Origin of the sequence: Micromonospora carbonacea (genome assembly GCF_014205165.1) — a bacterium.
In the GTDB taxonomy this organism is placed as follows: Bacteria; Actinomycetota; Actinomycetes; order Mycobacteriales; family Micromonosporaceae; genus Micromonospora; species Micromonospora carbonacea.
This window is the reverse complement of the sequence record NZ_JACHMZ010000001.1, coordinates 3,623,187-3,680,857: the sequence shown is the minus strand read 5'-3', so window position 1 is coordinate 3,680,857 and position 57,671 is coordinate 3,623,187. Positions and strand designations below refer to the sequence as shown.

Annotated in this window: 49 protein-coding genes (2 of these 49 cut by a window edge); 24 read left to right on the top strand and 25 right to left on the bottom strand. The window is 74.1% G+C overall.

What is annotated here, in order from left to right:
- The 5 genes from HDA31_RS15755 to HDA31_RS15735 form a co-directional block, all read left to right on the top strand.
- Positions 1 to 4,507: the 3' portion of a HAMP domain-containing protein gene (locus HDA31_RS15755; protein WP_246384602.1), read on the top strand. Its footprint begins 5 nt before the window's first position; the window shows 4,507 of its 4,512 coding nt (coding positions 6–4,512); the start codon falls outside the window, past its left edge; it ends in the stop codon at positions 4,505 to 4,507.
- Positions 4,508 to 4,725: 218 nt separating this feature from the next.
- The gene (locus HDA31_RS15750) at positions 4,726 to 5,166 is read left to right on the top strand and encodes a hypothetical protein (RefSeq protein ID WP_178064633.1); all 441 of its coding nucleotides are present in this window, start codon (positions 4,726 to 4,728) and stop codon (positions 5,164 to 5,166) included.
- A gap of 146 nt (positions 5,167 to 5,312) precedes the next feature.
- Positions 5,313 to 6,656, top strand: coding sequence for a hypothetical protein (locus HDA31_RS15745; protein WP_178064634.1), 1,344 nt, complete (start codon positions 5,313 to 5,315; stop codon positions 6,654 to 6,656).
- 201 nt (positions 6,657 to 6,857) lie between these two features.
- Positions 6,858 to 7,463 (top strand): response regulator transcription factor, encoded by a 606-nt coding sequence (locus HDA31_RS15740; RefSeq protein WP_246384603.1) that lies wholly within the window; start codon positions 6,858 to 6,860, stop codon positions 7,461 to 7,463.
- A gap of 124 nt (positions 7,464 to 7,587) precedes the next feature.
- On the top strand, positions 7,588 to 8,184 hold the full coding sequence (locus HDA31_RS15735; RefSeq protein WP_074476207.1) for a response regulator transcription factor: 597 nt from the start codon (positions 7,588 to 7,590) through the stop codon (positions 8,182 to 8,184).
- A gap of 31 nt (positions 8,185 to 8,215) precedes the next feature.
- Here HDA31_RS15735 and HDA31_RS15730 read toward each other — a convergent pair whose 3' ends face one another.
- From HDA31_RS15730 to pgi, 6 genes are all read right to left on the bottom strand, one after another.
- Positions 8,216 to 10,006 (bottom strand): ATP-binding cassette domain-containing protein, encoded by a 1,791-nt coding sequence (locus HDA31_RS15730; RefSeq protein WP_178064636.1) that lies wholly within the window; start codon positions 10,004 to 10,006, stop codon positions 8,216 to 8,218.
- Complete coding sequence (locus tag HDA31_RS15725; protein ID WP_219825051.1) at positions 10,003 to 11,724, bottom strand: ATP-binding cassette domain-containing protein; 1,722 nt, start codon at positions 11,722 to 11,724, stop codon at positions 10,003 to 10,005. Before HDA31_RS15725 ends, HDA31_RS15730 begins: the two co-directional genes overlap by 4 nt.
- Positions 11,725 to 11,800: 76 nt before the next feature.
- Positions 11,801 to 11,920, bottom strand: a complete 120-nt coding sequence (locus HDA31_RS15720; RefSeq protein WP_043963346.1) for a SapB/AmfS family lanthipeptide — start codon at positions 11,918 to 11,920, stop codon at positions 11,801 to 11,803.
- A 38-nt stretch (positions 11,921 to 11,958) separates the two neighbouring features.
- Positions 11,959 to 12,078 (bottom strand): SapB/AmfS family lanthipeptide, encoded by a 120-nt coding sequence (locus HDA31_RS15715; RefSeq protein ID WP_074476205.1) that lies wholly within the window; start codon positions 12,076 to 12,078, stop codon positions 11,959 to 11,961.
- A 6-nt stretch (positions 12,079 to 12,084) separates the two neighbouring features.
- Complete coding sequence (gene lanKC / locus HDA31_RS15710; RefSeq protein WP_178064637.1) at positions 12,085 to 14,727, bottom strand: class III lanthionine synthetase LanKC; 2,643 nt, start codon at positions 14,725 to 14,727, stop codon at positions 12,085 to 12,087.
- 217 nt (positions 14,728 to 14,944) lie between these two features.
- Positions 14,945 to 16,582, bottom strand: a complete 1,638-nt coding sequence (pgi, locus tag HDA31_RS15705) for a glucose-6-phosphate isomerase (RefSeq protein WP_178064638.1) — start codon at positions 16,580 to 16,582, stop codon at positions 14,945 to 14,947.
- A gap of 307 nt (positions 16,583 to 16,889) precedes the next feature.
- Here pgi and HDA31_RS15700 point away from each other — a divergent pair, with 307 nt between their 5' ends.
- From HDA31_RS15700 to HDA31_RS15665, 8 genes are all read left to right on the top strand, one after another.
- On the top strand, positions 16,890 to 17,396 hold the full coding sequence (locus HDA31_RS15700; protein WP_376701388.1) for a hypothetical protein: 507 nt from the start codon (positions 16,890 to 16,892) through the stop codon (positions 17,394 to 17,396).
- On the top strand, positions 17,396 to 18,802 hold the full coding sequence (locus HDA31_RS15695) for a hypothetical protein (RefSeq protein ID WP_178064639.1): 1,407 nt from the start codon (positions 17,396 to 17,398) through the stop codon (positions 18,800 to 18,802). Before HDA31_RS15700 ends, HDA31_RS15695 begins: the two co-directional genes overlap by 1 nt.
- Positions 18,799 to 20,328 (top strand): VWA domain-containing protein, encoded by a 1,530-nt coding sequence (locus tag HDA31_RS15690; protein WP_246384604.1) that lies wholly within the window; start codon positions 18,799 to 18,801, stop codon positions 20,326 to 20,328. The genes HDA31_RS15695 and HDA31_RS15690 overlap by 4 nt, the downstream gene beginning before the upstream one ends.
- A 12-nt stretch (positions 20,329 to 20,340) precedes the next feature.
- A complete protein-coding gene (locus HDA31_RS15685; protein WP_074476200.1) occupies positions 20,341 to 21,453 on the top strand; it encodes an ATP-binding protein in 1,113 nt (370 codons plus the stop codon).
- Positions 21,454 to 21,587: 134 nt separating this feature from the next.
- The gene (locus HDA31_RS15680) at positions 21,588 to 24,536 is read left to right on the top strand and encodes a DUF5682 family protein (protein WP_178067373.1); all 2,949 of its coding nucleotides are present in this window, start codon (positions 21,588 to 21,590) and stop codon (positions 24,534 to 24,536) included.
- Positions 24,537 to 24,545: 9 nt separating this feature from the next.
- Positions 24,546 to 26,204 (top strand): FAD-binding dehydrogenase, encoded by a 1,659-nt coding sequence (locus tag HDA31_RS15675; protein ID WP_178064640.1) that lies wholly within the window; start codon positions 24,546 to 24,548, stop codon positions 26,202 to 26,204.
- Between the two features lie 219 nt (positions 26,205 to 26,423).
- Complete coding sequence (locus HDA31_RS15670; protein WP_178064641.1) at positions 26,424 to 28,172, top strand: M28 family metallopeptidase; 1,749 nt, start codon at positions 26,424 to 26,426, stop codon at positions 28,170 to 28,172.
- A 225-nt stretch (positions 28,173 to 28,397) separates the two neighbouring features.
- Entirely contained in the window at positions 28,398 to 30,446 is a 2,049-nt protein-coding gene (locus tag HDA31_RS15665) for an ABC transporter ATP-binding protein (RefSeq protein ID WP_425488123.1), read from the top strand.
- An 18-nt stretch (positions 30,447 to 30,464) separates the two neighbouring features.
- On the opposite strand, the gene HDA31_RS15660 is transcribed toward HDA31_RS15665, so the two are convergent.
- The 7 genes from HDA31_RS15660 to HDA31_RS15630 form a co-directional block, all read right to left on the bottom strand.
- Entirely contained in the window at positions 30,465 to 31,799 is a 1,335-nt protein-coding gene (locus tag HDA31_RS15660) for a molybdopterin-dependent oxidoreductase (protein WP_178064642.1), read from the bottom strand.
- Between the two features lie 79 nt (positions 31,800 to 31,878).
- On the bottom strand, positions 31,879 to 32,514 hold the full coding sequence (locus HDA31_RS15655) for a hypothetical protein (RefSeq protein ID WP_178064643.1): 636 nt from the start codon (positions 32,512 to 32,514) through the stop codon (positions 31,879 to 31,881).
- Positions 32,511 to 33,917: a selenium-binding protein SBP56-related protein gene (locus HDA31_RS15650; protein WP_178064644.1), complete on the bottom strand. Its 1,407-nt coding sequence runs from the start codon at positions 33,915 to 33,917 to the stop codon at positions 32,511 to 32,513. The genes HDA31_RS15655 and HDA31_RS15650 overlap by 4 nt, the downstream gene beginning before the upstream one ends.
- Positions 33,918 to 34,084: 167 nt before the next feature.
- Positions 34,085 to 34,600, bottom strand: coding sequence for an NUDIX domain-containing protein (locus HDA31_RS15645; RefSeq protein WP_178064645.1), 516 nt, complete (start codon positions 34,598 to 34,600; stop codon positions 34,085 to 34,087).
- Between the two features lie 151 nt (positions 34,601 to 34,751).
- Positions 34,752 to 35,303, bottom strand: a complete 552-nt coding sequence (gene ybiA / locus HDA31_RS15640; protein ID WP_178064646.1) for a riboflavin biosynthesis intermediates N-glycosidase — start codon at positions 35,301 to 35,303, stop codon at positions 34,752 to 34,754.
- 88 nt (positions 35,304 to 35,391) lie between these two features.
- On the bottom strand, positions 35,392 to 36,039 hold the full coding sequence (locus HDA31_RS15635; RefSeq protein ID WP_178064647.1) for an SRPBCC family protein: 648 nt from the start codon (positions 36,037 to 36,039) through the stop codon (positions 35,392 to 35,394).
- Positions 36,036 to 36,476 carry an ArsR/SmtB family transcription factor gene (locus HDA31_RS15630; RefSeq protein ID WP_246384605.1) on the bottom strand — a complete coding sequence of 147 codons (441 nt, stop codon included), beginning with the start codon at positions 36,474 to 36,476 and terminating at the stop codon, positions 36,036 to 36,038. The genes HDA31_RS15635 and HDA31_RS15630 overlap by 4 nt, the downstream gene beginning before the upstream one ends.
- A gap of 151 nt (positions 36,477 to 36,627) precedes the next feature.
- Here HDA31_RS15630 and HDA31_RS15625 point away from each other — a divergent pair, with 151 nt between their 5' ends.
- The 3 genes from HDA31_RS15625 to HDA31_RS15615 all read left to right on the top strand — a co-directional run bounded on the left by HDA31_RS15625 (position 36,628) and on the right by HDA31_RS15615 (position 39,431).
- Positions 36,628 to 36,978, top strand: coding sequence for a YciI family protein (locus HDA31_RS15625; protein WP_074476191.1), 351 nt, complete (start codon positions 36,628 to 36,630; stop codon positions 36,976 to 36,978).
- Between the two features lie 5 nt (positions 36,979 to 36,983).
- Positions 36,984 to 38,231 carry an RNA polymerase sigma factor gene (locus tag HDA31_RS15620; protein ID WP_178064648.1) on the top strand — a complete coding sequence of 416 codons (1,248 nt, stop codon included), beginning with the start codon at positions 36,984 to 36,986 and terminating at the stop codon, positions 38,229 to 38,231.
- A 198-nt stretch (positions 38,232 to 38,429) separates the two neighbouring features.
- Positions 38,430 to 39,431: a DUF559 domain-containing protein gene (locus HDA31_RS15615; protein ID WP_178064649.1), complete on the top strand. Its 1,002-nt coding sequence runs from the start codon at positions 38,430 to 38,432 to the stop codon at positions 39,429 to 39,431.
- Between the two features lie 82 nt (positions 39,432 to 39,513).
- On the opposite strand, the gene HDA31_RS15610 is transcribed toward HDA31_RS15615, so the two are convergent.
- A complete protein-coding gene (locus HDA31_RS15610) occupies positions 39,514 to 39,963 on the bottom strand; it encodes a MarR family winged helix-turn-helix transcriptional regulator (RefSeq protein ID WP_178064650.1) in 450 nt (149 codons plus the stop codon).
- Positions 39,964 to 40,046: 83 nt separating this feature from the next.
- Between HDA31_RS15610 and HDA31_RS15605 the strand changes: the two genes are divergently transcribed.
- Both HDA31_RS15605 and HDA31_RS15600 read left to right on the top strand, forming a co-directional pair.
- Entirely contained in the window at positions 40,047 to 41,846 is a 1,800-nt protein-coding gene (locus HDA31_RS15605) for an ABC transporter ATP-binding protein (protein WP_178064651.1), read from the top strand.
- A gap of 191 nt (positions 41,847 to 42,037) precedes the next feature.
- A complete protein-coding gene (locus tag HDA31_RS15600) occupies positions 42,038 to 44,746 on the top strand; it encodes a type 1 periplasmic-binding domain-containing protein (protein ID WP_178064652.1) in 2,709 nt (902 codons plus the stop codon).
- Positions 44,747 to 44,753: 7 nt separating this feature from the next.
- Here HDA31_RS15600 and HDA31_RS15595 read toward each other — a convergent pair whose 3' ends face one another.
- Genes HDA31_RS15595 through HDA31_RS15585 form a run of 3 tightly spaced genes read right to left on the bottom strand, consistent with a single transcriptional unit; the run spans position 44,754 to position 45,990 of the window.
- Positions 44,754 to 45,317: a GNAT family N-acetyltransferase gene (locus tag HDA31_RS15595; RefSeq protein WP_178064653.1), complete on the bottom strand. Its 564-nt coding sequence runs from the start codon at positions 45,315 to 45,317 to the stop codon at positions 44,754 to 44,756.
- 59 nt (positions 45,318 to 45,376) lie between these two features.
- Positions 45,377 to 45,694, bottom strand: a complete 318-nt coding sequence (locus tag HDA31_RS15590) for a hypothetical protein (protein ID WP_178064654.1) — start codon at positions 45,692 to 45,694, stop codon at positions 45,377 to 45,379.
- Positions 45,695 to 45,696: 2 nt separating this feature from the next.
- A complete protein-coding gene (locus tag HDA31_RS15585; RefSeq protein WP_311774357.1) occupies positions 45,697 to 45,990 on the bottom strand; it encodes a cell division protein DivIVA in 294 nt (97 codons plus the stop codon).
- Positions 45,991 to 46,193: 203 nt separating this feature from the next.
- Between HDA31_RS15585 and HDA31_RS15580 the strand changes: the two genes are divergently transcribed.
- The 6 genes from HDA31_RS15580 (at position 46,194) to HDA31_RS15555 (ending at position 49,409) form a co-directional block, all read left to right on the top strand.
- On the top strand, positions 46,194 to 46,433 hold the full coding sequence (locus HDA31_RS15580; RefSeq protein WP_178064655.1) for a winged helix-turn-helix domain-containing protein: 240 nt from the start codon (positions 46,194 to 46,196) through the stop codon (positions 46,431 to 46,433).
- A 91-nt stretch (positions 46,434 to 46,524) separates the two neighbouring features.
- The gene (locus HDA31_RS15575) at positions 46,525 to 47,172 is read left to right on the top strand and encodes a DUF433 domain-containing protein (RefSeq protein WP_178064656.1); all 648 of its coding nucleotides are present in this window, start codon (positions 46,525 to 46,527) and stop codon (positions 47,170 to 47,172) included.
- A complete protein-coding gene (locus tag HDA31_RS15570) occupies positions 47,135 to 47,548 on the top strand; it encodes a PIN-like domain-containing protein (protein ID WP_178064657.1) in 414 nt (137 codons plus the stop codon). The genes HDA31_RS15575 and HDA31_RS15570 overlap by 38 nt, the downstream gene beginning before the upstream one ends.
- Before the next feature lie 487 nt (positions 47,549 to 48,035).
- Positions 48,036 to 48,446, top strand: coding sequence for a TIR domain-containing protein (locus HDA31_RS15565; protein ID WP_178064658.1), 411 nt, complete (start codon positions 48,036 to 48,038; stop codon positions 48,444 to 48,446).
- On the top strand, positions 48,443 to 48,865 hold the full coding sequence (locus HDA31_RS15560) for a type 2 periplasmic-binding domain-containing protein (protein WP_178064659.1): 423 nt from the start codon (positions 48,443 to 48,445) through the stop codon (positions 48,863 to 48,865). The genes HDA31_RS15565 and HDA31_RS15560 overlap by 4 nt, the downstream gene beginning before the upstream one ends.
- Before the next feature lie 334 nt (positions 48,866 to 49,199).
- Positions 49,200 to 49,409, top strand: a complete 210-nt coding sequence (locus HDA31_RS15555) for a hypothetical protein (RefSeq protein WP_178064660.1) — start codon at positions 49,200 to 49,202, stop codon at positions 49,407 to 49,409.
- A 94-nt stretch (positions 49,410 to 49,503) separates the two neighbouring features.
- On the opposite strand, the gene HDA31_RS15550 is transcribed toward HDA31_RS15555, so the two are convergent.
- From HDA31_RS15550 to HDA31_RS15515, 8 genes are all read right to left on the bottom strand, one after another.
- Positions 49,504 to 50,481, bottom strand: a complete 978-nt coding sequence (locus HDA31_RS15550; RefSeq protein ID WP_178064661.1) for an ABC transporter substrate-binding protein — start codon at positions 50,479 to 50,481, stop codon at positions 49,504 to 49,506.
- Positions 50,482 to 50,623: 142 nt separating this feature from the next.
- Positions 50,624 to 51,403, bottom strand: coding sequence for an ABC transporter ATP-binding protein (locus HDA31_RS15545; RefSeq protein WP_178064662.1), 780 nt, complete (start codon positions 51,401 to 51,403; stop codon positions 50,624 to 50,626).
- A gap of 25 nt (positions 51,404 to 51,428) precedes the next feature.
- Positions 51,429 to 52,250: an ABC transporter permease gene (locus tag HDA31_RS15540; protein ID WP_074476174.1), complete on the bottom strand. Its 822-nt coding sequence runs from the start codon at positions 52,248 to 52,250 to the stop codon at positions 51,429 to 51,431.
- Between the two features lie 4 nt (positions 52,251 to 52,254).
- Positions 52,255 to 53,022, bottom strand: a complete 768-nt coding sequence (locus tag HDA31_RS15535; RefSeq protein WP_178064663.1) for an ABC transporter permease — start codon at positions 53,020 to 53,022, stop codon at positions 52,255 to 52,257.
- Between the two features lie 26 nt (positions 53,023 to 53,048).
- Positions 53,049 to 54,122 (bottom strand): TauD/TfdA family dioxygenase, encoded by a 1,074-nt coding sequence (locus tag HDA31_RS15530; protein ID WP_178064664.1) that lies wholly within the window; start codon positions 54,120 to 54,122, stop codon positions 53,049 to 53,051.
- A 218-nt stretch (positions 54,123 to 54,340) separates the two neighbouring features.
- A complete protein-coding gene (locus HDA31_RS32265; RefSeq protein ID WP_256095694.1) occupies positions 54,341 to 54,466 on the bottom strand; it encodes a hypothetical protein in 126 nt (41 codons plus the stop codon).
- 213 nt (positions 54,467 to 54,679) lie between these two features.
- On the bottom strand, positions 54,680 to 57,406 hold the full coding sequence (locus tag HDA31_RS15525; protein WP_178064665.1) for a hypothetical protein: 2,727 nt from the start codon (positions 57,404 to 57,406) through the stop codon (positions 54,680 to 54,682).
- A gap of 108 nt (positions 57,407 to 57,514) precedes the next feature.
- A protein-coding gene (locus HDA31_RS15515) for a S8 family peptidase (protein ID WP_376701387.1) crosses the window boundary here: on the bottom strand, positions 57,515 to 57,671 show its 3' end. Its footprint extends 1,325 nt past the window's final position; only the last 157 of its 1,482 coding nucleotides appear in the window; the start codon falls outside the window, past its right edge; its stop codon occupies positions 57,515 to 57,517.

Sequence of the window (57,671 nt, the reverse complement as noted above, 5' to 3'; positions counted from 1 at the left end):
CGATCCCGGGCTGCGGCAGTTGTTGGCGGGCCTGACCGCGGTCCGCGACGGGGACTTCGGCACCCGGCTGCCGGAGGACGGCGACGGCCTGCTCGGCGAGATCGCCACCGTCTTCAACGGCATGGTCGACCAGCTGTCGCTGTTCACCTCCGAGGTGACCCGGGTGGCCCGCGAGGTGGGCACCGAGGGGCAGCTTGGCGGGCAGGCCGAGGTGCCGGGCGTGTCGGGCACCTGGAAGGACCTCACGGACTCCGTCAACGCCATGGCCGGCAACCTCACCGACCAGGTCCGCGACATCGCCGAGGTGGCGACGGCGGTGGCGCGGGGCGACCTGTCGCAGAAGATCACCGTGGACGTGCGCGGCGAGATCCTGGAGCTGAAGGTCACCATCAACACGATGGTCGACCAGCTCTCGTCGTTCGCCGACGAGGTGACCCGGGTGGCCCGCGAGGTCGGCAGCGAGGGCCGCCTCGGCGGGCAGGCCGAGGTGCCCGGGGTGGCCGGCACCTGGCGGGACCTCACCGACTCGGTGAACTTCATGGCCGGCAACCTCACCAGCCAGGTCCGCAACATCGCGCAGGTGACCACGGCGGTGGCGCGGGGCGACCTGTCGCAGAAGATCACCGTGGACGCCCGGGGCGAGATCCTGGAGCTCAAGAGCACCATCAACACGATGGTGGACCAGCTCTCGTCGTTCGCCGACGAGGTGACCCGGGTGGCCCGGGAGGTCGGCACCGACGGCCGCCTCGGCGGCCAGGCGCAGGTCAGCGGCGTCGCCGGCACCTGGCGGGACCTCACGGACTCCGTCAACTCGATGGCCGGCAACCTCACCGACCAGGTCCGCAGCATCGCCCAGGTCGCCACGGCGGTGGCGCGGGGCGACCTGTCGCAGAAGATCACCGTCACGGCGCACGGCGAGATCCTGGAGCTGAAGAGCACCATCAACACGATGGTGGACCAGTTGTCGTCGTTCGCCGACGAGGTGACCCGGGTGGCCCGGGAGGTCGGCACGGAGGGCCGCCTCGGCGGGCAGGCCGACGTCAAGGGCGTCTCCGGCACCTGGAAGGACCTCACCGAGTCGGTGAACGTCATGGCCGACAACCTCACCGCCCAGGTGCGCAGCATCGCCGAGGTCACCACGGCCGTGGCCAAGGGCGACCTCACGCAGAAGATCCGCGTCGACGCCCGGGGCGAGATCCTGGCCCTGAAGGAAACCATCAACACGATGGTCGACCAGCTCTCCGCGTTCGCCGACGAGGTGACCCGGGTGGCCCGGGAGGTGGGCACGGAGGGGCGGCTCGGCGGGCAGGCCCGGGTGTCCAACGTCGGCGGCACCTGGAAGGACCTCACCGACAACGTCAACGAGATGGCCAACAACCTCACCAACCAGGTGCGCTCGATCGCGCTGGTGGCCACGGCCGTCGCGCAGGGCGACCTCAGCCGCAAGATCACGGTGGAGGCGAAGGGCGAGGTCGCCGTGCTCGCCCAGACCATCAACACGATGGTGGACACCCTGGGCGCGTTCGCCGACGAGGTGACCCGGGTGGCCCGGGAGGTCGGCACGGAGGGGCGGCTCGGCGGGCAGGCCCGGGTGCCCAACGTGGCCGGCACCTGGAAGGACCTCACCGACAACGTCAACTCGATGGCCAACAACCTCACCGGCCAGGTCCGCAACATCGCCCAGGTGACGACGGCAGTGGCCCAGGGCGACCTGACCCGCAAGATCGACGTGGACGCCCGGGGCGAGATCCTGGAGCTGAAGACGACCATCAACACGATGGTCGACCAGTTGTCGTCGTTCGCCGCCGAGGTGACCCGGGTGGCCCGGGAGGTGGGCAGCGAGGGTCGGCTCGGCGGCCAGGCCGAGGTCGAGGGGGTCTCCGGCACCTGGAAGCGGCTCACCGAGAACGTCAACGAGCTGGCCGGCAACCTCACCCGGCAGGTCCGCGCCATCGCCGAGGTGACCAGCGCGGTGGCCACCGGCGACCTGACCCGCTCGATCACCGTCGACGCCTCCGGCGAGGTGGCCGAGCTGAAGGACAACATCAACTCCATGGTGGAGTCGCTGCGCGAGACCACCCGGATGAACCAGGAGCAGGACTGGCTCAAGACCAACCTGGCCCGGATCTCCGGCCTCATGCAGGGCCACCGGGACCTGGAGGTCGTCGCGGGGCTCGTGATGGACGAGCTGGCCCCGCTGGTCTCCGCCCAGCTCGGCACGTTCCTGCTGGTCGAGGACGGCGTCGGCGAGCCGACCCTGCGGGTGGTCGGCGGGTACGGCCACCGCGCCTCCGGCCGCCGGTTCACCCTCGGCGACTCCCTCGTCGGGCAGGCCGCCGCGAGCCGGCGGGCCATCGTGGTCGACGCCGTGCCGGCCGACTACGTCACCGTCTCCTCCAGCCTCGGCGCGGCGACGCCCCGGCACCTGGTGGTGCTGCCGATCCCCTTCGAGGGCCAGGTGCTCGGCGTCATCGAGCTGGCCAGCATGAGCCGGTTCACCGAGACGCACCGCAACTTCCTCGACCAGTTGATGGAGACCATCGGCGTCAACGTCAACACCATCGTCGCCAACGCCCGCACCGACGTGCTGCTCACCGAGTCCCAGCGGCTCGCCGCCGAGCTGCGGGCCCGCTCCGAGGAGTTGCAGGCCCGCTCCGAGGAGCTCCAGCGCTCCAATGCCGAGCTGGAGGACAAGGCGGCGCTGCTGGCCCGGCAGAACCACGACATCGAGACCAAGAACTCGGAGATCGAGCAGGCCCGTCAGGAGCTGGAGGCCCGCGCCCAGCAGCTCGCGCTGGCCTCGAAGTACAAGTCGGAGTTCCTCGCCAACATGAGCCACGAGCTGCGTACGCCGTTGAACTCGCTGCTCATCCTGGCGCAGTTGCTGGCGCAGAACCCGAACCGCAACCTCACCGCCAAGCAGGTCGAGTACGCCACCGTCATCCACTCCGCGGGCACCGACCTGCTCCAGCTCATCAACGACATCCTCGACCTGTCCAAGGTCGAGGCGGGGAAGATGGACGTCAACCCGGAGACGTTCGCGCTGAGCGAGCTGCGCGACTACGTCGACGCGACGTTCCGGCCGCTGACCACGCCGCGCGGCCTGGAGCTGGACATCAGCACCGGCCCGGACGTGCCGCAGTGGCTGCACACCGACGAGCAGCGGCTGCGGCAGGTGCTGCGCAACCTCGTCTCCAACGCGGTCAAGTTCACCGAGCAGGGCCGGGTGCAGCTGCGCATCGAGCGGGCCCGCCCCGACGAGCTGCCGGAGGGGTCCACCCCGGGGGAGACCGTGCTGGCGTTCCGGGTCGTCGACACCGGGATCGGCATCGCCGAGCAGCACCTCACCGCCATCTTCGACGCGTTCCAGCAGGCCGACGGCACCACCAGCCGCCGCTACGGCGGCACCGGGCTGGGCCTGTCGATCAGCCGGGAGATCGCCCACCTGCTCGGTGGCCGGATCGCCGCGCGCAGCGTCCTCGGCCGGGGCAGCACCTTCACGCTCTACCTGCCGGCCACGCTCACCGGCCCGGTCGCCCCCGCGCCCCCGGCCGCGCCGGCCGCCCCGTCGACCGTTCCGCCGCCCGCCGCGTCCCCCGCCGGCCGCGTGGAGCGCGACCGGGCCGCCGGGCCGCACCCGGGGGCGGCGCCGGCCGTGGAGCCCCCAGCCGGGCCGCGGCGGGTCCTCGTCCTCGAACACCACGACAAGGGCCTGCTGACCATGCTGGTCCACGGCGTGACGGCCGGGCTGGCCGGCCCGCCGGTCGAGGTCGCCACCGCACTGGACGCCCCGGCTGCGCTGGAGGCCGTCGCGGCGCGCCGGCAGCACTGCCTGGTCGTCCACCTCGACCTGCCCGACGACAGCGGGGCGGTGCTCCTGCGGGCGCTGCACGACGCCCCCGCGCACCGGGGCGTGCCCGTGCTGGCGTACCACGCGCGCCCGTTGGCGGCCGGCCAGGAGGCGCTGCTGCGGGCGGTGGCCGGCGACCGTCCGCTGGAGATCCTCGGCAGCCTGGACGACCTGCGGGAGCGGATCGTGCTGCACCTGTCGGCGGACGCGACCGGGCACGTGGTGCCCCTCGCCCGGCCCCTGCCCGTGGCCGCCGCGCCCGGGGAGGGCTTCGGCGTCGGCCTCGCCGGCCGCAAGGTGCTGGTGGTCGACGACGACGCCCGCAACGTCTTCGCCCTGACCAACATCCTGGAGCTGCACGGCCTCGACGTGGTCTACGCCGAGAACGGCCGCAAGGGCATCGAGACGCTGATGCGCCACGACGACATCGACCTCGTGCTGATGGACGTGATGATGCCCGAGATGGACGGGTACGCGGCCACCGCCGCGATCCGCGCCATGCCGCGCTACGCGGACCTGCCGATCATCGCGGTCACCGCCAAGGCGATGCGCGGCGACCGGGAGAAGAGCATCACCTCCGGCGCCAGCGACTACGTCACCAAACCGGTGGACGCCGAGGACCTGCTGCACTGCATCCGCCGCTGGCTCGACGGCTGACGCCCCGACCCGTCCCGTCCGGCGGGTCGCGCGCATCGCGGGCGCGGGGGTCGGTGGCGGGCCGCGCGTCGGGGGAGCGGGTCGGGAGGCCGCGCGTCCGGGGGCCGCGCCTCGGGAGCGCGCGCCGTGTCGCCGACCTGGCGGCATCCTGGCGCGGGGATACCGCCACCTCGCCGGCATCCGCGCCGGAGAGCACGCGGCGCGGGCACAATGCCGGGATGAGCGAGCGACGGGTGAGTCTCGACGATCTGGGCGCGTGGCTGGTCAAGGGCAACGCCGACCGGGTCGATCTCGCCGCCCGGTTCCGCCGTGACCCCCGGGTCGAGAGCTGGTGCGTACGCCCCGGCTACCGGGCCCGGCTGATGCGCCCCGGTCAGCCGGTGGTGCTGTGGGCCAGCGGCAGCCGGGGCCAGCTGCCGTACGGGGTCTGGGGCGTGGGCCGCATCGCCGCCCCGCCGGTGGTCGACGGCGACGGGGGCTGGTCGGTGCCGCTGGACCTGACCGTCCTCGACGAACCCGACCGGGTGCCCCGGCGACGGCTGCGCGCCGACGCGCGGCTGGGCGGGCTGGAGGTGCTCCGCCAGCCGCAGGCGGCCAACCCGTCGTACCTCACGGTCGCCCAGTTCGCCGCGCTCCGCGACCACCTTCCGCCCCGCTGACCTCCCGCCCGATCAGTCGGAAACCGGACGCGCGACGACGCTGCAGGGGGGGTACGGCGTGGCTACCATGTGTCGACGCCTTCCGAGCAGAGAGGTCGGCCCGCGTGCGTTGTCCCGCTGCTCGCTCCGTCCCGGCCGTGGTGGCCGTGGCGCCGCGGCGTGCCGGGGCCGTGCCGGCCCCCGGGTCGGCCCGACCGTGGCGGCTGGCCGGGCTGCTGCTGGCGGCGGTGGGCGCGGGCATCGTCACGGCGGTCCTGTTCTCCGGCCCGGCGGCGGCGGACGAGGGCCCGGGGTCACCCCGCCACGCCGACCCGTCCGCCGGCGCTCTCGCCCCCGACGAGGCCGGCCGGGCGGGCCTCGCGTCGCCCGACGGGCCGCGTACCGGCTCGTCCCTGCGGGATCCCGCGCGGCCCGACCGGGAGCGTCCCGGCCCGCTCCGGGGGGTGCTCCGGCCCCCGCCGACCCCGGTCCCGTCCACCCCCGGCCCGTCGGATCCCGGCCCGACCGATCCCGGCCCGTCGAAGCCCGCCCCGGCCGATCCCGAGCCGTCCCCGCCGGGTGCGCCCGCCGAGCCGGGTGCGCCGAGCAGGCCGTCCGAGCCGTCTGCGCCGTCCGCGCCGAGCAGACCCTCCGAGCCGGGCGCGCCGGCCGGGGCCGTGCCACCCGGGCCGGCCGAGCCCGGGTCGGCGGCGGGCCGGCCCGCCGCCGTCACCCCCGTCCCCGGCGGCCCGGCCGGTCCGGGCACGTCGCCCGGCGGGGTCGCGGTCGCGCCGGGCGGACCGGCCGCGCCGGACGGGGCGCCGCAGCACCCCGCGGTCCCGCCCACCGATCCCGCTGCGGCGGTGCCCTCCGTGGGGTCGGGTCGGGGCGGCGACGGGCGGCTCGCGCACTGCCTGCCGCAGGTCGTCGGTGGCCTGACGAGCTCCCTCGGCGCCCTGCTCGCCTCGGCCCTCTCCGGGCTCGACCAGCATCTCGTGGCCCCGGTCCTGGGCCTGGTGGGCAACCTGCTCCCGCGGGTGCTGCCGATGCCGCCCCTGGTCCCGTCCGATCCCGCCGACCCGGCGGTGTCCGCGCCGCCCCGGGCGGGGCCGGCACCCGGGGGCGGGCCGGTCGACCCGGTGGACGCCCCGGCGGCGGTCCCCGGTGGTGAAGCGCGGTCCGTGGTCCCGTCCGGGCGGTCCGGCGGCGTGGCCGAGGCCCCGGCCGGGACGTTCCTGGCGGCGTGGCCGGCCGCCCCGGCCGGCGCGTCGTCGGATTCGTCGTCCGCCTCCGTCCGGGCGGCGGCGGGGCCGACGTCGGCGGGTGGCCCGGGCCGGCCCGTGTCGCCCACGGGCGACCGCGCCGACGATCTGCGCACCGGGTCCGGGCCCACGCCCGCCGCGGCCGACGCCTCGCGCTCGTCGGTGTGCGCCGCCGGCCGGCACCGCATCGCCCGCCCGCCGGTCTCGGCCCAGAGCCGGGCTCCGGGGGTCGCCGCCCGTCCCGGCTGAGTCTCGGCAGGGCCCGTCCCGCGGTCCACGGCCCCGTGCCGTGCCGCACCGCCGACGTGGCCGTACGGGGCCTGCGGGCGTCCACCAGGGACCGCCGTGGGCCGACGCCGCCCGTTCCGCGCGCACCGAACCCCACCCCGCCCTCCCCCGAGCCGGCGTGGCCGGGGCGACGTGCCGCGTACCCGAGATCGGAGATCCGTGGTGATCCACGTTGTCGTGGCCGAGGACATGGGACTGCTGCGCAGCGCGCTGTGCGCCGCGCTGTCGAGCGAGGAGGACATCGAGGTGATCGCCGACGCCGCCGACGTCGGCGAGCTGTGGTCGGTGCTGCGCCGGGAACGCCCCGACGTGCTGGTGCTGGACCTGAAGCCGGAGTTTCCCGAGTCGGCGGAGGTGGTGGCCAAGGTGGTCGCCGAGGCGCCGGGGACGGCCGTGCTGGCGATGAGCCACCGGTGGAGCCCGCCGCTGGTCGAGGCCGCCCTGGCCGCCGGGGCGCGCGGGCTGGTCAGCAAGGACGTCGCGCTGTCGGAGCTGGTCCGCGCCGTGCGCACCACCGCCGCCGGGGAACGGGTGATCGACCCGTCCGCCGCCGTCGCGGTGCTCAGCCCGCCGGTCAACCCGCTCACCCGCCGGGAGCAGGAGGTGCTGCGGGCGGCCGCCGAGGGCGTGCCGCTGAAGGAGATCGCCCGCCGGCTCTACCTGGCCCACGGGACGGTGCGCAACCACCTGTCGGCGATCCTGCACAAGACGGGGGCCCGCAACCGCATGGAGGCGGTCCGGGTGGCGCAGCGGGAGGGATGGTTGTAACGACCCCGGACGGGGTACCGACGAGGCGATCCGCTACCCCGTTCGCCGATCGAGCGATGCATTGTAATTCGTGTTTGAATGTTCACGATCTGTGATGCGCCGAGACGCCTGGGAGAGGTCCAACGTGATCCGTACCCTGCTCGCCCTGGACGGTGCCCTGGTCCGGGGCGCGTTGTCGCTCGTCCTCGCAGCCGAGGAGGACATCCACGTGGTGGGGGAGGTGGGCCGCGGCGACGCGGTCGAACGGGCGCTCCGCGCCGGCCGGCCGGACGTCGCCGTGGTGGATTTCGATCTGATCAACGAGACCCCGGCGGTGGTGGGCCCGGCGACGGCACAACCGTGCCCGCTGCTGGTGCTCGCCGACCCGCGCCGCGCCCGGGGCCTGCACGGGGTGTTCGCCCCCGGGCGCACCGTCGGCATCCTCGCCAGCGACGTCGCGCCTCAGCGGGTGGTCGACGGGGTCCGCCGCCTCGCCCGCCGGGAGTCGGTGGTCGACGCCGAGCTCGTCATGGCGGCGCTCGCCGCCGACTGCCCGCTGACCGCCCGGGAGACCGAGGTGCTGCGGCTGACCGCCGCCGGCGCACCGGTCGCCGAGGTGGCCGGGTCGCTGCGGCTGTCCTGCGGCACCGTCCGCAACCACCTGGGGCGGATCGCCCGCAAGACCGGGGCCCGCACCCGGATCGAGGCGGTCCGGTTCGCCCGCGAGTCCGGCTGGATCTGAGGCCGGCCCGGCCCGCCGCAGCCCGGGGCGGTCAGCTCCGGGCGGCGGCGGCCGGCCGGTCGTCCCAGTGGCCGACGAGTTCCCGGTACGTCGCCGACCGGGCCAGCAGCTCCTCGTGGGTGCCGACCACCGGCCGTGCGCCGTCGAGCACCAGCACCCGGCGGGCCCGCACGGCCGAGCTGATCCGGTGGGCGATCACCACCAGCGTGCCCGGGCGTCGGGCGAAGGCCTCCTCGACCCGCGCCTCGGCGGCCGGGTCCAGGTGGCAGGTCGCCTCGTCGAGCAGCACCAGCGGGGCGGGGGAGAGGTACGCCCGCACCGCCGCGATCAGCTGCCGTTCGCCGGCCGAGAGCGCCGCCGGCTCCACCTCCCCGGCCAGCCCGCCGAGTCGGGCGGCGAGCGGGCCCGCACCGAGGGCGTCGAGGGCGGCGGCGACCGTGGCGTCGTCGGCGTCCGGCCGCAGGTAGCGCAGGTTGTCGGCGAGTGACCCCGTGAAGACGTACGCCTCCTGCGGCACCAACGCCCGCAGCCGGGCCAGGGCCTCGGGCGGGGCGTCGGCGACCGGGACCCCGCCGAGGCGCACGCTGCCGGCCTGCGGCGCGAGCAGCCCGGACAGCAGGGCGGCCAGGGTGGACTTGCCCGCCCCGCTCGGCCCGACCACGGCGAGGTGCTCCCCGGCGGCCAGCGTCACGCCCGCGTCCTCGAGCACCGGCCGCGCCGCGACGCCGTACCGGAACGTCAGCCGCCGGGCGCAGACGGCGGGCGGCTCGCCGTCTGCCGGGACGGGTGCGCCGTCGGCCGGGACGGGTGCGGCGTCGGGCCGCCCCACGGGTGTGCCGCCCGCCTCGTCGGGGCAGGCCCGCAGGATGCGGTCGAGGGTGACCACGTAGCGCAACCCGCCGCCCCCGACGCCCTGCACCAGCGCGTGCAGGGCGGGCTGGACGCCGGTGGAGACGTACATCAGCGCGCCGAGCACCGCCCCGGCGGTGAGGCCCCGGTCGACCAGCCAGGGCGCGGCGAGCAGCAGCACCGCCAGCGGCAGCCAGCCGCCGAGGCCGAGGCTGAGGCTGCGCACGGCGGACATCCGGGCCAGCGTGCGCTCGGCGGCGGCCTGGTCGGCCACCCGCGTGTCCACGTCGGCGACGACCCGCCCGGCCGCGCCGCAGGCCCGCACGTCGCGGTGCCCGGTCAGCGCGGTGGAGGCGGCCCGCCCCAGCTCCTCCCCGGCGCGCACGTACCGGCGCTGCAGCCCCGCCATCGCCGGGAGCGCGGCGAGGAACACCACCAGCCCCGCGACGAGGGGCGCGCCCACCAGCGCCGCGACCACCGGGTCGAGGGCGAGCAGCCCGATCAGGGCCGCGCCGGCGGCGAAGAGGAACCCCCGGGTCACCAGGAGCAGGCCGGCGAAGGTGTCGCGGACCAGCTCCACCTGGTGCGTCAGCCGGGCCGCGGCGGCGCTGTCCGGGCGTCCGCCGGGCCGGGTCGCGTCGTGCAGGGCGGCCCGGACCACCCGGGCGGCGAGGTCGTCGCGGAACGGTTCGACCACCGCGCCGAGGCTGCGGTACGTCCGGCCGGTCGCCACCGCCCCGACGAGCACCGCCGCGCCCAGCGCCGCCAGCCAGCCGAGCCCCGTGCCGAGCCGCCCGGCCAGGAAGCCCCCGTCGACGGCCCGCGCCACCAGGGCCCCCGACAGCAGCGCCGGCAGCGCCTCCACGGCCGACCAGCCGGCCAGCCGCGCCACGGCCGCGCGCCGGGCGCGCAGCGCCGCCCACGTGGCGCGCCCCACCCCGGCCGTGCCCGCGCGGCCGCCCCGGGCGCTCACCCGGCCTCCCCGTCGGTGCGGAAGACCGCCCGGTACGCCGGGTCGGCCCAGAGCCGGGAGTGCGGGGCGACGGCCCGCAGCCGCCCGCCGTCGAGCCACGCCACCAGGTCGGCCGCCGCCGCCGTGGCGGCCCGGTGGGTGACCACGAGGCGGGTACGTCCGCCCGGGCCCCCGGTCACCGCCCGGGAGATCCGGTGCTCGGTGACGGTGTCCAGGCTGGACGTGGCGTCGTCGAGGATCAGCAGCCGGCGCGCCCCGGCGAACGCCCGGGCCAGCCCGAGGCGCTGCGCCTCGCCGCCGGAGAACGGCGCGTCGGCCAGCGGGGTGCGGAAGCCCTGCGGCAGCCGGGCGACGACGTCGTCCACGGCCGCCGCCTCGGCGGCCCGCCGCACGGCGACCGTCGCCGGGGCGCCGTCGGCCGGGGGCGCGGCCTGCTGCGGGGGCAACGCCAGGCCGACCGCGTCGTGCACGGTCGCGCCGACCAGGGCGGGACGGTCGAAGGCGTAGCCGACGGCGCGGCGCAGCTCGGCCGGGTCGAGCCGGGGCAGCGGCACCCCGTCGAGCCGCACCTGACCGGCGTCGGGGTCGTGCAGCCGGCCGGCGACGGCGGCGAGGGTGGACTTGCCGGCGCCGGAGGAACCGACCACCGCCACCGTCGCGCCGGCCGGCACGTCCAGGTCGACGCCGTGGAGGACGGGCCGGCCGTCGTCGCCGTGCACGGTCACGCCGTGCAGCCGCAGCGCCCCGGCGCCCGGCGGCAGCGGGGCGTCGCCGTCGGCCGGCGCGGGCAGGGCGAGCAGCTCGGCGACGCGGGCGGCCCCGGAGCGGCTGCGCACGAGCCGGTTCAGGGTGGCCAGCACCGCGCCCAGCCCCGCCCCGGTCGCCGCGTAGCGGACCGCCGAGACGAGCTGGCCGGGGGTGAGCCAGCCGGCCGTCAGGGCGTACCCGCCGACGGCGACCACGGCCAGTTGCAGCAGCGGCGCGACGGCGGCGGTGCGGGCGCTGGCGCGGGCCAGCAGCTCCCAGCCGCGCCGGCCGTACCCGCCCAGCTCCGGCAGGGTGGCGAGCACCCGGGCCTGTTCCCGTCGCCGGGTCCCGGCGGCGGCGATGGTCCGCGCGCCCGCGAGGGACTCCAGCAGCCGGCCGGCGATCCGGTTCAGGGCCTTCTGGTAGCCGGCGGTGGCCGCCGACGCGTCGGTGACGAACGCGCGCATCAGGCCGGCGAGCAGCACGAGGCCGGCGAGCAGGGTGATCCCCAGCGCCGGCTCGATCAGGGTGAGCGCCACGACGCTGCCCAGCGGGGGCAGCAGCGCGATCGCGCCCAGCACGACGGTGTTGCCGGCCTGGCCGGCGTCGGCGGCCTGCCCGACCAGCCGGCCCACCAGGTCGCCCACCGGGTACCGGCGGGCGGCGCGCACGTCGAGGGCGAACAGGTGCCGCAGCAGCCGGCCGCGTAGCCGGGCGGTGGCCCGGGCGGCCCCGTAGCCGCCGGCCAGGTCGCCGAGGGTGTCGGTGGCGACGAGCACGGCGACCAGGGCGCAGACGGCCACCGGCCACCAGCGGCTCCCACCGGTCAGGGCCGCGTCGACGGCGAGCCCGAGCGCCGCCGGCAGCAGCAGCTCGGCGACGGCGCCGGCCAGGGTGACCGCGCCCAGCGCCCAGGCCCAGCCCCCGGCGTCGCGGGCGGCCTGGCGGAACGGCCCGTCGCCCCTGCGCATCGCGCCTCCCCGCATAACGGCGGGCGGCCCCGGGTGGACACGTCTGTCCACCCGGGGCGCCGCGGAACGGCCTGGGTCAGTTGCAGGTGGTGACGGAGAGGCCGCTGTCGCCGCAGAGCAGCAGGCTCGCGCTGGAGCCACCGCCGGTGCGGTCGGCCGGGGCCATCTCGAGGCCCTGGAGGTCGAGGAGCGCCATGTTGATCAGTCCTTTCGGAGGTGGTGCGGTGGATGGGGTCAGTTGCAGGTGGTGACGGAGAGGCCGCTGTCGCCGCAGAGCAGCAGGCTCGCCCGGGAGTCGCCGCTGGTGCGGTCGGCCGGGGCCAGCTCGAGGCCCTGGAGGTCCAGGAGTGCCATGTCGAATCACCTCCCCCCGTCGGGTAGCGGGTCGTGACCGCCCCCGCCGCTGCGGGGGAGTTCGGGCGCGCCGGCCAGCGGCGCGAGGAAGGGCAGGGTCGCCGGCTCGTCGTGCCGCGCGCAGGCCAGCGCGAACAGCACCCCGGCGGCGCCGGTGCCCAGGTCCATGGAGAGCCGCAGCAGCTGCTCGCCGGGGAAGGCGGTCCCGCCGCCGTACGGCAGCGCGTGCCAGCCGAGCCGGCGCAGCTGCGCGTCCAACTCGCGGCGGCTGTCCGCGTCGGGGAGCGTCGCCAGGTACGCGATGATCCCGGCCCGGCCGGCGAAGAGGCCGGACTGGGCGTAGAACGGGGACCGGGCGGCCCGGCGTGCCCCGGCGCTGGCCTCGGCGAAGCGCTCGTCGGCGCGGTGGCGGAGGTACTGGTCGAGGACCAGGCCGACGCCGACGCCGCCCTGCCCGAGGTACGGCATGGTGCGCCAGCCCTCGTTGACCTCCAGCGCCCCGTTCGGGCGCACCACGCACCGGCGCAGGTCCTGCCGCAGCGCGGTGGCGGCGTGCTCCAGCAGCGCCGGGTCGCCGGTCAGCTCGTGCATCCGCACCAGCAGCAGCGCCGCCCCGGTGCGCCCGCGCAGCAGCCCCGCGTACGGATTCCGGCCGCCGCTGATGTCCGGGCCGGGGTCGTCGGCGAGCCGGTCGAGCACGGCTGCGGTGACCTCGTCGGCGGCGGCGCGCAGCGCGGTCTCCCCGGTGCGCCCGGCCAGCTCGGCGAGGTTCAGGGCGATGCCGGACAGGCCGTTGGCCAGGCTCAGGTCCAGCTCGGTCCAGGGCTGGCGCAGGCAGACGTCGAGGACGTCGAGGGCGTCGGCGCGGCGGCCCAGGTGCTCCAGCGCGTACGCCACGCCGTGCAGGCCGTCGTAGAAGCCGATCCGGGTGCCCGACGCCGGGGCGGTGGCCCGCCGCACGAGCCACTGTTCGTGCTCGGGGAACCGGCCCGCGCCGCTGACGGCGAGGGCGTGCAGCACCCCGGCCGCGCCGTGGGCCAGGTTGAGCCCGCCGCTGCGGAACTGCTCGATGTCGCCGGGGAAAAGCCGGTCGTCGCGCTGCGGCGTGGCGCTGGCGAGGATCGCGGTGACGATCCGCCGACGCGTGCCGGGCCAGTCGCCGGTCGCGTCGAAGGCGTCGTCGGCGTCGTCCGGCTGCCCTTGGCCGGTCGCGGTGTGCCCGCCGTCGCCGGCGTCCGCGCGTCCGCCGCCGGTGATCTCGGCGACCGCCTCGGCCAGCCACTCGCGGGGCACCGGGAAGTGCTCGGCGACGACGTCGGCGAGGTGGGCGGCCTTGTCGGGGGCGAGCCGGACGAGCTGGGTCAGCGGCAGGAACAGGGCCAGGCGCAGGCAGGCCAGCGCGTACCGGTCGACGGCGGGGCCGGTGCGGTCGTTCGGCGCGGCGAACCCCTGGTTGCGCAGGCCGGGGCGGCGGTGCCCCTCGATCGGGGCGGTGACCTCGAAGTCGACCAGGGCCACCCGGTCGCCGGGGCGGACCATGATGTTGAACAGGTGCAGGTCGCCGTAGACGAGGCCGCGCTCGTGGATCGCGCCGACGATCGCCTCGACCTGGGTGAGGACGTCGCGCGCCCAGCGGGCGTACTCGGCCCGGTCGGCGTCGGTGGCGTCGGAGTCGATCAGCGGGTACTTCTCGACGACCACCTTGTTCAGCGACCGGCCCTCGACGAACTCCAGGGCCAGGAACCGGTGGTCGCCGATGGCGAACTCGTCGTGCACGGCGGGCACCTGGGGCAGGTCGGCGAGCCGGCGCAGCGCGGCGGCCTCCCGGGCCAGCCGGGCCACCGCGTCGACGCCGTCGGCGTCGAGGCCGGCGTGCGGGCGGGCCTCCTTGAGCACCACCTGGGCGTCGGTGCGCAGGTCGCGGCCCACGTACAGGCCGCCGCCGTTGGAGAAGTGGATGACCTTCTCGATCTTGTAGGGGACCTCGGTGGTGCTGGTGGCGTTGCGGGCGGCCAGGTGCGGGGCCAGGAAGTCCGGCAGCGACACCCAGTCGGGCAGGTGGAACACCGGGTCGCGGCGGTCGGGCACCAGGGTGCCGGAGGCGTCGGCGATCGCCGGGACGACCTGCCCGTCCGGGGAGAGGCAGTAGCGGCGGGCGAAGCCGCCGTAGCGCACGTGCACCGGCCCGGCGCCGTAGCGCAGGTCGCTGAGGATGTACGGCCCGGCCTCGCCGGCGAGCAGCGCGTCGAGCTCCTTGCAGGCCAGCTCCAGCTCGGCGGTGTCCTGCGGGTAGATGGTGACGAACTTGCCGCTGGCCGACCGCGAGGCGTACTTCGAGTTGCGCAGCAGCAGGGTGCGCGGCCCGCGCAGGAACTTGAACGACATTCCGCGCGGCACGCAGTAGTCCCACACCGCGTCGAGCACCCGCTCGGCGTTGTCGAGGGTCGCCGACACATGGATCTTCCAGCCCTGCTGGGGCAGCGAGCCGCCCTCCGGTGCGTGGATCAGCCAGTCGTCGAGCGGTTCGCGACGCCAGCCGGCCGGCACGTCCCGCCCGGCGGCGGCGAACGCCGGCTGCGCGACCGCGCTGCCCGGCGAGTCGTAGAAGATCCGGTCCGCGGCGCAGTAGTTGTCGTAGCGCTCGTCCACCGTGACCCCCTCCGCGATCTCGGCCGGTTCGTTTGCCCGGCGACGGATACGAGTCTCGTGGACCGGACCCGCCCGCCCCCAGTGCAGTTAGTCATGCCCATGGATGCGGGGCGCACGGTCCGCGGTGACAAAAGTCACCGGCGACCCGTGCCGCCTCGAAAGAAAGAACCGGCCGACGCCGTGGGGGCGTCGGCCGGTTCCGGAGAACCGCGACCGGTCAGTCGGTGGCGTGCCGCTGCGCCCGGTAGCGGGCGATCAGGGCGCGGGTCGACGAGTCCAGGCCGGACAGGTCGGCCTCGTCGCCGGTGAGCAGCGGCGCGAGCTGGTTGGCCATCACCTTGCCCAGCTCCACCCCCCACTGGTCGAACGGGTTGATGTCCCAGATCGCGCCCTCGGTGAACACGATGTGCTCGTAGAGCGCGATGAGCTGGCCGAGCACGGCCGGGGTCAGCTCGGCAGCGACGATCGAGGTGGTCGGGTGGTTGCCCGGCATCACCTTGTGCTCCGCCAGCTCCGCCGGGGTGCCCTCGGCCTCCACCTGCTCCCGGGTGCGCCCGAACGCCAGCGCCGCGGTCTGCGCGAAGAAGTTCGACATGAACAGGTCGTGCATGTCGCCCAGGTCGTGCCGGGGCCGGCTGAACCCGATGAAGTCCGCCGGCACCAGCCGGGTGCCCTGGTGGATGAGCTGGTAGAAGGCGTGCTGACCGTTGGTGCCGGGCTCGCCCCAGAAGATCTCCCCGGTGTCGTACGACACGCGGGTGCCGTCCAGCGTCACCGACTTGCCGTTGCTCTCCATCGTGAGCTGCTGCAGGTACGCCGGGAACCGGTGCAGGTACTGCGAGTACGGCAGCACCGCGTGGGTCTGCGCGCCCAGGAAGTTGGTGTACCAGACGTTGAGCAGCCCGAGCAGCGCCGGCACGTTGCGCTCCACCGGCGTGGTGCGGAAGTGCTCGTCGACGGCGTGGTAGCCGGCCAGCAGCTCCCGGAACCGCGCCGGCCCGACCGCCAGCATCACCGACAGCCCGACGGCCGAGGGCAGCGAGTAGCGCCCGCCCACCCAGTCCCAGAAGCCGAACATGTTCGCCGGGTCGATGCCGAAGTCGCGCACCCGCTGCTCGTTGGTGCTCACCGCGACGAAGTGCCGGGCCACCGCCGAGGCGTCGCCGCCCAGGCCGGCGAGCAACCAGTCGCGGGCCTGCCGCGCGTTGGCCAGCGTCTCCTGGGTGGAGAACGTCTTCGACACCACCACGAACAGGGTGCTCGCCGGGTCCAGGTCGGCCGTCGCCTCGGCGATGTCCGTCGGGTCGATGTTGGAGACGAACCGGCAGGAGATCCCCGCGTCCCGGTACGCCCGCAGCGCCTCGTACGCCATCACCGGCCCCAGGTCGGAGCCGCCGATGCCGATGTTGACCACCGTGCGGATGCGCTCGCCGGTGTGCCCGACCCACTCGCCGGAGCGGACCCGGTCGGCGAACGCCGCCATCCGGTCCAGCACCGCGTGCACGTCGGCCACCACGTCGCGGCCGTCCACGGTCAGCGCCGCGCCCGCCGGGGCGCGCAGCGCCGTGTGCAGCACCGCCCGGTCCTCCGTGGTGTTGATGTGCGCCCCGGCGAACATGGCCGCGATCCGGTCGGTCAGCCGGGCCCGCCCCGCCAGGGCGGCGAGCAGGGCCAGCGTCTCGTCGGTGACCAGGTTCTTGCTGTAGTCGACGTGCAGGTCCGCCAGCTCGCCGGCCAGCCGCTCACCGCGGTCCGGGTCGGCGGCGAACAGGTCGCGCAGGTGCGCGTCCCGCAGCTTCTCCGCGTGCGCCGCCAGCGCCCGCCACTCGTCGGTGGTGGTGATCTCCTCGGCCATTACGGCTCTCCTCCCGCACCTGCTCACAACCGTTGCGCGGCCGTAACCGTACTGCGTGTGCCCGGCCGCCCGGGCCAGACTGCCACCAGCCGGGACGTGGCGCACCCCCGGCGCGCGCACCGCCGCCCGCGCGTCCGGCCCGGCGGCGAACCTGTCGTACCCCGGGGGCATGATCTTTCCCAGGACGGGCGCCGTGGGGCCCGTTCCGGTGGGCCACCGTGCCCCGCCGATCCCCTGTCGTCGTGCGCCGGCCCGCCGCCGGTGCTCCAGATCGGCGCGCCCGCGGGCGCCCGGGTCGGAGGTCGCAGTGCCCCAGACGCAGCACGCACCGTGGGAGCGGCGCAGCCTCGCGCCGGTGCTGCCCGCGGTGCGCCCCCGCAAGCTGGCGAAGGTCCCCTTCGTCGAGCTGGCGGACGGCCGGTTGCAGGGCGTGGTGTCCAGCGGCTCCGACATCGAGCGGGTCTACGTCTCCTCGGTCACCGCCGGCAGCCACGCCTACCACTGCTCCACCAACAACAACCGGCCCTGCGGCGGCCTGCGCGGCGCGCCCTGCAAGCACCTGCACGCGCTGCTCGACGAGGCCGTCCTGCAATACGGCGTCGCCCGCGTCGGGCGCTACCTGCGCGTCGACGTCCCCGACGGGGCGCAGACCGGCGGCGACCTGCTCCGGGCGCTGCACGGCCACCACGAGCCCACCCCGGCGGCGGTCGTGTTCAGCCGGTTCCTGCGCCACCTGGCCTACCTGGAGCTGCCGGCGGCCGACGGGCCGCTGCCCGAGCTGCACTGGTTCCCGGCGACCGGGGCGGGCCGCTGATGCGGGGGGCCCAGCTCAGCGCGCTGGCCGACGCGCCGCTCGGCGTCGACGCGGCCCTCGACGTGGTCGCCGGCCTCGACGACGCCCTGGTCACCGGCCTGGCCCGCCCGGGCGAGGCGCAGCTCGCCGCGCTCGGCGACCTCGCCGCCGCCCTGGCCGTCACCCCGCTGGGCGGCCGGGTCGCCGAGGCGGTCGCGAAGGTCACCGCCGGCGCGCCCGCCGACGAGCACCTCGCCGCCCTGGCCGGGGCGCGCACCGCCCTGCTCGGCGCGGCCCACGACGCCCTGCTCGCCGCCGCCGACGCCGCGCTCGGCCGGGAGCGCGCCGCGCTGCCCGCCCCGCCGGCCGGGCCGTTGCCGGCCGGGGCCGCCGCCCCGCTGCCCGCCGCCCGGTCCTGGCTGACCGAGCTGGCCATCACCGGCTGGCGCGGGGTCGGTCACGACCTGGCGGCGGCCGGGGCCCGGCCGATCGAGGCGAGTCTCGCCGTCGCGCCGCTGCGCCGGCTCGCCGTGCTCCTCGACGGCCTGGCCGGCGAGCTGGCCGCGTCCTGCCCGGTGGCCACCATGCCGGCGGTGCCGGCCCGGCGGTGGGCCGACCTGTGGGCCCGCGCCGTGCTGCTCGCCCAGGACGACGCCCGGGTGGCCGACCCGGCCGCCACCGAGCGCGTCTCCGGCCGGCTGCTGGTGCTCGGCGTCGACGTGCACGAGCACGCCACCGCCGTCCAGGCGCAGGTGCACGCCGTCCTCGAACCGCCCGGCGGGGCCCCGCCGCGGCTGGTCCGCACCGCCGTCGCCGCGACGAAGGTCGACACGATCGTCGGCCCGGCGCTGTGGCGGCTGCTCGCCGACCACCCGGTCCTGCTGGCCGCGCTGGCCGGCCGCCGCGCCCTGGAGGTGACCGACCTGCCGCTGACCGGCGGTGACCTGTGGTGGCGCGACGGGCAGGCCCGGGTCGGTGAGCCGGCCGACCCGTTCGCCACCGCCCGGGTGCTGCTGCCCGCCGCGGCGGCCGCGCCGACGCCGCCGCTGGACCGGCACCCCGTGGCCGTCGCCGAGCCGGTGCTGCTGGAGGGCTACGCGGTCGACGCCACCGGCGACGACGTCCGGTTCACCGTCGACGGGGTGAGCGTCGCGGTCGACGTCGACCGGCTGCCGACCTGCGGCCCGCTCACCCCCGCCCTGGTCGCCGCCTCGACGGCCTGCCTGGGCCTGCTGCGCTGGGACGCCGGCCGGTGGACGGTGCAGCCGCTGGCCGTGCAGAGCACCGTCAAGCGGGCCACCGTCGTCGCGCACACCGGCGACTGGGCGCAGGGCCCCACCGACGCGAAGGTCGCCAAGGCCGAGGCGAAGGCCGGCGACTCCGTCGCCGTGCTGCGGGAACGCGCCGGACGGCTGCTGCGCCGATGACCGCGACCCCCGACACCCCGCAGGGCCTGCCCGCAGCCACCCCGCCGGGCACGCCCGTGAACGCCGATGCCAACCGCCGGCAGGTGCTCTACTGGCGGCTGCTGGCCCGGTTGTTCGACCCCGAGGAGCAGCCGGCGCTGGAGGCGGCGAGCGTCGCCGTCGTCGACGACCTCGGCCTGCCGGCCGCGCTGCTGGACCCGGCGGTCTCCGTCGACACCGTCGTGCAGCGCTTCCCCGACCTGGCCGGGGAGCTGACCGGCCTGCTCACCCCGCCCGAGGCCGAGCAGCCTGCGGCCACCGAGCCGCCGGCGACCGAGCCAACGGCCACTGAGCTGCCGGCCACTGAGCTGCCGGCGACCGAGCCAACGGCGGCGACTGCGCCGCCGGCGGGCGACGTGGCCCCGGCGGGCGACGTGGCCCCGGCGGGCGACGGGCCGGCTGCGCCGGCCGGCGGCGCGGAGGTGCGCCGGGCCGCGCTGGTGTCGAAGCTGCTGCTCAACGTGTTCGCCACCGGCGGCGGCAGCGTCAGCGCCACCCAGCTCGCCCGGTGGCAGTCCGACGCCGGCTGGTTCGAGCGGGCCCTGGGCTGCGAGCCCGGCGAGCTGCGCCGGCAGGCCGGCGACGGGCCGAACGGCGGCCTCGGCGGGGTGCTCGCCGGGCTGGAGGGCGACCTGGTGCGCCGGATGCACCTGCGCGAGGTCCTCGCCGACCCGAAGCTGGCCGCGAAGCTCACCCCGAGCATGTCGCTGATCGAGCAGCTGCTGCGCGACAAGTCGAACCTGTCCGGGGCGGCGCTGGCCAACGCCAAGTCGCTGATCCGCCGCTACGTCGACGAGGTCGCCGAGGTGCTGCGCACCCAGGTCGAGCAGACCAGCGTCGGCGCGATCGACCGGTCGGTGCCGCCGAAGCGGGTGTTCCGCAACCTCGACCTGGACCGCACGATCTGGAAGAACCTCACCAACTGGAGCCCGGAGGACCAGCGCCTCTACGTCGACCGGCTCTTCTACCGGCAGACCGCCCGGCGCACCACCCCGGCCCGGCTGATCGTGGTCGTCGACCAGTCCGGCTCGATGGTCGACTCGATGGTCAACTGCACGATCCTGGCGTCCATCTTCGCCGGCCTGCCCAAGGTCGACGTGCACCTCATCGCGTACGACACCCGGGCGCTGGACCTGACCCCGTGGGTGCACGACCCGTTCGAGGTGCTGCTGCGCACCAAGCTCGGCGGCGGCAACGACGGCCCGGTGGCGATGGCCATGGCCCGGCCGAAGATCACCGAGCCGCGCAACACCGTGCTGGTCTGGATCTCCGACTTCTACGAGTTCGACCGCTCCCAGCCGCTGTTCGACGGCATCGAGGCGGTGCACCGCTCCGGGGTGAAGTTCATCCCCGTCGGCTCGGTCAACAGCTCCGGCAGCCAGATCGTCAACCCCTGGTTCCGGCAGCGCTTCAAGGACCTGGGCACCCCGGTCGTCTCCGGCCACATCCGCAAGCTCGTCTTCGAGCTGAAGAACTTCCTCACCTAGGAGACCCCTGACATGTCCGAGATGTTGCGCGCCCCCGCCGAGGTCACGTTCGCCGAGGAGCTGGCCTGGCTGGAGTCGGTCGACACCGACCCGAAGCCATTCTCGTGGCGGCTGAGCCCCCGGATGGTGCGGCTGTTCGTCCTCGGCTCCGAGCGGGCCGACGGGCTCGACCGGGAGGTCGCCCAGAAGTGGTTCGGCGACCGCAGCTTCGTCGAACGCGCCATCGTCACCCTCGCCTCCGACCGGGGCCTGCTGCTCATCGGCGACCCGGGCACCGGCAAGAGCTGGCTCGCCGAGCTGCTCGCCGCCGCGATCTGCGGCAACTCCACCCTCGTGGTGCAGGGCACCGCCGGCACCACCGAGGACCACATCAAATACTCGTGGAACGTCTCGATGGTCATCGCCCGGGGGCAGTCCCGCGAGTCGATGATCCCGTCGCCCATCATGACCGCGATGGAGCAGGGCGTCATCGGCCGCTTCGAGGAGCTGACCCGCTCCACCAGCGACGTGCAGGACGCCCTGATCTCCATCCTGTCCGAGAAGTACGTCGCCATCCCCGAGCTGGACGCCGACAACATCGTCTTCGCCAGGCCCGGCTTCTCCATCATCGCCACCGCCAACAGCCGCGACCGGGGCGTCAACGACCTCTCCTCGGCGCTGAAGCGGCGGTTCAACTTCGTCCGCATCCCCGTGGTGACCAACAAGCGCAGCGAGGCGGAGATCGTCCGGTTCCGCACCGAGGAGCTGCTGCGCCGGCACCGCATCGAGCTGGACGTCCCGCCCACCCTGCTGGACATCCTGTTGCAGAGCTTCGCCGACCTGCGGGCCGCCGCCGCGTCGGCCACGAGCGACGACGAGAAGCTGGAGTCGGCGCTGTCCACCGCCGAGCAGATCGGCGTCCTGGAGGACGCCATCCTGCACAGCCAGTTCTTCGGCGACCGCGTCCTGCGCGCCGAGACCCTCGCCGGCTCGCTGGTCGGCTCGCTGGCCCGGCGCACCCCGGAGGACCTGGCGATCCTCAACAAATACCTGCACGGCGTGGTGGAGCCCCGGGCCAAGGCCGACGGCGGCCCGTGGGAGGGCTTCCTCGACGGCGGCCGCCAGACGATCGCCACCCTGTCGTGACCGGCCCGACGACCACCCCGCCGGGCGCGGGCCCCGGGGTGCACCCGCCCGCCGTCGTCGCGCCGGCCCCCACCCCGCCCCCCGGCCTCCCCACCCCGCCCCCCGGCCTCCCCGCCCTGTCCTCCGGCGTCACCATGCCGACCTCCGGTGTCCCGGTCCCGCACGCCGGTGGCCCCGGCGCGTTCGGCGCGCTGCGCGACCAGCTCACCGACGCCGCCGCGGCCTTCGCCGGCAGCCCCGGCGCGCTCGCCGAGATCCTCACCGGGATGATCGACGACGTCGACCGGGCACTCGGCGAGCGGCTGGAGATCTTCCCGGTCTGCCACCACTCACCGGCCTCCGCCCTGGCCATGGCGCGCCGGCTGCGCGCCAAGCGACCGAAGGTCGTCTACCTGGAGCTCTGCGAGGACCTGCAACCCCTGCTGGGGGAGCTGCGCAACTGCCGCCTGCCCGTGGCCGTGCAGGCGTTCGCGTCGAAACTCGACGGGTTCCCCGCCGAGTGGGCCCCGCTCAGTGTCGTCGCCCCGATCACCGAGGCGTCGGCGGAATACCAGGCCATCGCGTACGCGCTGGAGACCCCCGGCGTGGAGCTGGTGCTGGTGGACCGCTCGGTCGACCACGTCTTCCAGTGGGCACCCCGCGACCCGGCCGAGGGCCCGGCCCCGTCCTCCTCCGACGCACCGGCGGCGGCCGAGGAGGAGGCCGCGCTGCACGGCGACGCCGTCGGCGTGGAGATCGGCGACCTGCGGCCCCGCTTCGCCGAGCTGGAGTCCTACCTGCTGCACCACGGCAAGGTCCGGCACTGGTCGGAGTGGTGGGACCAGTACGTCGAGCAGCCCCTCGTCGCCGCCGACCACGAGACGTACCGGCAGGTGATGGTCCTCATCGGCAGCCTGTTCCGGCGGCTGCGCCCGGCCGACGCCGACCGCCTCGACCGCGACGTCGAACGCGAGCGCTACATGTGGACCCGGATGCGGCAGCACCTCGCCGCCTCCGGCGTCGACCCGGCCGACTGCCTCTACGTCTGCGGCGCGTTCCACGCCGCGAGCCCCGTCGAACAGTTCGGCACCGGGCCCGCCGCCGCGCCGTACGAGATCAGCCCGCGCACCGCCACCCGCTGGCTGTACGGGCTGATCCCGTCAAGCCACTCCGCCATCGAGGCGCAGTTCGGGCTGGCGCCCGGCTCGGTCTCCATCGCGGCGGCCACCTGGGCCAAGGCGGTGTCCCGCTCCGGGGTTACCCCGTTCCGGCTGGCCGGGCAGGCCGGCGGCAGGCCGGCGAAGGGCCGGGCCCGCCGGGCCACCCCGGCCGAGGCCGCCGACGAGCCCGTCACCGACCGGCTGTCGGGGTTCCTCGCCCGGCCGCCGGTCCTCGACGAACTCGACGAGGCGGAGCTGCGCGGCTGGTGCGTGGACATCGTCCGGCTGGCCCGCCGCAACGGCTACCTGGCCAGCACCGCCGACGCGATCGCCGTGTTCGAGACGTCGATCCTGCTCGCCGGGCTGCGCAACCGGGCCCGCCCCACCCCGTACGACTTCGCCGACGCGGCCGTGACCTGCATCGAGAAGGACGTGGTCCCGGGCCGGCGCGACGTGCGCCGGCTCTGCGAGATCCTGCTCGGCGGCGACCGGATCGGCCAGGTCGGCTACGACGCCCTGCCGCCGCTGGCCCGCGACGTGCTCGACCGGCTCGCCCCGCTCGGGCTCGACCTGGACAAGCGCACCATCCAGCGGGCCCTGCTGGACCTGACCGCCGACCCGGCCGTGGCCGGCTGCTCGGACCTGCTGTGGCGGCTGCGGCACCTGCTGCCCCACGACGCCGTCCGTCCGATCATGGGGGAGCGCCGGCTCGGGGAACGGTCGACGCAGGAGAGCTGGGACCTGGCCCTCGGCCGCCACCAGCGCGCCCTGATCGAGCTGGGCTACGAGGGCGTCACCATCGAGCAGGTGCTCGAACAGCGGCTGCGCCGCCGGGCGTGGGGGCCCCGGGCCACCGCCGCCGTCGCCCTCGAAGCCGTCGAGGACGCGCTCCTGCTGCTCGACGGCCGCCGGCTCGTCGATGAGCTGGGCGCCCGGGCGGTGGAGCTGCTCGCGGCCGAGCGGACCGTCGACGAGGCCCCCGAGGTGCTGCGCCGCATCCGCCGGCTGCTGGCCCACTACCGGGCCACCGAGCCGACCCTGCCGCCCTGGTGCGCCGCGTTCGTCACCACCGGGTACGCCCACTACTGCACCCTGCTGCCCAGCGCGTTCGTCGACGCCGAGACCGGGGTGCGGCAGGTGGGCGCGATGCTCGGCTTCCTGTTCGGCATGGAGAGCCTCGCGCTGTCCCTCGGCTGCGACCGTACGCAGCTCGAACTGGCCGTGCGACAGTCCCGGCCGGAGGCGCCGGCCCGGGTGGCGCTGCACTGGGCCGCCCAGCACCACCTCGGCCTGCTGCCGCTGGCGCAGCTGCGCGCCCGCAGCACCGAACTGCTGGCCAACCCGCTGGTGGTGCCGGCCTTCCCGCAGTACCTCAGCGGGTTCGTGCAGGCCCTGGAGCCGGTGCCCGGGCTGACGCCGTTCGTGGTGGAGGCGATGTCCACCGCGTTCGCCCGGCTGCCCGACCCGGTGCTGCTGCCCTGGCTGCCGACGTTGATCACCACGCTGCGCGCGCAGGCCGGCGAGCTGGTGCCGACCCTGGTCCGCGAGGCCGGCCGCACGTTCCCGGCGGCCCTGCCCGCCCTGGACGCCTGGGTGCCCCCGTGGACGCACCGGCCGGCCGGCGGGGCGGTGACGACCCCGGGACCGGGGTCGGCGGCGCAGCCGGTGGCCGCCGTGGCCGGCCCGGTGGTCGATCTGCTGGCGGGCCACCCGGCGACCTGCGACGCCGTGGCGGACCTGCTCGGCTGCGCCGGCGACTGGGCCCTCGGCTCGGCCGGAGCCGGTCCGGCCGTCTCCGGGCCGGGCGGCACCGGCTCGGGCGGCACCGGTTCGGCGGTCGCCGTCGAGGCCGCAGGGCTGCTCACCGCGCACCCGGCGACCGCCGACGCGCTCTCGGCCCTGCTCGGCTCGCCGACATGGCGGGCAGCGCCGCCGGGTCCGTAGGGTTCCGGCATGGATGCGGATGTGATCGTCGTCGGCGCCGGCCTGGCCGGTCTGGTCGCCGCCACCGAGGCCGCCGACGCGGGCCGGACGGTGCTGCTGCTCGACCAGGAGCCTGAGCAGAACCTCGGCGGCCAGGCGTGGTGGTCGTTCGGCGGGTTGTTCCTGGTCGACTCGCCCGAGCAGCGGCGGATGGGGGTGCGCGACTCGGTGGAGCTGGCCTGGCAGGACTGGCTGGGCAGCGCGGCGTTCGACCGTCCGGAGGACCACTGGCCGCGCCGGTGGGCCGAGGCGTACGTGCACTTCGCCGCCGGGGAGAAGCGGTCCTGGCTGCGGTCCATGGGGCACCGGTTCTTCCCTGTCGTCGGCTGGGCCGAGCGGGGCGGCGGCGCGGCGGACGGGCACGGCAACTCGGTGCCCCGGTTCCACGTCACCTGGGGCACCGGCCCCGGCGTGGTCGAGCCGTTCGCCCGCCGGCTGGCCGCCGCGGTGGAGGCCGGCCGGGTGCGGCTGCGCTTCCGGCACCGGGTCGACGGCCTGGTCACCACCGGCGGGGCGGTCGCCGGCGTACGCGGGGCGGTGCTGGAGCCCAGCGACGTCCCGCGCGGGGCGTCCAGCTCCCGGGTCGAGGTGGGCGAGTTCGCCTACGCGGCGCAGGCCGTGGTCGTCACCTCGGGCGGCATCGGCGGCGATCACGACCTGGTGCGGGCGGCCTGGCCGGCGCGGCTCGGTGACCCGCCGAAGCGGATGGTCTCCGGCGTGCCCGCCCACGTCGACGGGCGGATGCTCGGCATCACCGAGGCCGCCGGCGGGCAGGTGATCAACCCGGACCGGATGTGGCACTACGTCGAGGGGCTGCGCAACTGGGACCCGATCTGGCCGCAGCACGGCATCCGGATCCTGCCCGGGCCGTCGTCGCTGTGGCTGGACGCCACTGGCCGGCGGCTGCCCGCGCCGCTGTTCCCCGGCTTCGACACCCTCGCCACGCTGCGCCACCTGCGCGCCACCGGCCACGACCACAGCTGGTTCGTGCTCACCAAGAGGATCGTCGCCAAGGAGTTCGCCCTCTCCGGCTCCGAGCAGAACCCGGACCTGACCAACCGCAGCGTCCGGCAGGTGATCGAGCGGGCCCGCGCCGGCACCCCGGCCCCGGTGGCGGCGTTCCTGGAGCGGGGCGCGGACTTCGTCGTCGCCGACACCCTGGAGGCCCTGGTGGCCGGGATGAACGACCTCGTCGCCCCTGACGGCGGCCCGGCCCTGGACGCCGCGCAGGTGCGGCGGACCGTCGAGGCCCGCGACCGCGCGATCGCCCACCCGTTCGGCAAGGACGCCCAGGTCACGGCGATCCGGGGCGCGCGGGCGTACCGGGGGGACCGGCTGATCCGGGTGGCCCCGCCGCACCGGCTGCTGGACCCGGCGGCGGGGCCGCTCATCGCGGTGCGGCTCAACATCCTGACCCGCAAGACCCTCGGCGGCCTGCACACCGACCTGGACGGGCGGGTGCTGCGCCCCGACGGGCAGCCGCTGCCCGGCGTGTACGCGGCCGGCGAGGTGGCCGGCTTCGGCGGCGGGGGCATGCACGGCTACAACTCGCTGGAGGGCACCTTCCTCGGCGGCTGCCTCTTCTCGGGCCGGCAGGCGGGCCGGGCGGCCGCCGCCGCGACGCGCTGACGCCGCCGGTGCCCGCCCCGACCTGGGGTGATCAGCTCACCGGTATGACCAATGATGGATATTGACCGCTGAATCGACGCGTGTAAGTGTTTCCTTCCCTGGAACGAACGTCGCGGCGCCCCCTCGCCACGCCGCCGGACCCCGCTCGCCCCACCCTCGCGAGCGGGGTCCGGTCACGCCCAGGTGCACGACACCCCCTACCTGCACCGAGGAGCACCCATGAGACGCAGCACAGTGACCGCGGGCCTGGCGTTCGCCGCCGCCCTCGCGTTGACCACGTCGACGGCGACCCTGCCGGCCGCCGCCGCCGAGGCTCCAGCCGCCCCCGCCGCGCCCGCCGTCGCGGCGCTGGCCGCGCCGGACATCTCCGTGACGAACGTCCAGGCCCACCTGAGCCAGTTCCAGAGCATCGCCACCAGCAACGGCGGCAACCGCCGCTCCGGCTCCGCCGGCTACACGGCCTCCGTCAACTACGTCAAGAGCAAGCTTCAGGCCGTCGGCTACACGGTCACCGAGCAGAACTGCACCAACTGCACCTACCCGGGCAACAACGTGATCGCCGAGTGGCCGGGCGGCGCCCCCGCCGACCAGGTCATCATGTTCGGCGCGCACCTCGACGGCGTCACCGCCGGCCCCGGCATCAACGACAACGCCTCCGGCTCGTCCGTGCTGCTGGAGAACGCCCTCGTGCTGGCCCAGCAGAACCCGAGCCTGACCAAGCGGGTCCGGTTCGCCTGGTGGAACGGCGAGGAGCAGGGCCTGCAGGGCTCCAAGTTCTACGTCAACTCGCTCAGCACCGCCCAGAAGGGCTACATCAAGGGGTACTACAACTTCGACATGGTGGCCTCGACCAACGGCGGCTACTTCATCAACCGGGTCACCTCGACCACGGCGGCGCCGCTGAAGGCGTACTGGGACTCCCTCGGCCTGTCGCCGGAGGAGAACGTCGAGGGCCAGGGCCGCTCCGACGACTACTCCTTCCAGCAGGGAGGCATCCCCACCTCCGGCTACGCGATGGGGGCCAGCGCCCGCAAGACCAGCGCCCAGGCCGCCAAGTGGGGCGGCACCGCCAACGCCTCCTACGACCCCTGCTACCACCGGTCTTGCGACACCACCAGCAACATCAACGCCACCGGCCTCAACCGCAGCGCCGACGGCGTCGCGTACGCGATCTGGGACCAGGCCGTCGGCGGCGGCACCCCGACCAACGACTTCTCCGTCGCGGTGAGCCCGACGGCCGGCAGCGTCGCCCGGGGCGCGTCCACCACCGCCACGGTCTCCACCGCCACCACCTCCGGCAGCGCCCAGACCGTCGCCCTGTCCGCCAGCGGCGCGCCCAGCGGGGTGACCGTCTCGTTCAGCCCGTCGTCGGTGACCTCCGGCGGCTCGTCCACGATGACGATCGCCGCCTCCGCGTCGGCCGCCACCGGCACCTACACCGTCACGGTCACCGGCACCGGTTCGGCGACCCGCACGGCCACCTACAGCGTCACCGTGACCGGCACGGGCGGCTGCGCCGGCGGCCAGCTGGTCGGCAACTCCGGCTTCGAGAGCGGCGCCACCGTCTGGACCGCCTCGTCGGGCGTGATCACCAACTCGGCCAGCCAGGCCGCGCACGCCGGCTCGTACAAGGCGTGGCTCGGCGGCTACGGCGGCAGCCGCACGCAGACGCTGTCGCAGTCGCTGGCCGTCCCGGCCGGCTGCGCCAGCTACACGCTGTCGTTCTGGCTGCACATCGACACCGCCGAGACCACCTCGACCAGGCAGTACGACAAGCTTACCGTCGCCGTCGGCGGCACCACCCTGGCGACGTACTCGAACCTGAACAAGGCCACCGGCTACGTCCAGCGCACCTTCGACGTCGCCGCCTACGCCGGGCAGACCGTCACCCTGACGTTCACCGGCGTGGAGGACGCGTCGTTGCAGACGAGCTTCGTCGTCGACGACGTCACCCTCACCGCCAGCTGAGGTGCAAGGAAGGGCCCCTTGTTAACGCCTGCGGTATAGCAGGGTTCCCTTCTCACCGGCGCGGGGCGGCGCGGAGCCGCCCCGCGCCGGGCCGCGCCCGGGCTCGGTTGCGACACGTGTTCGACACGCCGATGACGCGCTGACTTCGGGCCGTCGCGCACAGTAGGCTCCTCGATGGTTGTCGGTGTGCCGCCGGTCGCGGCCCGCGCCTGCCTGGAGGGGCCCGTGAAGAGAGCCGTCCGCCAACGCCGGTCGCCCGACGCCGCCAACCCCGCCGATGCCGCCGACCCCGCCGAGGCCGCCAGCTCCGCCGAGGCCACCAGTTCCGCCAGCGCAGCGTCGGGCGGTGCCGGGTCGCCGGGAGGCGCGGCCGACGATGGCGACGCGTCGGTGCTGCCCGAGTTGGAGGACCGCGCGTGGATGCACCACGCGACCGAGTTCGCCCACACCACCTTCTGGGCGGTCGCCCGCCGGCTGCCCCGGCTGGTCCGCGAGGCGGTCGCCCTGGCCTGGGCGACCAGCCGCCGGGACACGGCCGCGTCCATCGGGCTCAACGTGGCCGCCGGGGTGATGACCACCCTCGGCCTGCTGGCCACCACCGGCGTGCTGCGCGAGCTGTTCGCGGCGGGCCCGACGCCGGACCGGATCCGGGCGGCGCTGCCGGCCCTGGCCCTGGCGGCGGCGGCCGTGACGGCCAAGGGGGCGCTGACCATCGCGGCCGGCTGGGCGCAGGCCCGCCTCACCCCCCAGATCAACTACCAGGTCGAGCTACGGCTGTTCGAGGCGACCACGGCCGTCGACCTCGCCGCGTTCGACGACGCCGGGTTCGCCGAGGAGATGGACCGGGCCCGCGACCGCGGGGTGACGGAGGCGGCGTTCGTCGTCGACCACACCGTCAACCTGATCACCGGAGTGGTCGGGGTGCTCGCCACCGCCGCGGCGGTCACCGTGATCCAGCCGCTGCTGCTGCCCTGCCTGCTGCTGGCGGCGGTGCCCGAGGCCGCGACGGCCGTGAAGATGGCCCGCCGGCAGTACCTGGAGATGCTGGCCCGGTTCAACCGGCGTCGCCGGATGTGGATGCTGGCCAACCTGATGGCCAACCGGCACACCGCCGCCGAGATCCGGGCCTACCAGATGCGCGACTTCCTGCTCGGCGAGTACCGCCGGATGATGGCCACCGAGACGCGGGCCCACCTGCGCCTGGTCCGCGCGCAGACCCGGACCAGGGTGCTCGGCACCACCACCGCCGGCCTGGCCACCTTCGGCGTGTACGCCGTGCTCGCCGGCCTGCTGCTGGCCGGCATGGTGGCCCTCGCCGCCGCCGCGACGGCGCTGATCGCCCTCCAGTCGGCCCGGTCCAGCCTCGGCGTCGCCGTGTTCGCCACCAACTCGCTCTACGAGGACGCCCTCTACTACCAGGACTACCGGGACTTCCTGGACCGCGCGGTCAGCCGGACCGCCGCCGGGGGCGACCGGCCGACCGACGGGTTCGACGTCGTCACGCTGGACGGGGTGAGCCTGCGGTACCCGGACACCGACCGCCCGGCGGTGGACGAGGTCAGCCTGACCGTACGCCGGGGGCAGGTGGTCGCGCTCGTCGGCGAGAACGGCTCCGGCAAGACGACCCTGGCGAAGCTGATCGCCGGCCTGTACCGGCCCACCGGCGGCACGATCCACTGGGACGGGGTCGACACGACCCAGCTCGATCCGCGCCAGGCCGGCGCGCAGGTCGCCGTGCTCACCCAGGACTGGTGGAAGTTCCCGTTCACCGCCGGGCAGAACATCCGGGTGGGCCGGCACGACCGGGCCGCCGGGCAGCGGGGTCCCACCATGGAGGACGCCGCCCGGGCCGCCGCCGCGCACGAGATGATCGTCGGCCTGCCCTTCGGGTACGACACGCTGCTCGACCGTGAGTTCAAGGACGGCCACGACCTCTCCGGCGGCCAGTGGCAGCGCCTCGTCGCCGCCCGTGGCCTCTACCGGGACGCCCCGCTGCTGATCTGCGACGAGCCGTCGGCGGCGCTCGACGCCCGCGCGGAGCACGCCCTGTTCCAGCACCTGCGGCGGCGGCCGGACCGGGCGGTCGTGCTGATCACCCACCGGCTGGCCAACGTCCGGCACGCCGACCAGATCTTCGTGCTGGAACGGGGCCGGCTCGTGCAACAGGGCACCCACGACGAGCTGGTCGCCGCCGACGGCCTCTACCAGGAGCTGTTCCGCCTCCAGGCCAGCGGCTACCTCGCCGACGCCGAGGGCTCCGCCCCGCCGCCGTGACCGCCGACACCGGCCGCGTCAGCAGACCGTCACCGGGTGCCGGACGACGCCGTCGAAGAGGTACCCGAGGACGTTGTGCCGGGCCTGCGCCGGCTGGCCGACGCCGGTGGCGTCGGTGGCCCGCGCGCGCAGCGTCACCGGGCCGGGTCCCGTCGGCCGCCAGCGTGCCGTCCAGCGCTGCCACGGGCCGCCCGCGTCGGCGTCGACCAGTTCAGCAGGTCGCCAGCCGCCGTCGCCGGTGTGCACCTGCACCGACCGGATCGGGCCCGCCCCCGACCAGGACCGGCCGCGCAGCAGCACCTCCGCGCCGGCCGGCACGCGCGCGTCCCAGGGCAGCTCGAAGGCGCTCTTCACCGACTGCGCGCCCAGCGTCGCGCCGCCGGCCGGGTAGCCGGGGCCGAACATGCGGTAGAGCTGCGTGTTCCACGGCGAGAACAGGGCGGTGGCGGAGACCTCGACCGGGCCGACCCACTTGATCGAGGAGACGCCGATCCAGCCGGGCACCACCACCCGCACCGGGTGGCCGTGGTCGGCCGGCAACGGCTCGCCGTTCATCTCGTACGCCAGCAGCACGTCGTCGAGGGCCTTGCCGACCGGCAGGGGGCGGCGGACCCGGCCCAGGTTCACGCCGCCCGTGACGTACTCCGGGTCCAGGCCCTCCGGCATCACGTCGACGGCCGCGCCGGTCAGCCCGGCCCGGCGCAACACCTCCGCCAGGCGTACGCCCCGCCAGTGGGCCACCCCCACGCCGCCGAGCCCCCACGCCACCCCGGGCGTCGGCCGGCCCTGCTGCCCGGCGAAGAACCGGCGGCCGTTGCCGGCGCACTCGACGAGCGCGGTGACCCGTTCGGCGGGCAGCCGGCGCAGGTCGTCGTAGCCGAACTCGACGGGCCGGTCCCGGGTGGGCGCGCCGCGCAGGCCGTCGCCGAACAGGCTCAGCCGCCACGTGCCGGCGTCGATGCGGGGCGTGCGGGTGTGGTTGCGGACGAAGAACCGGTCGGTCGGCACGACGTACCCCTGCCCGGCCATCGCCGCCCAGCGCATCTCGGCGTTGGTGTCGTGCCGGTCGAACAGCCCCGGCGGCAGCGGCTTGACGATGCCGGACGGGTCGCCGCCCGCGCCTGCGGCGGGGCGGGAGCCGGGCCCGGCTGCGCCGGGGTCGGCGCCGACCGGTTGGGGCGCGACGGCGACCGGCTCGCGCTCGGTCGCGGCGGCGGCGAGGGCGGTCATCGCCGTGCCGAGTTCGAGCAGGCGCGGGCGGGCGAACCCCTCGCCCCGGGCCTGCCCGGCGAGCCACTGGCGGGCCCGCCGGGCGTCGTGGTCGGCCTCGTCGTACGACAGGGAGTGCGGCATCGGGTCTCCTCCGGCACGGCGGCACAAACCCCTATTGAATCAGTAGGAGTTCGTGCCGACGGGCACCGCCGCGCCGCCCTCAGGTCGCCGCGACCAGGGTCACCAACCCGGCGGCCACCAGCACCCCCGCCCACAGCCGGTCCACGTTGAACCACGCCCGGCGCAGCACGCCGACGCCGAGCACCTCGTACACGGCCACGGCGGCGGCCAGCGCGACGCCGAACATCGCCACCGTGTGCACCCCGGCGGCGGCCAGCCCGGGCAGCGCCCCGGCCGGGGCCGCCGTCAGGTGCCCGGCGTGCCCGCCACCGGCGACCGGCTCGGCGAGCAGCACCGGCAGCAGCATCAGCCCCGCCCCGTGCGCCGACGACATCAGAAACGACCAGCCGGCGAGCTGCGCGTTCGACAGCCGCATCCCGGCCCAGCGGAAGTGCCGGCGCGACAGCAGCCGCCACAGCCCGAACCCGACCAGCAGCACGCCGCCGGTGACCGCCACGGCGGTGCTCGCCGCGACCGACCGGGTCGCCGTGACCAGCGCGGCCACCACGCCGACGGAGGCGAGGTGGCCGAGCGCGATCGGCGGCAGCGACGCCAGCAGCACCCGCCGGCTGCGCTCCTGCAACCCGCGGGCCACCGCGAACAGCCAGCCCATCGCCGGGTTCAAGCCGTGGAACGCGCCGAGCCCGGCCAGGGTCAGCCAGGTCGCCGCGGTCACGGGAAGCAGTACGAGTCGGAGGACGCGTCGCCGCCCTGCAACCGGGTCTGGTGCACCCGCAGCCCCCGGAACTCCTCGCCGTGTGGGAAGAACCGGGCGTCCGGGGTGAGGCCGCCCGCCTCGGTGTCGACGTCCAGCTTGGCCAGCCACGCGCCCACCCCGTCGGGATAGAACTGGTCGTCCCAGGAGCCGTAGAGCGAGTTCGACACGTACACCCGGCGGCCGTCGCGGCTGATCTCCACCATCTGCGGGCCGCCGGCCAGGGGCTCGTCGGGGAAGCCGGGGTGCGGGGTGCGCCGCACGATGCCGCCGAGGCGCACCGATCCGGTCAGCACCGGGTGGAACGGGTCGCCGACGTCGTACTGACGCAGCTCGCCGGTGCCCCAGCAGGAGACGTAGAGGAAGCGGTCGTCCACGGACAGGTCGATGTCGGTGACCAGCGGCGGCACCGCACCGAACGGCTTGAGCAGGTCGGGCAGGTCCGCCGGGTCGGCCGGCTCGGCGGGGATGTCGATCACCTTGGTCACGGCCCACTCCTCGCCGTCGCGGTGCCACAGCCAGATCGAGGCCGACAGGTCCTCGACGCTGATCACCACGCCGACGAAGCCGTACGTCTGCGTCGGGTCGTGGGCCGGGCGCAGCTCCAGGGGCATCTGGTACGCGTCGCCGAGGTCGACCCGCTGCACGTGCCGCCGTTTGGCCAGGTCCCAGAAGTGGATCGCGTGCCCGTACCGGCGGCCGAGCAGCAGTTCGCCGACGATCCCGTCCTCGATCATCGACGGGGTGCCCCACTCGCTGGTCACCAGCACGTCGTGGTTGAGGTGCCACCAGAAGTCGTACGCGAGGTGCTGCGGGCCCCGGTCGGCCTCCCACGCCCCGCGTACGTCGAAGGTGGTGTGGTCGAGGATCGCGATGCCGCCGGGGCCGTCGGCGTCGCCGGCCCCGCCGAGCGCGGACAGGTAGATGCCGTCGGGCCCGCAGTGCACGGTGTGCGGGCGGGAGTACCCGGCCCGCTCGGCCAGTTCCCCGGGCTCGATCACCTTGACCAGCTTCGGCGCGCGCGGGTCGGGCTTGGTGTCGTACACGTGCACCCGCGACGAGCGCAGCCCGGGGACGATCAGGTAGCGGCGCTCGACGTGCGGGTGCGGCGCGGTGGGGCAGAGCGCGCTGCTGCACGCGTTCCAGCCGAAGTGGTGCAGCTCGTCGCCGGTGTGCGGCAGGTCGGTCCAGCCGACCACCCGCCCGTACTCGGGGGAGTCGGGGTCGGTGTCGAGCACGGCGAGGGCGTCGGGCCGCTCGGCGGCGCGGTCGAACGCGGCGACGTACGCCAGCTTCTCGGCGGGGGCCAGGGCCGCCTGCCGGGGCGACGGGTAGAACGACGGGTCGGGGGTCCAGCGGGTCATCGGGTCTCCGGGTCGGGTGGTGGGCGGCTCGAGGTGCGGGCACGCCGGGGCGGCCGGCGAGCGAGAGCAGCCTACTAACCCGATAGGTTATGTGGGTAGTGCGCCGACGTGGTCGTCCCACCCCTCAGGAGGCGGCCGGCGACAGCCGGCCGGTGGCCGCAGGCCCGTCAGGCAGCCCGGTGGGCGGCGAAGAAGTCGGCCAGCACCCGGGTGTGCGTGGAGAACGCCAGCTCCACCGGCTCGGTGACCACCAGCCACTCGGTGGCCTCCTCCGTCGGCGTCGACGCCGGCAGCAGCCCGGCGGCCTGCTCCGGCAGCGTCCCGAAGACCATCATCGTGCCGCCGGCCGGCGCCCCGTGCACCGCGAACAGCTGCGCGTCGTCGGCGGACGCCACCAGCCCCGTCTCCTCGCGCAGCTCCCGCACGAGGGCCTCCTGCCACGCCTCGCCGTACTCGATGAAGCCGCCGGGCAGCGCGAGCAGCCCGCGCGCCGGCTCGATGTCCCGGCGGACCACGACCACGCCGAGGCCGGCGTCGGTGCGCACCGGCAGCACCGCCACCGCCACGGGCGTCGGGTTGCGCCACACGGTCTGGCCGCAGGCCGCGCACACCCGGGGCCAGTCGGCCGCCGCCGGGTAGCCCGCGCCGCAGTAGGAACAGTGGGAGTACGGTGCGCCGGTCACGCCCGGCACGTTACCGCCTCGCCCACGCGCCTCCGGCCCGGGTGGTACGCCGGGCGGGGGAGCGGGCCGGGGCGGGTCAGGGGCGGCGCGGGGCGCGGCCGGTCAGGGGCGGCACGGGTCGGGGCGCGGGGCGGGTCAGGTGCGGCGCGGGTCAGGGGCGCAGGGCGGCGCGGGCGGCCATCAGGGCGAAGCCGAGCAGGTTGTCGCCGCGCCAGCGGGCCGGGTCCTGCGCGTCGGGGTCGCCGGCGGCCAGGCCGATGCCCCACACCCGGTCCACGGGGCTCGCCTCGACCAGCACCCGCTCGCCGGTGCCGAGCAGGAACGCGCGCAGGTCGTCGTGCGCGGCGAACTTCGCGACGCTGCCGGCCACCACGATGTCGTACCGGTGGGCCGCCCAGGTGGCGTCGTCGAAACCGCGGACCGCGCGCCCGAGGGCCTTGGCCCGCTGCGGGTGCCCGGCGGTGAGGACGCGCGCCGCCGTGTCGTGGTCGCCGAACAGGGTGGCCTTGTGCCACATCATCCAGTGCTCGGCGGTGGCGAAGACCCGGCCGTCCACCGTGAACGGCGCGGGCCACCACTGGCTCAGGCAGCCCGCCCCGGCCGTGCCGTCCGGCCGGGGGCGGTGCCCCCAGAAGTGCAGGTAGCGCACGCGGGCGTCGGACTCGCGCAGGGCGACCAGGTCGGCGACGGAGCGGGGCGACATGGCCGACAGTCTGCCGAGGGCCCCCGACACCGGGCCACCGGATTACCGCGTCGCCGGTCCGCTCCGGCCGGCCTGCGGCCGCTCGCGGTCAGCCGGCCGACGCCCCCGTGTACGCCTCCGTGGTCCGCTGTGCCGCCGCGGCGGCCTCGGCCGGATCGGTGCCGGCCGCCGCGCTCGCCTCGCCCCAGAGCCGGCTGGCGGTCACCAGGAACTCCCGCCCCTCGGCCGATGCCGCCCACTCGGCGCCCCGCGCCGCGGGATCGTCGTCGCCGCCGTCCCCGGCGTGCAGGTAGGTGGCCAGCCCGACCAGCCCCATGTCCCAGCCGACCCCGACCGCCCCCGGCCCGAACTGGTCCCAGATCGCGTCGTCGACCTGCGCGACGTGCTCCAGCGTGAACCGGGTCCGGCCGCCGGGCTCCGGGGACAGCCGCACCTCGATCCAGCTCACCTGGTCGCCCATCTCCCAGGTGGCGGCGAAGCTCTCCGGCGGGTCGCAGCGCTGCACCTCGCCGCCCGCGTTGCCCTCGAACTGGTACCGGCCGTGCAGCCGCAGCTCGCCGCTGATCGGCAGGAACCAGCGCGGGATGCGCTCGGCGTTGGTGCAGGCGTCCCAGACGTCCTCGATCGGCGCGTCGTACGTCTGGCTGATGGTCATGACGCGGGCCTGCCCGGCGGGGAGCACGCGGCTGCCCACCCGACGCTCCACGGCGCTGATCTGGTGCGTAGCGTCGATCATTCTGGTCTCCTCTTCGCGGAATTCTCGGATTTCTCGGGCTGTGCGGCCTGCGCAGGCTGCTCGCGCTGCTCGGCCTTCTCGCGCTGCGCGGGCTGCTCGGGTGCTGCCGCCAGCCGGCGTTGCCGGCTGCCCCGGGCCAGCTCGGTGGCCAGGGCGTGCAGGGGCGGGGTCCAGAACCGGCGGAAGTGGCCGAGCCAGTCGTCGACCTCGCGCAGCGGCTCCGGGGCGACCGCGTACAGCCGGCGGGCCCCCTGGGGGCGCACCGTGGCGAAGCCGCTGTCGCGCAGCACCCGCAGGTGCTGGGACACGGCCGGCTGGGAGATGCGGAACTCGGCCTGGATCACCTCGCAGACGGACCCGGCGCTCCGCTCGCCCTCGGCGAGCAGTTCGAGGATCCGCCGGCGCACGGGATCGCCCAGCACGTCGAAGGCATGCACCCCGCCTTTATATCAGACCCGCCTTATATAAGCCGCAAGTGTCAAAGAATCCTCGGGTGGCGTGTCGATCCCGGGCGGCCTCGTTCGTGTGGAGGGTGAAGGGTGGAGAGGGGCGGCCGGCGCTGCGCCGGCCGCGACCGAGGAGGACACCATGGGCCAGTACCTGATCAGCATCTACCATCCGGCCGGCACGGGGCAGCCGGAACCGGAGTTCCTCGCCGGGGTGATGCGTGAGGTCGAGGCCATCCACCACGAGTTGGTGGAGGCCGGCTCCTGGGTCTTCGGTCAGGGCCTGCACGCGCCGGAGACGGCCACCGTGCTGCGGGCCGACGGCGACGAGACGCTGGTGACCGACGGTCCGTACGCCGAGGGCAAGGAATACCTCGGCGGGATCACGATCGTGTCGGTGCCGGACCTCGACGCCGCCCTCGACTGGGGCCGCCGCTACGCGCGGGCCACCACCCTGCCGGTCGAGGTCCGTCCCTTCGTGGGCGGATCCTGACCGGCGTGCCCGGACTCACCGGCGTCGAGTCCACCGATGTCGAGCGTGCCTTCCGGGCCGGCCACGGTCGCGCCGTCGCGGTGCTGATCCGCCTCCTCGGCGACATCGACCTCGCCGAGGAGGCGGTCCAGGAGGCGTACGTCGAGGCGGTGCGGCGCTGGCCGGTCGACGGCCCGCCGCCCAGCCCGGACGGCTGGATCATCACCACCGCGCGCAACCGGGCCGTCGACCGGCTCCGCCGGGAGGCGACGCGGGAGCGGCGGCACGCCGAGGCGGCCCTGCTGTACGCCCCCGCCGAACCACCCGAGGAGGGGCCCGTGCGGGACGACCGGCTCCGGCTCCTCTTCACCTGCTGCCACCCGGCGCTCGCCCCGGCCGCGCGGGTCGCGCTGACCCTGCGGCTGCTCGGCGGGCTGAGCACCGCCGAGATCGCCCGCGCCTTCCTGGTGCCCGAGGCCACCATGGCCCAGCGCCTGGTCCGGGCCAAGGCCAAGATCCGTGACGCCGGCATCCCGTACCGCATCCCCCGCGACGCGGACCTGCCCGACCGGCTCCGCGCGGTGCTCGCCGTGGTCTACCTGATCTTCACCGAGGGGCACACCGCCAGCGCCGGGGAGCACCTCGTCCGCGACGACCTGTGCGCCGAGGCGATCCGGCTCGGCCGGCTGCTGGTCGAGCTGATGCCCGACGAGCCCGAGACTCTCGGCCTGCTCGCCCTGATGCTGCTCACCGAGTCCCGCCGCCCCGCCCGCACGTCCCCCGACGGCGATCTGGTCCCGCTGGCGGAGCAGGACCGCAGCCGCTGGGACCACGCCCTCGTCGCCGAGGGGCACGCCCTCGTGCGCCACTGCCTGCGCCGCGCCCGCCCCGGCCCCTACCAGATCCAGGCCGCGATCGCCGCCGTGCACGGCGACGCGCGCAGCGCCGCCGACACCGACTGGGCCCAGATCCTCCGGCTGTACGACCACCTCGCCGCCCTCGCGCCGAGCCCCGTCGTCGCCCTGCACCGGGCGGTGGCCCTCGCGGAGGTACGCGGCCCGGCCGAGGCGCTGGCCGCCGTCGACGAGCTGGGCGGCGCGGCCCCGCCGCTGCTCCGTCACCACGTCTACCACGTCGTCCGCGCCGACCTGCTGCGCCGCCTGGACCGCGTAGGGGAGGCCCAGGAGGCGTACGAGGCAGCAATCGCCCAGACCGCCAACACCCGCGAACGCGCCCACCTAACCGGCCGCCTGGCGGCGCTCCCACCCCCGTGACAGTGACCCGTGACCACTGACCCCTGATCGTCTGCTGGTGACCGGCGCGACACGCCGGGTGGGGTGCCGGTGTGCGACAGACGATCTTCCTAGCAGATCGCGAGGCTCCGTGGGGCGTCGTCCACAGTGGGGCGCGCTGTCCACAGGCCGGCGGCGCGGGGTGGCGGGCGCGGGGCGGAGTGGGCCACGGTCGGCTGCGTGAACGCTGAGCTGAACGAGCTGTTGCGTCGGCACGATGGGCTGCTGACCTGGGACCTCGCCGTCCAGGTGGTTCCGGAGTGGACCCTGCGGCGGGAACGTGGGGCGGGGAGGCTGCTGCGGGTGCTGCCCGGTGTGTACGTCGATTCGCGGCTGACGCGCCCGGCTGTCGCACCCGCGCCCGGCGCGCCGCCGGGCCGTGCCGGGCTCGCCGTGCCCCCGCCCGGCTCGGCCGGGCTCGCCGTGCTCCCGCCGGAGCTGCGGCACCGCGCCGCCGTGGCGTACGCGCAGGGGCGGGGCGCGCTCGGCGGACCCACCGCCCTGCACGTTTGGGGCGTGCGCCGGCAACCCGACGACGAGCCCGTGCACCTCGACGTGCCGGCCCGGTCGGGGCTCCGTTCCCGGCCGCCGCACCTGGTGCTGCACCACCGGCAGGGCTTCCGCCCCGAGCCGCCGCAGGCGGTGACCCGCCGGGGCCTGCCCGTCGTCCGGCTGGACCGGGCACTGGTCGACGCCTGGCCGCTGCTGCCGGCCGTGGACCGCCCCGCCCCGCTGATCCGCGCCGTCAACGGCGGTTTGACCACCCCGGCGCGCGTCGGGGAGGCGCTGGCGGAGGTGCCCCGGCTGGCGCGCCGCGCCGAGCTGCGCGTGCTGCTGGACCGGCTGTCCGCCGGCTGCCGCAGCCACCTCGAAGTATGGGGACACGACCACGTCTTCACTGGGGCGCAGATGCCCCGGCTGCGCCGGCAGTTCCGGGTACGGATCGAGGGGCGCACCATGTACCTCGACGTCTACGCCGAGCGGGAACGGGTCGACTTCGAGCTGGACGGGGCGACCGCGCACGGTGACCCCCGGCAGCGGGAGATCGACCTGCGCCGCGACGCGTTGCTGGCGACCCGGGGCATCCTCGTGGTGCGCTTCGCCCACCGCAGGCTGGTGCGTGAGCCGGACCGGGTACGCGCCGAGGTGCTGGCCATCCTCGCCAGCCGCCGGGCGGAATGACGGGCCGGCGGAGGCGTTGCCGGTCGGACCGGCCGCGCGCAGAAGCCCGGCCACGCGCAGAAGGAGGCGGGGAGGTCGGTGGTCAGTCGCGCAGGGTCCGCAGGATGCGGGCCAGGTGGGCCCGGTCGGTCGGGTCGAGCCCGCCGAAGAGGCGCTCGGCCTCGGTGTGCCGGGCGGCGTGGATCGCCGCGCCGACGCGTACCCCCTCGTCGGTGAGGGTGACCAGGACGGCCCGCCGGTCGGCCGGGTCGGGGCGACGGGCGACCAGGCCGCGCTCCTGGAGGCCGTCGACGACCTCGGTGGCGGAGCGCGGCGCGATGCGCAGGCGCTCGGCGAGCGCGCTGAGCCGCAGCGCGCCGTGCCGGGTGAGGATGCCCAGCGCCCGCGCCTGCCCGGGGTTGACCTCCCACGGTTCGAGGGTCTGCCGGGACAGCTGGCGCAGCCGGCGGGCGACGGCCCAGAAGCTCTCGGCCAGGCCCTCCTCGTCGGGGCTCGCCGCGGAGGCGGGGCTCACCGGGATGTCGGCGCTCACCGGAATACGGTAGCAGAGAATGCTGTTGCTACCTCATGATGAGGTAACCTCAGCATTATCGTCTCCGACCGAAGGGCGGTCCCTTGGACGCACCCACCACCCACCGCGAGGGCCGGGGCGGCCCCCGCGCCGTCAGCCCCGCCGAGAAGGCCCAGGCCCGCCAGGTCCCGCTGCGCCGGGTCGGCCGGCTCTTCGCCCCCTACCGCTGGCAGCTCGCCACCGTCACCGCGATCATCGTGGTCTCCTCGATCGTCGCCATGGCCTCGCCGTTCCTGCTGCGCGCCGTGATCGACCGGGCCCTGCCCGAGCGCGACCTGACGTTGCTGGCCCGGCTGGTCCTCGGCATGGTCGCCGTCGCCGTCGTCACCGCCGCCCTCGGCGTGGTCCAGACGTGGCTCTCCACCCGCGTCGGCCAGCAGGTCATGCACCGGCTGCGCACCGACGTCTTCGCCCACCTGCACCGGCAGTCCATCGCGTTCTTCACCCGCACCCGCACCGGCGAGGTGCAGTCGCGGATCACCAACGACATCGGCGGCATGCAGACGGTGGTCACCTCCACCGCCACCTCGATCGCGTCGAACCTCACCACGGTCGTCGCCACCGCCGTGGCCATGGTGGCGCTGTCCTGGCGGCTGTCGCTGATCTCCCTGGTCGTGCTGCCGCCGTCGATCTGGCTCACCCGCCGGGTCGCCCGGATGCGGCGGGAGATCACCGCCCAGCGGCAGCGCGAGCTGGCCGACCTCAACGTCACCATCGAGGAGGGGCTGTCGATCAGCGGCGTGCAGCTCAGCAAGACCCTCGGCGCGGGCGGCGCGCTCGTCGACCGGTTCGCTGCCTCCTCGGCCCGCCTCGTCGACCTGGAACTGCGCTCCGACCTCGCCGGCCGCTGGCGGATGGCCTCGATGAGCGTCATCTTCGCCGCCATCCCCGCGTTCATCTACCTCGGCGCGGGCCTGCCCGGGGCCGCCGGCACGCTCAGCATCGGCACGCTGGTCGCGTTCACCGCCCTCCAGGGCGGGCTGTTCCGGCCGCTGATGGGCCTGCTCGACGTGGGCGTCTCGGTCACCGCGTCGATGGCGCTGTTCGCCCGGATCTTCGAGTATCTCGACCTGCCCGTCGAGGTCGACGACCCCGCCGATCCGGTCGACGTCGACCCGCGCCGGGTGCGCGGCCACGTGCGGTTCGAGGACGTCACCTTCACCTACCCGGGCAGCGACACCGCCGCCCTCGCCGGGGTCACCCTCGACGTGCCGGCCGGCACCGGCCTCGCCGTGGTCGGGCACACCGGCTCCGGCAAGAGCACCCTCGCCGCCCTGGTCAGCCGCCTGCACGACCCGACCGCCGGCCGGGTCACCATCGACGGCGTCGACCTGCGCGAGATGCGGCTGACCGACCTGGCGGCCGTCGTGGGCGTGGTCAGCCAGGAGACCTACCTGCTGCACACCACCGTGCGCGAAAACCTGCGGTACGCCCGACCCGACGCCACCGACGCCGAGATCGAGGACGCGGCCCGCGCCGCGCAGATCCACGATCTCATCGCCGTCCTCCCCGACGGGTACGACACCATGGTCGGCTCGCGCGGGCACCGGTTCTCCGGCGGGGAGAAGCAGCGCCTCGCCATCGCCCGCACCCTGCTGCGCGACCCCCGGGTGCTGATCCTCGACGAGGCCACCAGCGCGCTGGACACCGAGACGGAGCGCGCGGTGCAGCGGGCGTTCGACGAGCTGGCCCGGGGACGCACCACGATCACGATCGCCCACCGGCTGTCCACCGTGCGCGACGCCGACCAGATCGCCGTGCTCGACCACGGCCGCATCGTCGAGTCCGGCACCCACACCACCCTGCTCGACCACGCGGGCCGCTACGCCGCTCTCGCCACCTGATCCCGCCCGGGATCGGAAAGTCGACAGTTGCGGCGGCGGGCTCCGCCGTCGTGGCGGGGGCCTCGATCGCCGCCTACCATCGAGCGACCGGTTTCACTGTGCGTCGTGCGGCACGACGGGGTGCTCCTTTCCGGCGGGGCGGCGGGACCGACGATCGCGCGGATTCTTCGGCGGGTTCGAGACGGGGGAGAATGGCCGACGAGAGGGTGCCCGAGCAGGGCAGGCGGGCGTACGCCGAGTTCCACCGGCTGGTGGAGCTGATCGAGTCGATGGTGCTGCGGCCCGCGCGGCGCGGCTGGCGGCTTCCGCTGCTGTGCCTGGTCTCCCGGCCCGGCACGCCGTCGCCGCTGGCCATGCTGGCGCACGTGTTCGCCGGCGAGGAGCGGCGGGTGCCGCACGTCCGCCTCGACGCCACCGGCCGGGACGTGCGCGCGCTGCTGCACGAGGCGTACACGGGGCTCGTCGCCGGGAACTTCGGCGGCGCGGACCGGCTGGCGTTCCGCCACTACGCGCTGGCCGACGGGCTCATGCAGGTGGACCTGACCGGCGTGGCGACGAACCGGCGACGCCGGGAGCTGACCCGGCAACTGCGTGAGCGGATCTCGCAGCGGGCGGCCTCGGGCGGGCAGCAGGCCCCGCCGGACCCGGGCGGCTGGCTCGGGGTGCTGCTGTGGTTCGTCCTGCGCGTGCTGCCCGGCGTGACGTTCTGGCTGCTGACCAACGGGTGGCTGCTCGGGGCGGGGCGTCGGTTCCGCTGGTTCCTGCGCCAGCAGTACCTCGCCCCCGAGCTGGCGGCCGGCGACTTCGTCGCCTTCGCCAGCCGGCTCACCGTCCCGTCCCGGGAGACCGAGGACCAGGAGCAGATCGACCTGCTGCTGGTGCACGCGTTCCTCCAGGACCTGCGCGTGGAACACCGTCGCCGGCCGTGGCGGCTCCGGCCGTGGCGGCGCACCGCCTGCCCGGTCCTCCTGCTCGACGGCCTCGCGCCGGGCAACGGCGGGTACGCCCTGGTCAGGCTCATCAACGCGGTGCGCGACGAGACGGGCCGCTCGGATCCCCTGCTGGTCATCTCGAACGGCCACGACGTGCCGCCGGACGGGCTGTCGCCCACCGACCCGGCCGTCGCCGGCCAGCTCGTGCCGCTCGACGGGGTGGAGGGGGCGTACCGGGCGTGGCGCAGCGGCCTGCCCCGGGCCCGGCGGGCGCGGGAGGACAACGCCTGGTACCTCCAGGTGGAGGTCCCTGCGGCCGACCTCACTCCGTTCCGCAACCGGCTGTCGCGGATCGTGCCGCCCCGCCCGCCGTGGCTGGCCCGGCCGGTCGCCCTCGTGGCGCTGGTCGCGGTCGTGCTGACCACGTTCGGCGTGTGGCAGATCCCCGGGCAGGCGCAGCGGTGGCGGGCGGACTGCGAGTGGCCGCCGTCGGCCCGGGGCGGAGGGCTGGTGCACACGGCGGTCCGCGACGGCCAGTGCATCGGCTACAGCGACCACGGGCGGCAGCTGTTCAGCCGCGACGAGTCCCTGCTCGCCGTGCAGCGGCAGATCTTCGACCAGAACCGGGAGGTGGAGGCGGCGTGGGCCGTCCGCCGGGACCGGCCCCGGGTCACCCTGGTCTACTTCGGGTCGCTGACCAAGCCCGACGCGCTGCCCGGTGAGGAGACCTTCGCCGGGGAGCGGGAGGAGTTGCAGGGCATGGCGGCGGCGCAGCGCCGCGCGTACCTGGAGGCCAACGACGACCGGGCCAACCCGTACCTGCGGATCGTGGTCGCCAACGCGGGCCAGGAGATGCGGTACGCCGGCGACGTGGTGCGGATGCTCGCCGACCTGGCCCGCGACGAGCCGACGGTGCTCGGCGTGGTCGGGCTGGTGGAGAGCCGCAAGGCGGTGCAGGACGCGATCAAGGCGCTGGGCGACCTGAACCTGCCTGTCCTCGCGCCGACGCTGTCGGCCGACCGGATCGCCGACGCCTCCAGCCGCTACCTCCAGATCTCCGCGCCGAACATCGACGAGGCCACCCTCGTGCACGACCACGTCACCGAGGTGCTGAAGAAGAAGCGGATCTTCAACTTCTACACGTACGGCAACGTCGACCCGGACGTGGGCGCGCGCGAAGACCTGTACGTCAACACGCTGCGCGACGGGCTGCGGTCCCGCTTCGGCGGCGACGCCTACCAGGAGACGTACTGGCGGCAGGGGGTCGACCTCACCCCGGTCTGCGCCGACCGCTTCGGCGACGGCGTGGTCTTCTTCGGCGGGCGCTACACCGAGTTCGGCGCGTTCGCCGCCCGGCTGGCCGAGAACTGCAGCGGCCGGGTGCCGCTGCTCATCGGCGACGACTCCGTCAACCGCTACCTGGCGAACACCGCCGCCCGCCGGCCCGCGCCGGACAACCTGCCCTTGGCGTACGTGGTCAAGGGCGAACTGGCCTACTGCCACCGGATCCTCGGGGCGACCGACATCGAGCGCAAGCTCTTCCTCACCGACGTGCGGACGGTGCTGTCGCTGTGCCAGTCCAACTCGCACATCGGGGAGCGGGTCGGGCTGGCCTACGACGCGACCCGGCTGCACCTGCGGGCGGTGCGCACCATCGCCGGCAACCTCTCCGCCCCCGCCGGCCGCGAGTGGAACCCCCGGGAGGTCACCCCCACGACGGTGTACGTCGCCATCCGCGACGTCGCCGACCCCGCCTACCAGGGGGTGACCGGGCTGATTCGGTTCGACGCCAACGGCATCGCCGTCGGCAAGCGGCTCACGCTGCTCTGCGTGCCCGACATCCGCAAGGCGTTCGACTCGCCGTCGGACGTGCCGAGGGAGATCGACCGGCACCCGATCGACCCGGCGGAGAACAAGCTGTACGGCACCCCGCCCCCCGACCGCCGGGCGTGCACCACGCAGGGCTGAACGGCGGCTACCGCCGCTCCCACTGCTCCTTGGTGATCTCGTACCGTACGCCGCCGTGCTCGGCGCCCTCGATCATCGCCATGTCGTCGGGGACGGGGGCGGTCTCCGTGAGCGTCATGCCGAGCTTCTCCATGATGTTGCGCGAGGCGCGGTTCACGGTCATCGTCTCCGCCCAGACCGTGCGCACACCGAGCTCCGTGAACGCCTTGCCCAGCAGGGCCCGGGAGCCCTCGGTGGCATAGCCTTTGCCCCAGGCCGCCCGCCGCAGGCGGTAGCCGAGCTCGACCTCGTCCAGCGGGCCCTGCGGCTCGGGACGCAGGATGAACCAGCCGACGAACGCGCCACCGGCCTTCTCGTGCGCGGCGAACAGCCCGAGGTTGCCGCCCCACTTCGCGTAGCCGGCGAGGATGTTCGGCAGGTGGCGCTCGCGGACGATCTCCGGCGGGGTCGGCTCGCCGCCGCTCAGGTAGCGCATCACCTGCGGGTCGCTGTCCAGCTCGATCAGCAGGTCCGCGTCGTCGGCGGTGAAGTGGCGCAGCGCCAGCCGCTCGGTGTCCAGATAGGTGTCCACGCGCTGATCGTGCCCGAGGCGCGGCGGGCAGCCCAACGGGTTTTCCCGACGCCGCCCCCTCACCTCCGCCGCCCGGAGACCCGACCGACTCCCGAGGGGGTCGACGCGGACCGCTGCGCGGGTCGTGACGGCGGGCGACGCGGGACGGCCGCCGTCGCCGGGGCCGCAGGCCGGAGCCCGGCGAGCTGGACGTAGATCTCGCGCCTGGCGGTGGCCAGGCCGCGCTGGTCGAGGACGTAGCCGGCGAGCCAGATCCAGCCGTGGTAGGTCGGCAGTTCGGGCACCGACACGACGCGGAACGTGACGGCCCGGTCCCCGGCGAACTGCACCGAGGCGTGGCCGTCAACGGTCAGCAGGTCACCGGGGGTCGGGCGCACCGCTACCAGCGACCCCGGTTGGGCCGGGCGTCGTCCGGCGGGACGCACTCCCGGGCGTGCATGACCTGCCAGTCGCGCAGCGCCCGTTTCAGCCGGTCGTTCTCCTGGGTCAGCAGCCGCACGTCCTCGTGCAACCCGGCCAGCTCGTCGGCCAGCCGGGCCTGGAACTCGCGCACCTGGTCGGCGTCGACGCCCCGCCGACGCGGGTCGAACGCCCAGGTACGCACCTCGTGCGGGGTCAGCCGGTCGGGCCGGCCCGTGCCGTAGAGCCGGCCGCCTCGATACACGTGGGCCACGACGATCCTTTCCGGGGCAGACGGGAGCGTGCGGTGGGTCGGGGCGGGCAGGGCAGACCCGCCCCGACCGGGGGATGAGCCGACCCCGTTGCCACGCGAGGAGGAGCTCCCGACAAACATAGCTAGGGAACACAGGGAAGTCAAAGCACGTTGTTCAGGCATTCGAGGTGTGATCGAATTCGGGGTGCCACGCGAGGAGCGACATGCCCGAATCAGCCGAATACCTCCGCATCGCCGACGACGTCATCGCTGATGTCAGGTCGGGGAAGCTGAAGCCTGGCGACCGCCTGCCGTCGGTCGCCGAGACCCGTGTGAGCTACGGAGCCAGCTACGGGACCGTGCAGCTGGCCTACGTCCGGCTTGAGGCGCTGCGCGTCATCCGTCGCCACCAGGGCAAGGGCGTCTTCGTCACCGACCCGAAGACCTGGATGCGGGAGCCCTGATCGCGACACGGGGTAGCGGTTCATCAACGGATCGTGTAAACCGTCTAGTGCGATGCGATGCTGGGACCTGCACGGCGGAGGGAGGCGCAAGTTGATCGACAAGCTTCAGGACGCGCTTCTCACGCCGGCTGACACCGCCCGCTACCTGGGCATACCCCGTAGCACCATGCACTCGTGGCTGGCAGAAAAGGCAGCCGGAGCGCCATTGGTGCACACGGTTCCGCCCGCCAAGCGCGGATGGCCGTCGGTGCCGTTCGTTGCCGTGATCGAGGCGTACGTCCTGCGGTCCCTCCGGGAGTTGAAGCTCGGGAAGGACAAGATCAGGGACGCGGCAGCCGAGATTCGCAATGTCTTCGGCAACCCCTACGGCCTGGCGGACCGAAGGATCGCCACGGATGGCATCGACGTGTTCATTCACTACATGGACACCGACGAGCTTGCGCGTGCCGGCGACCGGCAGATGCCCATCCGCGAAGTGATCTCCGACTACCTGAACTACATCGTCTGGGAACCCTCCGACGCATATCCCGCCCGGCTGCGGTTGCGTCAGTATCCCGACACCGCCCAGGTGGTCATCGATCCTCGGTTCGGCTGGGGCGCCCCTGTCGTCGCACGCACCAAGGTCCCAGTCGAGGCGGTTGTGGGGATGTGGCGTGCTGGTGAGTCGTCCGAAACTGTTGCTGACGAGTACGGGCTGACCGTTGACGAGGTCGAAGCCGTCGTTCGCGTCGCCGCCTGAATTCTTTGTCGATCGTTGCCTGGGCAAGGGCACGCCTCGGACGTTGATCGAGGCGGGCTGGACCCTGCACATGGTCAGCGATGTCTTTCCTGCTGATGGCCAGTTCACCGGTGACGACGAGTGGATCGAGTATGGCCTGAAGCGGGGCTGGACGATGCTGACTCAGGACAAGCGCATCCGCAACCAACTTCCGGTCCTCAATCGTCTGGTCGCCTCGGGCCTTACCATCCACTGCCTGAGCAGCGCCGAGTTGACACCAGCGAAGCGCGCCGAGCGCTTTGAGCGTCACCGCGACAGGATCTGGCGATACGGTGCGGAAGGTCCACCCGGGTTCTACGTCGTCTACGAGGACTCCGTAGTCAGACGTTGGCCGTAGGTGTCGAACCGTCGACCAAGTTGGACCTTATGTGTCCACCTGTTCACCCTGCAAAGCGGAAGCGACGTCTCTGCGGGCGATTGTGGCCCGGCTGGTGGCGAACCAGCGATGAGGAAATGACGGATATCTGATGCCACAGCCGGATCGGTGTCCACTGCGTAGCCGATACCCTGACCTGAGCGCTCCGCTGATCGCGCCACGTGGCCGCAGGCGTACCCCGACGGAGGATCGCGTGGCTGAATCGGCACCGAGCTGGGCGCGATCAGCCCCGGCCTGCCCGCCCGGCTGGCGGTGCGGCCGTTCCACCTCGACTATCCCATCCTGGCCGACCGGCGATTGCTGCCCCGCCCGAGGGAGGCCGAGGCGCCGTCCGTGCTGTGGGAGAAGATCCTACTCCGTCGGTCGGGCACGAGATATCTAAAATGACCCCGGCATCTCGTGCCGTTGACCTGACCTTCGCTTCTCGGAAACGACGGAGAGAGTTCCCTTGATCAGCTCAGTCACGATCTGCAGCAGTTCGAAGTTCTACGACACCGCGCGGCGGGCCGAGGAGATTCTTCGAAAGGCCGGCCTGACCGTCTACACCCCCCGCTACGACTACAGCGAGGAGCAAGTGAGCGTCGGCGAGTCGGACAAGATCCGCCTCACCCGGGAGTTCCTCGACAAGGTCGCCAGATCCGACGCGGTGTTCGTCATCGCCAACGGCGGATACGCGGGGGTGAGCGTCTGCATCGAAGTGGGCTACGCCGTGGGCCAGGGTAAGGCCGTCGTGTTCTCCGAAGAGCCGGCCGAGTTCGCCCTGCGCGCGTTGGCCGACGCGGTGGTGCCGGTCGACGAGATCGGTGACGCGGTGCGGCGGATCGACCGGGACGCGCACCACTCTGGCGGCCCCGCGTGATCGTGGCCGCGCCCGGCTCGTCGAGCCGCCTGCACGGCCCGGCCGCCGAGCTGACCGGCGGGCTCTTTCCCGGGCTGGCAGTCGGCCACCCGCGCTCCCTGTGGCACCGCGCCGCAGGCGACACCCCGGTCCTGTGCCGGGGGTTCGACATTCCGCGGCTGGTGTCGACCGGCGTGGTCGACATCGGGATCACCGGCTACGACACGTGCGTCGAATGGTCGCTCGCCAGCGGCGTCGGGCTCGTGCTGCGCGCGTTGCTCGCCGCGCGGACGTCGTTCGTCACCTACTGCAGGTCACCGGCCGGGACGTGCGGACCATCTACACCGAACATCCGGCGCTCACCCGGGCGTGGCTCGCGGCGCGGGCCGATGCGGGGCAGGCGCGCGTCGTTCCACTGCGCGGCTCCACCGAAGGAGTGATCCGGGCGGACCCGCACGGGGGCGGCGTGCTGCTGGTGACCTGGTGAGCGACACCAGGACAGGCGCGACTGCGTCCTCCCGACGCTGTTTCGGACGATGGGCGGGGGCAGCGGGGCACGACCACGGGACCGGTCGCGCCCCGCCGCACGTCACCGAACAAGCTGGATGCTGAGGTGTGGGGACGTCCTCAGGTGTTCGGCGGCCTCGATCCTGGTGGTGAGACCGCTACGCCTCGGCAGGCCGCTCGCTTGACCGGGGCTGCGCATACTGGAGGTAGCGATTCGCCTACGGGCCGCTAGCCGGTTCCGTGGTCGCCCGACGGACGGAGGCCGACGTGCGTTGGCTCATCATTCTCATCATCGTGTTGGCAGTTGCGGCAGCCGTCTGGCTGTGGCGTCGCTCCCGGCGGGCATCGATCGACGCCTCCGGCCAACTGCTCGATCAGCAGGCGTCGACCGAGGCCCGGAGGAGGCTTGACGAGCACCGCAACCGAAGCGACGGCAGCGGCACCGGCAGCGGTGGGGTCGGTGGCTGGAGCCTGTGAGCCGAGGCGGCGGTCGCTCTGACCATCCTGCACACATCGACAGGATGGTCAGAGCGACCGGGCCGGCATCGTCGCCGGCCCTGCCGCCGGTGGGTCACCGGGCGCGGGCGAACTCGGCGACGGCGGCGGTGGCGTCGAAGCCCGGGGTGAGGATCTTCGCCTCCTTGAACAGCTTGACGGCGTTGTCCAGGGCGGCCATGTCGACATACCCGCTGTAGGCCAGCTCGGGGATCGCGGCGAGGTCCTCGGCGGGCTTCTTGCAGTACTTGGCGTAGATGGCGAACTTGTCGGTGTTGCTGGCGGGCTGCTTGGCCGCGTCGGCGGCCTCCTGCATGGCGGCGACGAACCGTTCGGCGGAGCCCTGGTTCTGCTTCAGCCAGGAGGAGGTCACCGCGTAGAGGGCGTTGGGGGTGGCGCCGACCCCCTCCCAGGTCGGGTTGCCGATGGCCCGGCCCTTTCCGCTCGCGGTGATCTTCTGTACGTCGGCGGCGGTGACGGCGCCGGCGTCGACCTTGCCGTTCTCCACGGCCGGCTCGATGTCCGCGAAGCCGAGGGCGACGAACTTGGCGGTGGACTTCTGCCCGGTGGCCTTCTCGATCCACCTGTTGACCAGGGTGACGATGGTGCCGCCGAGGTCGTTGACGGCGATGGTCCGCCCTTGGAGGTCGGCGGGCCCGTTGATGCCGGAGCTGTTGTTGACGATGATGCCCTGGCTGTCCTTGGTGGTCTCCCCGCTGTCCGAGATGATCTTCAGGTCGACGCCCTTGTCGATCGCGGTCAGCAGGCCCTGCGGGCTGACGAAGGCGATGTCGGCAGCCCCGCCCTGCACCGCCGCGATTCCGGCGGAGCCGGACTGCACGCTGACGAGTTCGATGTCGAGCCCGTTCTTCTCGAAGATTCCCTTGTCGAGGGCGTAGAGGGACAGTTCGTTGCAGAGGGACAGGCTGGTCATCCGGATGCTGGCCTTCCCGGAGTCGTCGGAGCCCTCCGCCCCGTCCGAGGAGCAGGCCGTCACGGCCGCGATCAGCAGGAGGCCGCTCAGGGCCGCCGCCGTCTTCTTCGCAAGAAGCATCTCTTCCTCTTCCTTGACGCATTCATGAATGCCGCTAGATGGTGAATTAAGGGATATGTCCCGTCGTGAGGTCGGCAGCACCTCACCGTGATGGCGGTGCGACTGTCGGTGGTGGAAGGGGTGTGGCCCGAGCTGCGACAGGTCAGTCGGCGGCGTCGGCCGGGCGCATCACCAGGCGAAAGATCTCGCTGCGGAGTTGGGCGAACCGGGGTTCGAGCTTGGTGGTCACCTGGTCCCGGGGGCGGGGCAGGTCGATGGGCAGGTCGCGGACGAGCCGCCCCGGGTTGGCCTGGAGCACGAGCACCCGGTCGGCGAGGTAGACGGCCTCGTCGATGTCGTGGGTGACGAAGACGACTGTCATCTGGTATTCGTGCCGGACCTTGAGGACCAGGTCCTCCAGGTCCGCGCGGGTCTGGGCGTCGACGGCGGCGAAGGGCTCGTCCATCAACATCACCTCGGGACGCAGGACCAGGGCGCGGGCGATCGCGACCCGCTGCTGCATCCCGCCGGACATCTGCCAGGGGTAGAGATTGTCGGCCCCGTGCAGGCCCACCGCGGCAAGGGCCTCGGCAACCCGTGCCGCGATCTCGGCCCTGGGCAGCCGTGCCGCCTTGCCCGCGATGGCGAGGTTGCGGCGGACCGTCATCCAGGGGAAGAGGGACCGGCCGTAGTCCTGGAAGACGACGCTCAGGCCGGCCGGGGGCCCGGTCACCACCTTGTCGCCCAGGCGGACCTGCCCGGCGGTCGGGGTGAGCAGCCCGGACATCATCATCAGCATGGTCGACTTGCCGCAGCCCGAGGGCCCGACCACGCAGACGAACTCGTCCCGGCCGATGGTCAGGGAGGTCTCGGCGAGCGCGAGACGCGGGGCGGCCTTCGCGGCGGGGTAGCTCTTGGTGACGTTGTCGATGGTCAGGGTCATGATGGTCCTCCCGTCGGGCCGGGCTTCACAGGGCGCCCAGGCCGGTGCGGCGCTGCCAGCGCAGTGTCCGGCGTTCGAGCAGGGCGGTGGCGAGGTTGAGTACGAGGCCGATGACCGCGATCAGCAGGAAGGCCGACCACATCTGGAGATAGCTGAAGGTCTCCTGGAACCGCATCACCTCGTAGCCGACACCGGCGGTCGTGGCGTAGAACTCGGAGACGATCACCATGATGAGACCGACGCCGATGCTGACCCGCACGCCGGCCATGATCTGAGGAGCGGCGGCGGGAAGGATGACGTGCCGATAGAGCTGCCAACGCGACAGCCGCATACTGCTGGCGCTGCGCAGCCAGGCGGCGTTCACCCCACCCACCCCGTCGGCGGTGTTGATCATTATGAGCCAGACGGTGCCGAAGAAGATCACGAAGATGTTCAGCGCCTCGGAGACCCCGAAGACCTGTAGCGCGACCGGCAGCAGCACCACCTTCGGGGTGGCGAGCCAGAACCGGATCATCGGGCTGTACATGTCCCGGATGATCGGGCTGCGGGCCACGAGGACCCCGCCGGCCACCCCCAGCACGAGGGCCAGCAGCATCGCCTGGGCCAGCCGGGACATGCTCGGCAGCACGGCGGTCCAGAACTGGTCGGACAGGAAGGCCCGGGCGGGCGGTCCCGACAGCCAGTCCTGGCGGAACTGCACCAGGATCGAGGTGAGCGGCGGAAAGAAGATCGTGGGCCGCGCCCGGGCGTAGATCTCCCAGGCCACCAGCAGGACGCCGAGCAGCCAGAGGTTCGCCAGCGGGCGCAGGGCCCCGGCCCGCGACGCCGTCGACCGCGTCGACGCCACGGCGCTAGTCAACGGACTTCCACTTCACGATGTGGTCCTCCAGCCAGGTTATGGCGGCGTAGACGAAGACCCCCACGACGCCGACGATCAGGGTTCCGGCGATGACGTAGTCCGCGCGACCCGCCCGCTGATACGCCACCAGCACCGTGCCGACCCCGTTCAACGCCCCGAGCAACTCGGTGCTGATCACCACCACCAGGGCGGCGCCCGAGGCGATCCGGACCCCGGTGAAGATCGAGGGAAGTGCGCTCGGCAGGGCGACCACCAGTTGGGTACGCAGCCAGGAGAAGCGCATCGACCGGGCCGCGTCGATCCGGGTGGGCTCGACACCGGACAGTCCGTAGATGGTGTTGATCAGGATGGGCCAGACGATGGCGTAGACCGCCACTGCCATCTTCATTCCGGTGCCCAGGCCGAGCAGCAGGATGAAGATCGGAATGAGCGCGGTCGAGGGCACCGACCGGAAGGCGTCCACCGCGACCGAGGTCGGGGCGGCGAGCCCCGGGATCGCCTTGGACAGCGCCCCGACCAGCACTCCGGCGACCGTCGCCAGCCCGAGGGCCAGCGCCCACGTCCAGAGGGTGTCCAGCAGGCCGGACCGGAACTCCGCCGAAACGAGCAGCCCCGGCAGGTTGCGTAGGACCGGGATCGGGCCGGGAAGGGAGTTCTCGGGGAGGGTGTCCGTCACCCGGATCAGTTGCCAGGCGACGAGGACCGTGGCCACCCCCAGCGCCCCGAGGGCGACGGGCCTGCCGCGTCGAGCGATGTCCATCTCTCTCCCTTCCCGGCCGGTCCGGCCTACAGGCCCCAGTCGAATCGGGGCAGCGCCGCCAGCCGGATGCTGAACCGGCCCCGGTCGTCGTCGGTGCTCCCGTCCCGGGTCTCGGACCGGGACTTCACGACGTGCCGCCCGAAGCGCGGGGCGAGTGGGCGTCCGACGTCGCGTTGGAGCCAGAGCCGCAGCAGGTGGCGGCGGCGGCCCTGCTCGGGCCAGTCGACGAAGGCGGTACGCGAGTGCAGGGCGGCATAGTTGAGCAGCCACTGGATGTCGCCGGGCTGGAAGTCCATGTCCAGCGCGACCCCCGGTTCCCGGGCGATGTCGTCGAGCAGGTGCAGCAGCTCGACCTGTTCCTCGGTCAGCCGGGGCACCTCCGGGTAGTCCTGCGCCGAGAATATGATCTTGCTGCCGGCGTAGATGCTGAAGATCCCCTCGACGTAGCTGACGATCGGGGAGGTGTAGTAGGGGGCCGGCGCGTCGTGGTCCTGCTTGTGCCAGTCGAAATACCACGGCTGAAGGAGCAGCGGGGCCAGCTCCGGCCGGCGGGCCAGCACCTCGTTGAAGAGGGTGGCGCCGCTGACCAGGCTGCTCGCTCCGCCCGCGCGGGCGGAGCGGAGGCAGAGCAGGGCCACCACGTCCGAGCTGTCCGAGTGGAAGTCGAGCTTGTCGCGGATCTTCGAGCCCAGGGCGGTGGGGTCGGCCCTGGACTTGTCCGAGGTCGCCAGGATGTGGTCGATCAGGTCGCCGAGTTCGTTCTGCCGCATGGGGCTGCCCAGATGGAGCCCGAGCAGGAAGAAGATCGCCGCCGACACGGCGTCGCTGTAGTGCTCCACCCGCAGCCCCCGGACCAGGACGAAGCCGGGCCCCGAGTCGAGGTCGGCGGCCCACCGGGCCAGCCCGCCGGCCAGGGTCGGCAGTGGGTACTGCCCGGCGGTGACGGTGCGCAGGTCCGGATCGTCGTCGACGAACCGGCGGCCGACCCGCTCCAGTTCCGCGACCTCCGCGTCGCTGAGCTGGTACTGCCAGGCGGGGTCGTCGGCGATCTCGTCGCCGCGCCAGGCGGCGGGACCCGAGATCGGCTTGAGGATTGACATGGGAACTCCCGGAATTGACTCGTGTGCCGCTGATGAGGCCATGAGGGAATGGCGGGCGCGAATCATCGACCCCGCTGGTGCGGGCCGACACTGGATTGCGCGCCAGGGCGATTCGCCGCGGGCGGGTCAGAAGCCCCTCAGCTTCTCGCCCGACGGCGCCACCGTGGAGTGCGCAGCGTCGGGCGACCCGCACCGGTGCGGGTTTCGGGGCGGCACAGTCAAAACAGGATCATGATGCCGCCGACGGCGGCGCCGAAGCGGATTCCGTGTCGCTTCGGATTGTTGCGGGCCCGGGTGTGCACCGGAGGGACGGCAGGGGAGTTGTTTTCGGCCCTGGTCAACATCGGTTCACCTCCCGGTTGTCTCGCCTTACAAGACGACATCTTGTAATCAGCAAGCCCTAGTGTCAAGGGGTGGAAACAAACTCGTTACCGCAGGCCAGCCGGTGCCCCTGACGGCCCCGCGCGGCACGGCGGTGGGCCGAACCGCGGGAGGCGGCGACCCGTCGGTGCGTCCGGGCGGGCACGGTGCTGCCCGCCCGGCGATCCGCCGACGCCTCACGTGCAGGGGCGCGCCCCCAGGTAGGTGCTGCCGTCGCCGGTGCCGCCCTCCGGGTCGAGGGCGTAGACGTGGAGCTGGGTGCCCGGCGTGCACCCGGAGATCGTGAACCGGAACCCGTGCACCCCGCCGATGCCGAAGAAGGCGTTCACGTCCGGCCGGTTGGTCGCGGTCGGGAAGTCGCCCAGGTGCGTCCCCACGCCCGCCGGACCGCCCCGGTAGACGGCCACCGTCGAGGAGGTCCCCGGCTGGTCGGTGTCGACGGCCCAGCCCTCCACGGTGGAGCCGGTCAGCAGCTCGAAGTTGCCGCGCGGGGGCGAGGTCCAGCGGAACACCCGGGTGTCGCCCGCGTTGAACGGCAGGTTCGCCAGCTGCGTGCAGGTGCGGCACAGCTCGACGTCGCTGGGGTAGAGGGCCGTCTCGTACACCCGGGGCATGGTCTGCGGCAGCCGGACGGTCCTCGTGCCGGTGGTGCCGGCGTGCACCATCAGCGTGTTGCCGGCGGCCTCCACGACGTCGCCGGCCGGCGCGAAGTGGTGCACGCCCGCGTCCTCGCTGATCCTGCGCAGCGCGGCCAGGGGCAGCTTGGGCGCGGCGGCGTACACCGACGTCCAGCTTCCGCCCGCGACGGGGACGGACTTGCGGGCCAGGGAGACCCCGCCCGCCTGGTAGGTGCCCAGCGTCGTCGCGCCCGCGTCGGTGACGGTGAACCACGGCGTCAGCGGGTAGGCCGGCCCGCCGCTCTGCCCGACGAACGAGTAGTTCTGCCCCAGGTTGGGCGTGCCGGTGCCCTTGGCGACCGTGATGTCGGTGAGCGCGGCCATCGAGGCGGTGGAGGCGGCCTGGTCGCCCTGCACATACCCGGCGGCGTACAGCGACAGCACGGTGCGGCCGGGCGTCTTCAGCCTGGTGTCGATCGCCGAGCGCACCGTCGGGGAGACCGCGTAGGCGTTGGGCAGGACCGCGAGCTTGATCGCGCTCAGGTCGAGGGTGCCCTTGGTCAGGTCGCTGAGCAGGTAGTGCCGCACGGGCGTGCCCAGCCGGGTCAGGTCGTCCATCAGGTTGGAGAGCTGGTCGCCGGCGAAGGCGTACGAGTTCTCCCCAGCGGGCGTCAGGGCGGGCTGGTAGTTGGCCGACACGTCGTCGACGAACACCGCGACCTGCGGCTGGTAGGCGTTCGCCCCGCCGTGCTGGATCTTGTCGGCCGCCCGGAACACCGACTGGAGGTTCGCCCACAGGGTCTCCGAGTCGGCGGCGCGCGCCGGGTCGCCGAACCAGCCGACGCCCTGTAGGTCGAGGAAGTGGAGGGCCCGGCCGCCGATCGCGGCGGTGGTCAGGTTGCGGCGCAGCAGGCGGATGCTGTCCCACAGGTTCGTGGCGGTCTGGAACGGGATCGGCTGGCAGTTCGCCGGCGCGCAGGCCAGCAGGGTACGCGTGTCGTCCTCGTCCAGCCACAGCTTGTTGGCCAGCCGCATGGTGTCCGGCGGTCCCTGCTGGACGAATCCGTTGCCGAGGCTGCGGCTGTCGCCGTACGAGTAGGGCACGCCGATGATGTCCACGGACGGGCTGTCGACAAGCGTCGCCAGGTCGTTGCTCCCGCTCATCCCCAGCTCGGTGCGCAGGCCGTAGAGGTAGCCGTAGAACACCGAGGTGAGGATGCGGTTGCCGGTCACCTGCTTGGCCCTGGCCAGCAGGCGGGTGATGGCCGCGACGTTGCGCGACGACAGGTACTGGTTGTACTTCGCGGCCCGCAGCGAGTTGAGGTCGGCCGGGTCCAGCACGGTGCCGCGCGACGCCCCCGAGGCCGGCGGCGACTGGCCGGGGACGGCGTTGTTGCGTTCGGTGGGGGTGGCCGACCGGCAGCCCGGGACCAGGCTCGCCGGCAGCGCGCTCCAGGCGCAGAAGCCGGCCTCGGCGCTGGCGGAGTAGTCGTCCAGGTAGAACGAGTGCCGCCCGCGCGGGCCGGGCCGGGTGCCCGCGTCGTTGGTCCAGGGGTAGAGCTGGCAGACCCGCACGCCGTCCGGGCCGGTGGCGCAGAGGCTCGGGCTGCCCCAGTCCAGCATCCTGTTGGCGGTGTCGTCGTAGCCGTAGGGCCGGTAGAACCACTCGCCGCCGTTCTCGTAGGCGATCAGCACCGCCATGACCCGGCCGGGATACTGGGCATCCATCCGCGTCAGCACCCGGCTGATCTGCTGCTCCTGGTAGGCCAGCCACGCCTCGCTGAACGTCCACGGGTGGCCCGCGCCGTTCGTGTCGTCGCGGACGTTGCCCTGGAGGTCCTTCATCCGCATGGGCTCGGCACCGGGCGGCGCGTCCTGGAGGTACAAGCGGACCATCAGGTACGGCCGGGGGTTGAGCTGGTTGAGCCGGCCCGCCAGTTGGTCGATGAACGCGTCGCTGGTGTTGTTGAGGTGCACCTGGAGCATGGGCGCGACGTTCATCTCCGGCGCGGCCGTGTTCGCCGCGGCCAGCTGGGCCTGGTAGTTGAAGTACGACCAGTCGTTCTGCCCGATCGGGGCGCTCTGCGTGTTGAGCGCCATGAAGAACGGCGTGGTCGTCCGGCAGCCGCCGCCCTGGTCGCAGAGCTGGATCACCTTGCGGCCGTTGCGGTTGACGATCGTCGACTGCGGCCCGGACCAGCCGTCGGCGTGGGCGTACGCGGTGGGCAGGACGGGGGTGAACGGCAGCACGATGAGCGCGGCCAGAACGGCGAGCAGTCGTCTCATGCGTCCTCCCGACGCGGCGCGGGGCAGATGGGGACGGGCGGGGACGGGCGGGGCGCGGCCACGGGACCGGGTCGCGCCCCGCCCGTCAGCCGGTGGGGCGGGCGCAGGCTAGAGGAGCAGGTAGCCGTGCGACCCCTCGGCGATCTGCCCTTCGCAGTTCGCGTCCGGCGAGTCGAAGTGCTCCCCGTTGCTGCGCACCCTGCACCGGTAGAAGACCTGGCTGGGGGCGGCCGGCGGTGCGTCGTAGACGTAGCCGATCACCCCG

Bases quoted from the DNA above. Each gene is read 5' to 3' on its own strand.
- HDA31_RS15690 (WP_246384604.1), top strand. From the start codon at position 18,799: ATGACCGCGACCCCCGACACCCCGCAGGGCCTGCCCGCAGCCACCCCG.
- HDA31_RS32265 (WP_256095694.1), bottom strand. From the start codon at position 54,466: ATGTTGACCAGGGCCGAAAACAACTCCCCTGCCGTCCCTCCGGTGCAC.
- HDA31_RS15580 (WP_178064655.1), top strand. From the start codon at position 46,194: ATGCCCGAATCAGCCGAATACCTCCGCATCGCCGACGACGTCATCGCT.
- HDA31_RS15550 (WP_178064661.1), bottom strand. From the start codon at position 50,481: ATGCTTCTTGCGAAGAAGACGGCGGCGGCCCTGAGCGGCCTCCTGCTG.
- HDA31_RS15535 (WP_178064663.1), bottom strand. From the start codon at position 53,022: ATGGACATCGCTCGACGCGGCAGGCCCGTCGCCCTCGGGGCGCTGGGG.
- HDA31_RS15720 (WP_043963346.1), bottom strand. From the start codon at position 11,920: ATGGCGCTCCTCGACCTCCAGGGCCTCGAGATGGCCCCGGCCGACCGC.
- HDA31_RS15650 (WP_178064644.1), bottom strand. From the start codon at position 33,917: ATGACCCGCTGGACCCCCGACCCGTCGTTCTACCCGTCGCCCCGGCAG.
- HDA31_RS15715 (WP_074476205.1), bottom strand. From the start codon at position 12,078: ATGGCACTCCTGGACCTCCAGGGCCTCGAGCTGGCCCCGGCCGACCGC.
- HDA31_RS15685 (WP_074476200.1), top strand. From the start codon at position 20,341: ATGTCCGAGATGTTGCGCGCCCCCGCCGAGGTCACGTTCGCCGAGGAG.
- HDA31_RS15680 (WP_178067373.1), top strand. From the start codon at position 21,588: ATGCCGACCTCCGGTGTCCCGGTCCCGCACGCCGGTGGCCCCGGCGCG.
- HDA31_RS15545 (WP_178064662.1), bottom strand. From the start codon at position 51,403: ATGACCCTGACCATCGACAACGTCACCAAGAGCTACCCCGCCGCGAAG.
- HDA31_RS15635 (WP_178064647.1), bottom strand. From the start codon at position 36,039: ATGATCGACGCTACGCACCAGATCAGCGCCGTGGAGCGTCGGGTGGGC.
- ybiA (WP_178064646.1), bottom strand. From the start codon at position 35,303: ATGTCGCCCCGCTCCGTCGCCGACCTGGTCGCCCTGCGCGAGTCCGAC.
- HDA31_RS15625 (WP_074476191.1), top strand. From the start codon at position 36,628: ATGGGCCAGTACCTGATCAGCATCTACCATCCGGCCGGCACGGGGCAG.
- pgi (WP_178064638.1), bottom strand. From the start codon at position 16,582: ATGGCCGAGGAGATCACCACCACCGACGAGTGGCGGGCGCTGGCGGCG.
- HDA31_RS15525 (WP_178064665.1), bottom strand. From the start codon at position 57,406: ATGAGACGACTGCTCGCCGTTCTGGCCGCGCTCATCGTGCTGCCGTTC.
- HDA31_RS15530 (WP_178064664.1), bottom strand. From the start codon at position 54,122: ATGTCAATCCTCAAGCCGATCTCGGGTCCCGCCGCCTGGCGCGGCGAC.
- HDA31_RS15670 (WP_178064641.1), top strand. From the start codon at position 26,424: ATGAGACGCAGCACAGTGACCGCGGGCCTGGCGTTCGCCGCCGCCCTC.
- HDA31_RS15660 (WP_178064642.1), bottom strand. From the start codon at position 31,799: ATGCCGCACTCCCTGTCGTACGACGAGGCCGACCACGACGCCCGGCGG.
- HDA31_RS15675 (WP_178064640.1), top strand. From the start codon at position 24,546: ATGGATGCGGATGTGATCGTCGTCGGCGCCGGCCTGGCCGGTCTGGTC.
- HDA31_RS15725 (WP_219825051.1), bottom strand. From the start codon at position 11,724: ATGCGCAGGGGCGACGGGCCGTTCCGCCAGGCCGCCCGCGACGCCGGG.
- HDA31_RS15750 (WP_178064633.1), top strand. From the start codon at position 4,726: ATGAGCGAGCGACGGGTGAGTCTCGACGATCTGGGCGCGTGGCTGGTC.
- HDA31_RS15600 (WP_178064652.1), top strand. From the start codon at position 42,038: ATGGCCGACGAGAGGGTGCCCGAGCAGGGCAGGCGGGCGTACGCCGAG.
- HDA31_RS15695 (WP_178064639.1), top strand. From the start codon at position 17,396: ATGCGGGGGGCCCAGCTCAGCGCGCTGGCCGACGCGCCGCTCGGCGTC.